General features: G+C 70.1%; 52 protein-coding genes (2 of these 52 cut by a window edge). 27 read left to right on the top strand and 25 right to left on the bottom strand.

Annotated elements, in window-relative coordinates:
* The 4 genes from BM140_RS12625 to BM140_RS12610 form a co-directional block, all read right to left on the bottom strand.
* On the bottom strand, positions 1-779 hold the 5' portion of the coding sequence (locus tag BM140_RS12625) for a transglycosylase domain-containing protein (RefSeq protein WP_091946608.1). Its footprint begins 1,414 nt before the window's first position; only the first 779 of its 2,193 coding nucleotides appear in the window; it begins with the start codon at positions 777-779; the stop codon falls past the left edge of the window.
* A gap of 159 nt (positions 780-938) precedes the next feature.
* Positions 939-1,721 (bottom strand): restriction endonuclease, encoded by a 783-nt coding sequence (locus BM140_RS12620; protein ID WP_091946424.1) that lies wholly within the window; start codon positions 1,719-1,721, stop codon positions 939-941.
* A gap of 136 nt (positions 1,722-1,857) precedes the next feature.
* Positions 1,858-2,304 (bottom strand): Ros/MucR family transcriptional regulator, encoded by a 447-nt coding sequence (locus tag BM140_RS12615; RefSeq protein ID WP_091946421.1) that lies wholly within the window; start codon positions 2,302-2,304, stop codon positions 1,858-1,860.
* A 310-nt stretch (positions 2,305-2,614) separates the two neighbouring features.
* Positions 2,615-3,265, bottom strand: a complete 651-nt coding sequence (locus BM140_RS12610) for a class II aldolase/adducin family protein (protein WP_091946419.1) — start codon at positions 3,263-3,265, stop codon at positions 2,615-2,617.
* Positions 3,266-3,409: 144 nt separating this feature from the next.
* Here BM140_RS12610 and BM140_RS26585 point away from each other — a divergent pair, with 144 nt between their 5' ends.
* Positions 3,410-3,544 carry a hypothetical protein gene (locus BM140_RS26585; protein ID WP_280142590.1) on the top strand — a complete coding sequence of 45 codons (135 nt, stop codon included), beginning with the start codon at positions 3,410-3,412 and terminating at the stop codon, positions 3,542-3,544.
* Positions 3,545-3,635: 91 nt separating this feature from the next.
* Entirely contained in the window at positions 3,636-6,332 is a 2,697-nt protein-coding gene (locus BM140_RS12605) for a bifunctional acetate--CoA ligase family protein/GNAT family N-acetyltransferase (protein WP_091946417.1), read from the top strand.
* Between the two features lie 206 nt (positions 6,333-6,538).
* On the opposite strand, the gene BM140_RS12600 is transcribed toward BM140_RS12605, so the two are convergent.
* Complete coding sequence (locus tag BM140_RS12600) at positions 6,539-7,066, bottom strand: Dps family protein (protein ID WP_091946414.1); 528 nt, start codon at positions 7,064-7,066, stop codon at positions 6,539-6,541.
* 156 nt (positions 7,067-7,222) lie between these two features.
* Positions 7,223-8,947, bottom strand: coding sequence for a L,D-transpeptidase family protein (locus tag BM140_RS12595; protein ID WP_091946410.1), 1,725 nt, complete (start codon positions 8,945-8,947; stop codon positions 7,223-7,225).
* A gap of 171 nt (positions 8,948-9,118) precedes the next feature.
* Here BM140_RS12595 and ruvB point away from each other — a divergent pair, with 171 nt between their 5' ends.
* From ruvB to BM140_RS12575, 4 genes are all read left to right on the top strand, one after another.
* Complete coding sequence (ruvB, locus tag BM140_RS12590) at positions 9,119-10,183, top strand: Holliday junction branch migration DNA helicase RuvB (RefSeq protein ID WP_091946406.1); 1,065 nt, start codon at positions 9,119-9,121, stop codon at positions 10,181-10,183.
* Positions 10,184-10,189: 6 nt separating this feature from the next.
* Positions 10,190-11,110, top strand: a complete 921-nt coding sequence (locus BM140_RS12585; RefSeq protein ID WP_244535411.1) for a metallophosphoesterase — start codon at positions 10,190-10,192, stop codon at positions 11,108-11,110.
* 295 nt (positions 11,111-11,405) lie between these two features.
* A complete protein-coding gene (locus BM140_RS12580; RefSeq protein ID WP_091946403.1) occupies positions 11,406-12,122 on the top strand; it encodes a DUF4142 domain-containing protein in 717 nt (238 codons plus the stop codon).
* Between the two features lie 538 nt (positions 12,123-12,660).
* Entirely contained in the window at positions 12,661-13,152 is a 492-nt protein-coding gene (locus tag BM140_RS12575) for a DUF3280 domain-containing protein (RefSeq protein WP_091946400.1), read from the top strand.
* A 220-nt stretch (positions 13,153-13,372) separates the two neighbouring features.
* Here the strand turns inward: BM140_RS12575 and BM140_RS12570 are convergent, their stop codons facing one another.
* The 7 genes from BM140_RS12570 to BM140_RS12540 all read right to left on the bottom strand — a co-directional run bounded on the left by BM140_RS12570 (position 13,373) and on the right by BM140_RS12540 (position 21,000).
* Positions 13,373-14,548, bottom strand: a complete 1,176-nt coding sequence (locus BM140_RS12570) for a Hint domain-containing protein (protein ID WP_425287060.1) — start codon at positions 14,546-14,548, stop codon at positions 13,373-13,375.
* Between the two features lie 1,043 nt (positions 14,549-15,591).
* Positions 15,592-16,932: a Tol-Pal system beta propeller repeat protein TolB gene (gene tolB, locus BM140_RS12565; protein ID WP_091946394.1), complete on the bottom strand. Its 1,341-nt coding sequence runs from the start codon at positions 16,930-16,932 to the stop codon at positions 15,592-15,594.
* 60 nt (positions 16,933-16,992) lie between these two features.
* Entirely contained in the window at positions 16,993-18,348 is a 1,356-nt protein-coding gene (gene tolA, locus BM140_RS12560) for a cell envelope integrity protein TolA (protein ID WP_091946392.1), read from the bottom strand.
* 16 nt (positions 18,349-18,364) lie between these two features.
* A complete protein-coding gene (locus BM140_RS12555) occupies positions 18,365-18,811 on the bottom strand; it encodes an ExbD/TolR family protein (RefSeq protein WP_091946389.1) in 447 nt (148 codons plus the stop codon).
* A 25-nt stretch (positions 18,812-18,836) separates the two neighbouring features.
* Positions 18,837-19,553: a protein TolQ gene (gene tolQ / locus BM140_RS12550; RefSeq protein ID WP_091946386.1), complete on the bottom strand. Its 717-nt coding sequence runs from the start codon at positions 19,551-19,553 to the stop codon at positions 18,837-18,839.
* A 175-nt stretch (positions 19,554-19,728) separates the two neighbouring features.
* The gene (ybgC, locus tag BM140_RS12545) at positions 19,729-20,175 is read right to left on the bottom strand and encodes a tol-pal system-associated acyl-CoA thioesterase (RefSeq protein WP_091946603.1); all 447 of its coding nucleotides are present in this window, start codon (positions 20,173-20,175) and stop codon (positions 19,729-19,731) included.
* Between the two features lie 189 nt (positions 20,176-20,364).
* On the bottom strand, positions 20,365-21,000 hold the full coding sequence (locus tag BM140_RS12540) for a glutathione S-transferase family protein (RefSeq protein WP_091946383.1): 636 nt from the start codon (positions 20,998-21,000) through the stop codon (positions 20,365-20,367).
* A 229-nt stretch (positions 21,001-21,229) separates the two neighbouring features.
* Here BM140_RS12540 and BM140_RS12535 point away from each other — a divergent pair, with 229 nt between their 5' ends.
* The 8 genes from BM140_RS12535 (at position 21,230) to BM140_RS12500 (ending at position 28,683) form a co-directional block, all read left to right on the top strand.
* Complete coding sequence (locus BM140_RS12535; protein ID WP_091946380.1) at positions 21,230-21,514, top strand: hypothetical protein; 285 nt, start codon at positions 21,230-21,232, stop codon at positions 21,512-21,514.
* Positions 21,515-21,600: 86 nt separating this feature from the next.
* Positions 21,601-22,035 (top strand): DUF4345 domain-containing protein, encoded by a 435-nt coding sequence (locus tag BM140_RS12530; protein ID WP_091946376.1) that lies wholly within the window; start codon positions 21,601-21,603, stop codon positions 22,033-22,035.
* Positions 22,032-24,068: an FUSC family protein gene (locus tag BM140_RS12525; protein ID WP_091946373.1), complete on the top strand. Its 2,037-nt coding sequence runs from the start codon at positions 22,032-22,034 to the stop codon at positions 24,066-24,068. Before BM140_RS12530 ends, BM140_RS12525 begins: the two co-directional genes overlap by 4 nt.
* A gap of 10 nt (positions 24,069-24,078) precedes the next feature.
* Positions 24,079-24,273 (top strand): DUF1656 domain-containing protein, encoded by a 195-nt coding sequence (locus BM140_RS12520; protein ID WP_091946370.1) that lies wholly within the window; start codon positions 24,079-24,081, stop codon positions 24,271-24,273.
* Positions 24,274-24,341: 68 nt separating this feature from the next.
* Positions 24,342-25,364 carry an efflux RND transporter periplasmic adaptor subunit gene (locus BM140_RS12515; protein ID WP_091946600.1) on the top strand — a complete coding sequence of 341 codons (1,023 nt, stop codon included), beginning with the start codon at positions 24,342-24,344 and terminating at the stop codon, positions 25,362-25,364.
* A gap of 186 nt (positions 25,365-25,550) precedes the next feature.
* Positions 25,551-27,269: a methyl-accepting chemotaxis protein gene (locus BM140_RS12510; protein ID WP_091946367.1), complete on the top strand. Its 1,719-nt coding sequence runs from the start codon at positions 25,551-25,553 to the stop codon at positions 27,267-27,269.
* Positions 27,270-27,520: 251 nt separating this feature from the next.
* Positions 27,521-28,420, top strand: coding sequence for an outer membrane protein (locus BM140_RS12505; protein WP_091946598.1), 900 nt, complete (start codon positions 27,521-27,523; stop codon positions 28,418-28,420).
* A gap of 29 nt (positions 28,421-28,449) precedes the next feature.
* Positions 28,450-28,683 (top strand): hypothetical protein, encoded by a 234-nt coding sequence (locus tag BM140_RS12500; RefSeq protein ID WP_091946364.1) that lies wholly within the window; start codon positions 28,450-28,452, stop codon positions 28,681-28,683.
* 195 nt (positions 28,684-28,878) lie between these two features.
* Here the strand turns inward: BM140_RS12500 and BM140_RS12495 are convergent, their stop codons facing one another.
* Entirely contained in the window at positions 28,879-29,427 is a 549-nt protein-coding gene (locus BM140_RS12495) for an HNH endonuclease (RefSeq protein WP_091946596.1), read from the bottom strand.
* Positions 29,428-29,993: 566 nt separating this feature from the next.
* Between BM140_RS12495 and BM140_RS12490 the strand changes: the two genes are divergently transcribed.
* Positions 29,994-32,774: a DUF3772 domain-containing protein gene (locus tag BM140_RS12490; protein WP_091946362.1), complete on the top strand. Its 2,781-nt coding sequence runs from the start codon at positions 29,994-29,996 to the stop codon at positions 32,772-32,774.
* A gap of 67 nt (positions 32,775-32,841) precedes the next feature.
* On the top strand, positions 32,842-33,345 hold the full coding sequence (locus tag BM140_RS12485) for a CAP domain-containing protein (protein WP_425287059.1): 504 nt from the start codon (positions 32,842-32,844) through the stop codon (positions 33,343-33,345).
* A 31-nt stretch (positions 33,346-33,376) separates the two neighbouring features.
* Here BM140_RS12485 and BM140_RS12480 read toward each other — a convergent pair whose 3' ends face one another.
* Positions 33,377-34,006, bottom strand: a complete 630-nt coding sequence (locus tag BM140_RS12480; RefSeq protein WP_091946355.1) for a DapH/DapD/GlmU-related protein — start codon at positions 34,004-34,006, stop codon at positions 33,377-33,379.
* Positions 34,007-34,984: 978 nt separating this feature from the next.
* Here BM140_RS12480 and BM140_RS12475 point away from each other — a divergent pair.
* A complete protein-coding gene (locus BM140_RS12475) occupies positions 34,985-36,778 on the top strand; it encodes a glycosyltransferase (protein ID WP_165616450.1) in 1,794 nt (597 codons plus the stop codon).
* A gap of 13 nt (positions 36,779-36,791) precedes the next feature.
* Here BM140_RS12475 and BM140_RS12470 read toward each other — a convergent pair whose 3' ends face one another.
* Together BM140_RS12470 and BM140_RS12465 are read right to left on the bottom strand one after the other, a co-directional pair.
* Positions 36,792-37,625, bottom strand: coding sequence for an OmpA/MotB family protein (locus BM140_RS12470; protein ID WP_091946350.1), 834 nt, complete (start codon positions 37,623-37,625; stop codon positions 36,792-36,794).
* A gap of 113 nt (positions 37,626-37,738) precedes the next feature.
* Entirely contained in the window at positions 37,739-38,512 is a 774-nt protein-coding gene (locus BM140_RS12465) for a motility protein A (protein WP_091946346.1), read from the bottom strand.
* A 259-nt stretch (positions 38,513-38,771) separates the two neighbouring features.
* On the opposite strand from BM140_RS12465, the gene BM140_RS12460 reads away from it, so the two are divergent.
* From BM140_RS12460 to BM140_RS12450, 3 genes are all read left to right on the top strand, one after another.
* Positions 38,772-40,544, top strand: a complete 1,773-nt coding sequence (locus BM140_RS12460) for a glucan ABC transporter ATP-binding protein/ permease (RefSeq protein ID WP_091946343.1) — start codon at positions 38,772-38,774, stop codon at positions 40,542-40,544.
* Positions 40,545-40,762: 218 nt separating this feature from the next.
* Positions 40,763-41,701, top strand: a complete 939-nt coding sequence (locus BM140_RS12455) for an ABC transporter ATP-binding protein (RefSeq protein ID WP_091946340.1) — start codon at positions 40,763-40,765, stop codon at positions 41,699-41,701.
* The gene (locus BM140_RS12450) at positions 41,698-42,459 is read left to right on the top strand and encodes an ABC transporter permease (RefSeq protein WP_091946337.1); all 762 of its coding nucleotides are present in this window, start codon (positions 41,698-41,700) and stop codon (positions 42,457-42,459) included. The genes BM140_RS12455 and BM140_RS12450 overlap by 4 nt, the downstream gene beginning before the upstream one ends.
* A 3-nt stretch (positions 42,460-42,462) precedes the next feature.
* On the opposite strand, the gene BM140_RS12445 is transcribed toward BM140_RS12450, so the two are convergent.
* From BM140_RS12445 to argH, 3 genes are all read right to left on the bottom strand, one after another.
* Positions 42,463-43,173: an invasion associated locus B family protein gene (locus tag BM140_RS12445; protein ID WP_091946334.1), complete on the bottom strand. Its 711-nt coding sequence runs from the start codon at positions 43,171-43,173 to the stop codon at positions 42,463-42,465.
* A gap of 125 nt (positions 43,174-43,298) precedes the next feature.
* Positions 43,299-43,586: a hypothetical protein gene (locus BM140_RS12440; RefSeq protein ID WP_091946331.1), complete on the bottom strand. Its 288-nt coding sequence runs from the start codon at positions 43,584-43,586 to the stop codon at positions 43,299-43,301.
* 96 nt (positions 43,587-43,682) lie between these two features.
* Positions 43,683-45,074, bottom strand: a complete 1,392-nt coding sequence (gene argH, locus BM140_RS12435) for an argininosuccinate lyase (protein ID WP_091946329.1) — start codon at positions 45,072-45,074, stop codon at positions 43,683-43,685.
* A gap of 42 nt (positions 45,075-45,116) precedes the next feature.
* Between argH and tlpA the strand changes: the two genes are divergently transcribed.
* Both tlpA and BM140_RS12425 read left to right on the top strand, forming a co-directional pair.
* Positions 45,117-45,767: a thiol:disulfide interchange protein TlpA gene (tlpA, locus tag BM140_RS12430; protein ID WP_091946326.1), complete on the top strand. Its 651-nt coding sequence runs from the start codon at positions 45,117-45,119 to the stop codon at positions 45,765-45,767.
* A gap of 106 nt (positions 45,768-45,873) precedes the next feature.
* On the top strand, positions 45,874-47,643 hold the full coding sequence (locus BM140_RS12425) for a carbamoyltransferase family protein (RefSeq protein WP_091946323.1): 1,770 nt from the start codon (positions 45,874-45,876) through the stop codon (positions 47,641-47,643).
* Positions 47,644-47,667: 24 nt separating this feature from the next.
* Here BM140_RS12425 and BM140_RS12420 read toward each other — a convergent pair whose 3' ends face one another.
* The 4 genes from BM140_RS12420 to BM140_RS12400 form a co-directional block, all read right to left on the bottom strand.
* Positions 47,668-48,003 carry a hypothetical protein gene (locus BM140_RS12420; RefSeq protein ID WP_244535409.1) on the bottom strand — a complete coding sequence of 112 codons (336 nt, stop codon included), beginning with the start codon at positions 48,001-48,003 and terminating at the stop codon, positions 47,668-47,670.
* 83 nt (positions 48,004-48,086) lie between these two features.
* Complete coding sequence (locus BM140_RS12415) at positions 48,087-48,761, bottom strand: haloacid dehalogenase type II (protein ID WP_091946320.1); 675 nt, start codon at positions 48,759-48,761, stop codon at positions 48,087-48,089.
* 31 nt (positions 48,762-48,792) lie between these two features.
* Positions 48,793-50,322: a murein biosynthesis integral membrane protein MurJ gene (gene murJ, locus BM140_RS12410; protein ID WP_091946317.1), complete on the bottom strand. Its 1,530-nt coding sequence runs from the start codon at positions 50,320-50,322 to the stop codon at positions 48,793-48,795.
* Positions 50,323-50,651: 329 nt separating this feature from the next.
* The gene (locus tag BM140_RS12400) at positions 50,652-51,251 is read right to left on the bottom strand and encodes a superoxide dismutase (RefSeq protein ID WP_091946307.1); all 600 of its coding nucleotides are present in this window, start codon (positions 51,249-51,251) and stop codon (positions 50,652-50,654) included.
* 253 nt (positions 51,252-51,504) lie between these two features.
* Between BM140_RS12400 and BM140_RS12395 the strand changes: the two genes are divergently transcribed.
* A complete protein-coding gene (locus tag BM140_RS12395; RefSeq protein ID WP_091946304.1) occupies positions 51,505-52,386 on the top strand; it encodes a hypothetical protein in 882 nt (293 codons plus the stop codon).
* Positions 52,387-52,701: 315 nt separating this feature from the next.
* Here the strand turns inward: BM140_RS12395 and BM140_RS12390 are convergent, their stop codons facing one another.
* Complete coding sequence (locus BM140_RS12390; protein WP_091946301.1) at positions 52,702-53,265, bottom strand: AprI/Inh family metalloprotease inhibitor; 564 nt, start codon at positions 53,263-53,265, stop codon at positions 52,702-52,704.
* Between the two features lie 283 nt (positions 53,266-53,548).
* Here BM140_RS12390 and BM140_RS12385 point away from each other — a divergent pair, with 283 nt between their 5' ends.
* The 4 genes in view from BM140_RS12385 to BM140_RS12370 are tightly spaced (at most 45 nt apart) and all read left to right on the top strand, a layout consistent with a single transcriptional unit that may run on beyond the window.
* The gene (locus BM140_RS12385; RefSeq protein WP_244535408.1) at positions 53,549-54,370 is read left to right on the top strand and encodes a thermonuclease family protein; all 822 of its coding nucleotides are present in this window, start codon (positions 53,549-53,551) and stop codon (positions 54,368-54,370) included.
* 5 nt (positions 54,371-54,375) lie between these two features.
* Entirely contained in the window at positions 54,376-55,872 is a 1,497-nt protein-coding gene (locus tag BM140_RS12380) for a M48 family metalloprotease (protein WP_091946297.1), read from the top strand.
* A 45-nt stretch (positions 55,873-55,917) separates the two neighbouring features.
* Positions 55,918-56,820, top strand: coding sequence for a glycosyltransferase family protein (locus BM140_RS12375; RefSeq protein ID WP_091946294.1), 903 nt, complete (start codon positions 55,918-55,920; stop codon positions 56,818-56,820).
* Positions 56,817-56,914, top strand: the 5' portion of a protein-coding gene (locus tag BM140_RS12370) for a glycosyltransferase family 2 protein (RefSeq protein ID WP_091946291.1). Its footprint extends 832 nt past the window's final position; only the first 98 of its 930 coding nucleotides appear in the window; its start codon is at positions 56,817-56,819; the stop codon falls past the right edge of the window. Before BM140_RS12375 ends, BM140_RS12370 begins: the two co-directional genes overlap by 4 nt.

Genomic DNA, 56,914 nt, shown 5'->3' with positions numbered 1-56,914 from the left:
ACGTTCTTGGCGGGCTTGCCGAAATACCGCTGGGCGGCCGCCTCGACGCCGTAGGCGCCGGCGCCGAAATAGACCCGGTTGAGGTAGAGTTCGAGAATCTCGTCCTTGGTGTATTTGTGCTCCAGCCACAGGGCCAGGATCGCCTCCTGGATTTTTCGCGAGGCCGAGCGCTCGGGTGTGAGGAACAGGTTTTTGGCGAGCTGCTGCGTCAGCGTCGAGCCGCCCTGCGCCAGTCCGCGCCGGGTCAGGTTCTGGGTGATGGCGCGGGCGATGCCGACCGGATCGACGCCGAAATGGTCGTAGAAGCGCCGGTCCTCGATCGCCACGAAGGCGCGCGGCAGGTAGGGCGGCAATTCCTTGATTGAGACGACGCGACCGCCGGTCTCGCCGCGGTTGGCGAGCAAGCTGCCGTCGCTTGCCAGGATCGCGATGTTGGGCGGGCGCTTCGGCACCGCCAGCTGATCGATCGGCGGCAGTTGCGAGGCGTGGTAGGCGATGAGGCCGGCCAGTGCGATCACGCCCCAGATGCCGAGCACGACCACGCCGTGGACGATCCGGCCGAGCCAGGAGCGGCGCCGCCGCGGCGGCTTTCCGCCGCCGCCCGAGCTTTTGCGTCGCGCGGTCGCGCGCGGGGCCGCGGCCTTGGCGCTGCCCTGGCGCGTGCCACCGCCGGTGCGGTCGCCGCGCGACAGGCGCACGTCGAGGCGCGCAGGATCGCTCCCTTCCGGGATGTCGAAGCTCGGTTCGCTGCGGGGTTTGCGTCCGCCTGTCTTCGCCATGCGATCCATGCGTGGGGCGGGCGATCCTGAGGAGATCGCATCCCCGCTTCCGTTCAGGGTGGGCGGACCTCCCCCTTTCGGCGGAGCGGTTCCGTCGTCGTTTCCGCAGCCTAAATGCGGCGGGTTTAAGGGGGTGTTAACCGAACCGGACCGGGGCGATCAGCGCCCGCCGGCCGGCAGCAGCCGGCGCCCGACCTCCCGCGGGGGTTCGAGCTCGGCCAGCGCATCGTGGTGGAGGAGCCACACGCCGGTGGTGCCGGCGAGCTTGCGCGCGGCGGGCGTGAACCCGGCATTCGAGACGACGGCGGCCATGTCGGCCGACCAGTGCAGGGCGGCGGCGGCCGCCTCCTGCACCGCGGCGTTGCCCACGGGGCGTCCGTAGCGCTTACACTGGACCACGAGGCGAAATCCGTCGCGCTCGGCGACCACATCGCAGCCCTGGTCGCCGCTCGCCTGCGTCGGCCGGGCCCGCCAGCCGGCCTGCTGCAGCAACTGGGCGCAGAAGCGCTCGTAGGCGATGCCGTCCTCCGGGCTCTCGTCGGCCTCCGGCAGGGCGTGGCGGCGGGCGACCCGCTCGACGATGGCCGCCATCTCCTCGAAGCGCGTCTCGGCGTAATCGGCGAAGCGTGCCTCGATCCGCGGCATCACGGTGCGCTCGATGAAGTAGTCGCGCTCGCGCAGCCAGCCGTCCTCGATGGTGTTGCCGTAGGCGTCGATGAAGCGCTCCTGGCGCCGCCGCAGGGCCAGGGTCTCGGCGTGCCGCCGGCACACTCGGCGGACGAGGGCGCGGAAGCGCCGCGGCCGGTCGAGGCGATGGATCAGGATCGCGAGGCAGGCCGCCCCCGTGGCGGCGAAAGCGGGTGCGCCGTACCAGAAGCCGGCCGAGGAACCGGCGACCATCGTCCAGAACAGGCGGATGGCGGTGGGCGAGCGGCCGGACATCGGGGCTCCTGACGGGAGCCGGGCACGCGGCCCGGCAGGAGCCGCGACTGTTCGGTTCGAAGCGTTGCCCGACCTCTAACGGATCGGGCGGCCGGGGCGGGACGCCACCGGATCGCCTGTGGACAAGGCCTGCGCCTCAGCCCTCGCCGGCGGGTGGGGTCTTGGCCGGCCATTTGCGGCGCTGCTGGCCGAGCCCCATCGTCCGTGCCAGTTCCGAGCGGGTCTGGGCGTAGTTCGGCGCGACCATGGGATAGTCGTCCGGCAGGTTCCAGCGGGCGCGATATTCGTCGGGCGAGAGGTTGTAGCGCGTGCGCAGATGGCGCTTGAGCGACTTGAACTTCTTTCCGTCCTCCAGGCAGATCAGGAAATCCGGCTGGATCGAGCGCTTGACCGGGACCGCGGGCGTCAGCGGCGGCGCTTCCGGCTCGGCCGAACCGCCGGCGAGGGCGGCCAGCGTCTCGTGGACCGCCACGATCAGCCCGGGAAGCTCGCCCGAAGCGAGGGAATTGTGCGCAACGAAAGCCGACACGATGTCGACGGTGAGCGACACGTAATCGTCGCTGGGGCCGTCCTCCAATGACATCCTCAACAATTCCCTTCTCAAGCGCGCGAACGCCAAAATCGTCCGGCGTCATCAGGACGACGCGGCCGTTGACGGAGACGAAGTCACTGTGTGATCGGCCGAGGATTAGCCGTCGATTGGGCAATTCGCAAGCTGGATTTCACGCAGTTGCGAAAGGACAACTAGATCGGCCATTCGGCATAGTCCATCGCCGCTAAACGAGGCCCTTGCGGGTCAAAGGCTTAGGCTTTGTCAATCGCCGCCCCTGCCTCTTCGGGCCGCGACGGCAGCGGAGGGCTCGCATGCGAGTGGGGGACGGGACCGCGCCGCCTCAGTGGCCGGCCTTGTCCCGCGGCCCGTAGGACTTGAACCGTTCGACCGTCTCGGCGACCTCCGCATCCGACAGGACGACCGGCGTGCCGATCTGCAGCGCGAGCGCGTATTGGCGGCAAAGGGCCTCGACCTCGACGGCGAGCCAGAGCGCCTTGGCGAGGTTCGGCCCGGTGGCGATCATGCCGTGATTGGCCAGAAGGCAGGCGCTGCGCCGGTCGAGGGCTCGCAGCGCGTGCTCGGACAGGGCCTGCGTGCCGTAGGGCGCGTAGGGGGCGCAGCGGATGTTCGGGCCACCCGCCATAGCGATCATGTAATGCACCGCCGGGATGTCCCGCCCACAGATCGCGAAGGCGGTGGCGTAGGGGGGATGGGCATGCACCACGGCGCCGATCTCCGGCCGCGCCGCGAGGATGTCGCGGTGGAAGCGCCATTCGGAGGAGGGCGCGAGCGGATGGTCGTAGGCCCCGTCCATGTCCATCTCGACGAGGTCGTCCGGGCTGAGCTGCTCGGCCGGGATGCCCGAGGGCGTGACGAGGAGGCCTTCGCCCCAGCGCACCGAGACGTTGCCCGAGGTGCCCTGGCTCAAGCCCGAGGAGAGCAGGCTGCGCATGGCCTCGACGATGGCTTGGCGGGTCGCGAAGGGGGCCACGGACTTGTCCTTTTGCGCGCGGTTAACGGTGGTGGGAGCCCCCCGGCCACGGGAACCTCACCGTTCAGGTCCCGTTAGGTCGGCGATGGATAGCTTTGCCCCATAACAAATATTCAGGGGAGCGTATCGATGCAAAACGAATGGATGAGCCTGACCGACCTGGCCGACGCCCGCGGAATTTCCCTCACCGAGGCCCGCGCGCTGGCCGATCGCGAGCATTGGCCGAAAGTGTACAGGCTCCACGAGACCTTCGTGCTGGCGCCGCGCCGCGCGGCTTGATCGCTCCGGCCCGCCGACGCCCGCTGCGCCGGTGCCCTCACGCCGCCTTATGGTGTAACCCCTCGCCGACCGTCCCTACGGCTGGCGCGCGATGAGCACCTACCGATTCGATGCCCTGCTCGCCCCCCGCCGCATCGCCGTGGTGGGGGCGGGCGACCGCCCCGGCTCGGTCGGGCGCGCGATCATCGACGGCCTGCGGGCTGGCGGCTTCACCGGCGAGGTCGTCCCGGTCCACCCCCGCGAGGCCAGCGTCGACGGCCTGCCCTGCGTGCCCCGCCTCGCCGACCTGTCCGCGCCGCCCGACCTCGTGATGATCGCCACGCCGCCCTTCGCGGTGCCGGACATCGTCGAGGAGGCGGGGCGCGTGGGCGCGGCGGCGGCGGTGGTGCTCTCGGCCCATCTCGGCCACGGCGAGGCCGCCCCGCTGGCCGCCGCCCGCGCCTCCGCCCGGCGGTACGGCCTGCGCCTGATCGGGCCCGACAGCGTCGGCCTGAGCGTGCCCGCGCACGGCCTCAACGCCACACTGCTGGCGCGCGCGCCGGCGCCCGGCGACCTCGCGCTGATCTCGCAATCCGGCACCGTCGCCTCGGCCATCGCCGAATGGGCGGGCCGGCGCGGCGTCGGCTTCTCGGCGGTGATGACGCTGGGCCGCTCGGCCGATGTGGACGTGGCCGACTGCCTCGACCACTTCGCCGAGGACTTTCGGACCCGCGCGATCATCCTGTCCCTTCATCATGTCGCGGATGCGCGGAAATTTCTGAGCGCGGCACGGGCCGCCGCCCGCGCCAAGCCGGTCGTCGTCCTGCGCACGGGGCGCCACGACGGCCCGGACCATGCGCCGAAGACCCATACGGGTGCGCTCGCCAAGCCCGGCGCCGTCTACGAGGCCGCGTTCCGCCGCGCCGGCATCCTCACCGTCGACGGGTTGGACGCCATGTTCTCGGCGGTCGAGACCCTCGGACGCCAGCGGCCGTTTCCCGGCAAGCGCCTGATGATCGTCTCCAACGGGCGCGGCATCGGGGCGCTCGCCGCCGATACTTTGGCGGACCGCGGCGGGGCCTTGTGTGCCCCCTCCGACGAGACCCTGGGGAAGCTCGCCCCGGTGCGGCACGGATCGCACGCCAACCCCCTCGATCTTGGCATCGACGCGGTGCCCCGTGATTTCGCCCGCGCCCTCGAACCCCTGCTCGCCGACCGCGGCAGCGACGCGCTGCTGGCGATCCACGTGCCGACCGCCCGCGCCGGCTCCCACGAGGTCGCCAAGACCGTCACCGACACGGTGGCGATGGGCCGGGCCGCCGGACGGCGCAAGCCGGTCTTCGCGGTCTCGATCGGCGAGGACGAGGAAATCCGCGCGATCTACGGACGGGCCAAGATCCCGCTCTTCGCGACCGACGCCGACGCGGTCGAAGGGTTCCTGCATCTCGTGCGCTACCGCGAGGCGCAGGACGACCTGATGCGCACGCCGGATTCCCTGCCGCGCGACTTCTCTCCCGACATCGCCGCCGCCCGTGCCGTCGTCGCGCAGGCGCTGAGCGAGGGCCGGAGCTGGCTCGATCCGGCCGCCGTGGCCGCTCTGCTCGCCGCCTACGGCATCGATTCGGTGCCCAACACACTCGCCCCCGATCCCGACGGCGCGGCGGCCGCCGCGTGGCCCCTGATCGCCGCCGGACACACGGTGGCGCTCAAGCTCGTCTCGCCGGACGTGGTGCACAAGTCCGAGGTCGGCGGCGTGCGCCTCGGCCTCACCTCGGAGGCCGACGTGCGCGAGGCGGCCCATGCCATGATCGCGCGGGTGCGAGGCCTGCAGCCGGAGGCGCGCATCGCGGGCTTCGCGGTGCAGCCGACCGTGCGCCGGGCGCAGGCGCGGGAGCTGATCGCGGGGCTCGCCGAAGACCCGGTCTTCGGCCCCGTCGTGGTGTTCGGCCGGGGCGGCACCGCGGTCGAGGTGATCGACGACCGGGCTTTGTCCCTGCCGCCCCTCGACCTCGCGCTGGCCGAGGAACTGATCGGCCGCACCCGCGTCTCTCGCCGGCTCGTGGCCTATCGCGACGTGCCGGCCGCCGACACCGGCGCCATCGCGCTCACGCTCGTCAAACTCGCTCAGCTCGCCGCCGACCTGCCGGCCGTGCGCGAACTCGACATCAACCCGCTGCTCGCCGACGCCGACGGCGTCGTCGCCCTCGACGCGCGGGTGCGGATCGAGGCCGAGACCGGCGCCGGCCAACGCCGCGGCAACTGGCATCCGCGCTTCGCGATCCGGCCCTATCCGGCCGAGTGGGAGCGGCGGATGGTGGCGGGCGACCGGCGCGTCCTCGTCCGCCCGGTGCGCCCCGAGGACGAGGGGATGTTCCACGCCTTCTTCGAGCAGGTCGATCCGGAGGACGTGCGCCTGCGCTTCTTCGCGCCCGTGCGCGACTTTAGCCACGCCTTCCTCGCCCGCCTGACCCAGCTCGACTATTCCCGCGCCGTCGCCTTCGTGGCGACCGAGGAGGGCGCCGACGAATCCCGGCGCATGCTCGGGGCGGTGCGGCTGCACGCCGATGCCAACCACGACCGGGGCGAGTTCGCGATCCTCGTGCGCTCGGACATCAAGGGCACCGGGCTCGGCATCGCCCTGATGCGGATGATGATCGACTGGGCGCGGGCCGAGGGCATCGGGTTCGTCGAGGGCGACGTGCTGTCCGAGAATCAGGCCATGCGCGCGGTCTGCCGCCATCTCGACTTCGAGGAGCGCCCCGCGCCGGACGAGCCGGGGCTGATCAAGGTGACGCTCCGCGTAGCCTGATCGTAAGTCCTGGTTTCGAAAGGACTACGTCCTTTCGCGGGTCCAGGACAGAGCCCTGGTCGGCGAAGCCATCCTCAGAGCTCTGCCCCGAGAGCCCGCCAAAGGACTCGTCCTTTGGGAACCTGGGATTGCCCGCAAGATCGGGCCGGGCCGAACGACAAGAGGCCGCCGACCCTCTCGGATCGGCGGCCCCGGCCTTCCAACGTTCAGTGACCGGACTCGGTCGCGTCGCGGGTCGACTCGTAGAGGAACCACGTGCGCTCCTCGGACTGGTCGATCCACTCCTCCAACAGGCTCGTGGTCGAGACGTCGTTGGCCTCGTCGGTGACCGAGTGCAGCTCGCGCATGTTGGCGGTCAGCGCCTTGTTATCGTCCCGCAGCTCCTTGAGCATCTCGAGCGGGCTGACGTAGTCGGCGTTGTTGTCCTGAACGCGCTTGAGGCCCTCGGCCTGACCGAGCGAACGCAACGTGGTGCCGCCGATCTTGCGGGCGCGCTCGCCCACCGCGTCGATGATCGCGAAGATCTGCTGCGACTGCTCGTCGAGCAGCAGGTGGTAGTCCCGGAAGTTCGGGCCGCTGACGTGCCAGTGGAAGTTCTTGGTCTTGATGTAGAGCGCGAAGAGATCGGACAGCAGCACGGTCAGGCCGTGAGAAATCTTGGTCACGTCCTCGGGGTTGAGATCGGTCGGGGTGTTCAGCCGGTCGCTGGCGACGCGCAGCTTAGCCTTGGCCATCGGAAAATTCCTCGAAACTGTTCATGATCTGCGGCCGGCGTTTACGCAGCGCCGGCGCTCATGGGGCAGTAAGAGGAATTCGAAGCGATTGTTCCGGTACGCATGGCAGCGTCCCTGTGGACGGGACGCCACGCCGCAGACGTCCGGCGCCCGCAATCAGGTCCGCCCGCCGACGAGGCCTGGCGGCATGAGGCCGGGCTCGATGGCCGGCGCGCGCTCCACCGGCGGCGCCGCTTTTCTGGCTTGCGGCTTCGGGGCGACGACAGCCGGAACCGGCGGCGCGACCGGCACGGCGGCGGGCTTCGCGGCTTCCGGCTTGGTGAGGACGGGACGCGGCGCGGGAGCCGCCTCGGGCTTGCGGGGGGCCGGGTTCGCCCGCGGCGTGATCGCGCCGGTCGTCGCCACATCCGGCGCCGCGGCGGCTGCCGGGGTCGCGGGGCTGTCGAGCCCATAGATGTCATCGCGGAAGTGCACGCGCCCGTCCGAGGTCGCGTAGCCGGTGAGATAGACGAAGGCGACCGGCGTCGGCTTCACCAGCTTGATGTCGCGCCGCTCGCCCATGGCGATGCCGGTCTCGATCTCGATCGGCCCCCAGACCGAGCCCGGCCCGTTCGGCCCCTCGGTGCCCTGGAGCAGCCAAGCGGCGAATTCCTTGACCTGACCCACGCGGACGCAGCCATGCGAGTGGAACCGCGACGAACCGGCAAACAGCGATTTCGACGGCGTGTCGTGCATGTAGACCGCATAGCGGTTCGGCATGTCGATCCGCACCTGACCCAGCGAATTGTCGAGGCCGGAATCCTGGCGCAGCGTGTAGTTCGCCGCCTTCTCGGTCGACCAGTCGATCGTCGTCGGATCGACCTCGACGCCGCCGGGGCCGAGGATGCGGATGCGGTTCTTGGCCAGATAACCGGGGTTCTTGCGCATCGTCGGGATGATCTCGTTCTTGATCACCGAGATCGGCAGGGTCCAGGTCGGGTTGAGGTTCACGTCGGTGATGCGGGTCTCGACGGTGGGCGTCTGCTTGTCGGTCTTGCCCACCACCGCGACGAAGCGGCGGGTCACGGCGCCGTTCTCCACCGCCTCGACGGTGGCGGACGGGATGTTGACCGCCACGTAGCGCTCGCCGAATCCGAAGTTCGAACCCATCAGCCGCTGGGCCGAGGCGCGCAGCTGGCGCTGGCGCACGTCCGCCGGGACATTCAGCGCAGCGAGCGTCAGCCGTCCGAAGATGCCGGCATCCGGCAGGCCGTGGCGGGCCTGGAACGCCTTCACGGCCGCCACCAGCGGCGGGTCGTAGCGGTCGGAGGGCGGCGCGTCCGGCGGCAGATCGCCGGTCAGGGTCAGGTGATGGCGCAGCGACGGGATCGCCGGATGGCTGTCCCCGGGCTTCGGGGCGAAGTCGCCGGGCAGCGTCTTCCACCCCCCGGCCTCGGCATAGATCTGATAGCGCTCGGCGGCGCGCATCGTGTCCATGAAGGTCTGCGCCGTGTAGGTCGGCAGCGGATCCTCCGAGACGCGGGCATAGACGGTCGGCGGGAGCTCCCGCGACACTTTCTTCACCGGGGCGGCTTCGAGCGGGGCGGGCTCCGCCGTGTCGGAAGCGGGCTTCGGCTCCGGCTTGGATTCCGATTTCGGCTCGGATCGGGCCTCCGCCTTCGTCTCGGCCTTGAGTTCGGGCTTGAGTTCGGGCTTGGCCTCCGCCTTGCCCTCGGCCCGCGGCTCGATCCGCAGGTTGATCCTGGAATCGGCCGGTTCGGCCCTCAGCGGGGCGGCGAGCAGCAGGGCGAGGACGGCGCCGGTGCCGCCGAGCAGCCGGGCGCGGGTCAAGCCGCGCGGGGCGCAGGACATGCCACGCGGAGCGAAAGAAACGTGCGGCATCGCGGATCTCGTCGGGGTCACGGCGCGATTGTCGGCAGCGTTGGTTACCATCTCCCTGCGCAGGGCCGTTCGCGACTGTGCCGCGACGCTCCGTCCGTCTCTCGTCGCCGTGGTGGTGCCCGCGTCCGGGATGTGCAAAACCCCATCTCCGGCCGCCCCCGCGAGAGCCCCGTGAGCAAAGCCAGACCCTCGGAAAAGACCCTGCTGACGCCAGAGCGCCGGCCGGACGACGTCGATCAGTCGATCCGTCCCTTGAGCCTGTCCGAGTTCATCGGCCAGCGGGCGGCCCGCGCCAACATGCAGATTTTCATCGAGGCGGCGAAGAAGACCGGCCAAGCCCTCGACCACGTGCTGTTCGTCGGCCCGCCGGGCCTCGGCAAGACCACGCTCGCCCAGATCGTCGCCCGCGAACTCGGGGTGAACTTCCGCTCGACCTCCGGCCCGGTCATCGCCAAGGCGGGCGATCTCGCCGCCCAGCTCACCAACCTCGAAGAGCGCGACGTGCTCTTCATCGACGAGATCCACCGTCTCAACCCGGCGGTGGAGGAAATTCTCTATCCGGCGATGGAGGATTACCAGCTCGACCTCATCATCGGCGAGGGTCCGGCCGCCCGCTCGGTGAAGATCGAGCTGCCGAAATTCACCCTCGTCGGCGCCACGACCCGCGCCGGCCTGCTGACGACGCCCTTGCGCGACCGCTTCGGCATCCCGATCCGGCTCGAATTCTACGAGATCGACGAACTGGAACTGATCGTGCGCCGCGGCGCCCGCGTTCTGGGCTTGGGCATGTCGGAGGAGGGGGCCAACGAGATCGCCAAGCGGGCCCGCGGCACGCCGCGCATCGCCGGGCGCCTGCTGCGCCGGGTGCGCGACTTCGCCATCGTCGCGGACGCCCCCACGGTGACCCGCGAGATCGCCGACCGGGCGCTGCAACTGCTCGACGTCGATCCCGTCGGCCTCGACGTGATGGACCGCAAGTATCTGACGCTGATCGCCTCGTCGTTCGGCGGCGGGCCGGTCGGCATCGAGACCATCGCCGCCGCCCTGTCCGAGCCGCGCGACGCCATCGAGGACATCATCGAGCCCTACCTGATCCAGAAAGGCTTCGTGCAGCGCACCCCGCGCGGCCGCGTGCTGACCCCGCACGCCTTCCGGCACATGGGGTTTGCGGAACCGCGGCGCGATCCGGCGACGCAATTCGGCCTGTTCGGCGGCTCCGACGACCCGGAGGCCTGAGGGCCTGTGTCGGTCCGCATCACCCGCCGCACGGTGCTGACGGGGATCGGCGGCGTCGCCCTCGCCGGCCTCGGCACGGGCGCCTACGCCGTCGGGATCGAGCCGATGCGGCTCGTGGTGACGCGCTACCGCTTACGCCCGCTCGGGCCCTGGCCGGCGGGCTTTCGCCTCCGCATCGTTGCGCTCGCCGACCTCCATGCCTGCGAGCCGTGGATGCCGGTGTCCCGGATCGAGGGCATCGTCGCCACGGCCAACACGCTCGGGGGCGACGTGACCGTGCTGCTCGGCGACTACGTCTCGGGCCTGAACGCGGTCACGCGTTACGTGGACGCCGCCGAGTGGGCGCCTGTCCTGGGGCGGCTCAGGCCACCGCTCGGCATCTACGCCATCCTCGGCAATCACGATTGGTGGGAGGACCGCTCGGCGCAGCGCCGCGGCGCCGGCCCGACCATCGCGGGCGCGGCGCTCGCGCGGAACGGCATCCGCGTGCTGGAGAACGCGGCGCTGCCGCTGACGCTCCGCGAGCAGACGTTCTGGCTCGCGGGGCTCGGCGACCAGCTCGCCTTCCAGCCGAGCCGGAAGCGCCGCGGCGCCACCGGTATCGGCCAGGACGACCTGCCCGCCACGCTGGCCCAGATCCCCGATGGTGCCCCCGCGATCCTGCTGGCGCACGAGCCCGACATCTTTCCCAAAGTCCCGCCGCGGATCGCGCTGACGCTGTCGGGGCACACGCATGGCGGGCAGGTGCGCCTGTTCGGCCGCGCGCCGGTCGTGCCCTCGCGCTACGGCGCCCGCTACGCCTACGGCCATGTCCGCGAGCAGGCCGATCTCATCGTCTCCGGAGGGCTCGGCATGAGCATCGCCCCCGTGAGGCTCGGCGTGCCGCCGGAGATCGTCGTCGTCGATCTGGGTGACGACACGGCGTGAGACACATGCACCGATAGCATGGCTCATCGGAACTCAGGGCAAGGCGGCACACCGTTCCGATTGGAGCCCCCTTGCTGGGGCATCGCCCCATCAACGATCAAGACGCTGAAACAAAACATTTTTCTTGCATCCTCGCATGGAGATGCACGAACAGCCACGCTTCCTCGATCCTGTGATCACAGGTTTGTGTGCATGCGGAACACGCAGGTTCAAGGCCGGTTGGGGGCCCGACTGCGCTCTTCACGAGCGCCGGCCAACCAACACCTGACAAGAATCTTCGAAGGAAGAATCCGCCATGAAGTCGACCGTGCTCGCCGCCCTCGGCCTGTCCGTCGCCGCCCTCGCGACGCCCGCCCTGGCCCAGGACGCCCTGCCGCTGCGCATCGGCGCCGACGCGCCGATCGGGGCCGCCGCCACCTCGACCCCGGATTTCCGCGCCGAGGCCCTGCGCTCGGACGCCGCCAGCATCGAGGCGAGCCGCATCGCCCTTGAGCGGTCCCGCAACCCGCGCGTGCGCAACTACGCCAACCGGGTGCTGACCGAGCGTGAGGCCACCACCAAGGCGCTGCTGCCGCAGGGCACCTCGCTCTCGGTCACCGGCCGCGTCGTCCCGGACAACCAGGGCATCCAGACCCGCCTCGACAACCCGGTCGGCCTCGTCCTCGCCCCGGTGACCCTGGCGGCCAACATCGGCACCGGCATCGTCGGCGGCGTGCTCGGCGGCGTCGGCCTCGTGGACAACAGCCCGGCCGAGCCCGGCCGCCGCGTGGCGTTGGGCCCGAACGGCCAGAACCGCCTGGAGCGCCTGCGCGCCGCCCGCACTGCCCGCGAGTTCGACCGCACCTACGTCGATCAGCAGGCCCGTTCGGACGCCCGGACGCTCGCCCTCTACCAGACCTACGCCCGCAACGGCGACAGCGCCGCCGGCCGCACCTTCGCCAACGAGGCGCTGCCCTACATCGCCGACGAGCACGCCCAGTCGGCCAGCCTGGCCGGCCGCATCGGCGGCTGATTTTTCGACATATGCACGATGGCAGGGCCGCCCCTCGGGGCGGCCTTCGCCGTTTTCGCCGCTCTCCGATGCGGGTTCGCGCCGCCCTCCTTCGTCAGGGGGGCGGCGCCCGGAAGGCGGGGCCGGCTTTTGAAAAAGCCGATGCCGCACAAGAACAGCGCGGCTCGTCCGCCCATCGGCCGATCGCGGTGAGGATTCCGGGGGTGTCGCGGTGAACCCGCTTTTCTCGGCGCGAGCCCGCCAACGATCGGGCCTCATGGATGCCGGGGTGGGTGTCGGCCGAGCAGATGGACCGGACACGGCCCGACGACACCGGGCGAAGCTGACGGGCCGGCGGCTCCGCGGAGGGGATTTCGCATCGCGCCGGCCCGCCGGCCTGCCCCGCCTTCGGGGGAAAGGAGCGGGGTCAGGCGGAAAGCTTGCCCCGCGATTGATGCTGGTTTGTGTCCGGCCGACCGGCTTTTGAGCAAAGCCGCGTGATCGCGGGTTGCCTCCCACACATCGTCCCAGGCGCGGGCGATTCCGGGAGGTTATTGTCATGCACGCCCTGTCGTTGTCGGCCGCCGGTCTGGCCGCCCTGCTGGTCGCCGGGTCTGCCCAGGCCGAGCCCGAGAAGGCCGCGGTGTTCGATTTCCAGTTCGCCCACGGCGCGCCGACGGCACCGACCGACGAGGATCGCGCCCGCCTGCGCCGCACCAGCGAGACGTTCCGTAGGTTACTGACTGAAAGCGGCCGCTACATCCCGGTCTCGACCGATCCGGTCCGCGAGGAGGTGGAGAAGAGTTCGGACTTACGTGCCTGCAACGGCTGCGCCGACGATTTCGCGAAGACCCTCGGCGCCGACACGGCGATCACCGGCGAAGTCCAGAAGGTGTCGAACCTGATCCTCAACATCAACGTCTACGTGAAACCGCTCAAGGACGGCGCCCCCGAGCAGGCCTACAGCGTCGATCTGCGCGGCAACACCGACGAATCCTTCGATCGCGGTATCCGCTACCTCGTGAAGAATCGCATGCCGGCAGGGCGGTGAGCCGAGCCGAAGCGGGACGCGACCGCGGAACATCGGTGAACGACCGAACGAAGGACGGCCCGGCCGGGGCTGGGCCGCCCTTGTCGGTCGGATCGATGCGAGAGGCGGTGGGCCTCATACCCAATCCGGTTGATCCCTTCGGGATGGCGGATTTGGGCTTCGCTCAAGGGCCGCGCGGGCTTGCCGATACGATCCCCGCTCGAAGCAAGGGGGGATCGTATCAGGCCTTTCGGCGCTCCACCGGGCGGGCTGCGCCGGCCGTCTCATCCGGTGCGATCCACCGCGGCAGCGCCGGCCCGGCCAGCGTGACCCGCAGGAAAAACGAGCCCTTGCAGCCGGCCCAGAGGTCGGCGGGCAGCACCGCGGAACCGTCGGTCCAGCGCGCGCCGTCATCCACCGCATGAAAGCCGTCACCGAGGCGGGCGTCGTCGAGGGCGACGGTGCGCGCGCCGGTCAGGCCGTCGTCGATCGTCAGCGCCACCAGCGGGACACCGAGAGGCCGGTCGTCGCTCGAACCCGGCAGGACATGCGCCGGCACGCTGGTGGCAGAGACGAGGCGCACGGCGCGGGCGTCGGCCGGGACGACGAAGCGGGCGGTCAGGCCCTCCGCGTCGGGGCGAAGCACGCGCCCGTCCGCGACCGCCCGGAGGCCCGCGAACGCGTCTTCCACCTTGCGCCAGCCGAGCGCCTCGGCACGATCCCGCAGCCGTGCGCGCACCAGATCGACCACCGGACCCTCCTCGTGGAACGGACGGCAGAACGGCAGGGAGCCGCCCGTCCGGGCGTCGGGTCCGGCGAGGAGGTCGAGGATGCCGGAATTGGCGAAGAAGCCGCGGTTGCCGCACGCGAGATAGCTTTCGGCGGCCAAGCCGTCAGCGATGAGGATGTCGTGGCTTTCGAGTTCGACGTGCCAGTAGCTGACCGTGTCCACGTCCACCTGGGTGATTGTGGAGCCGTTGATCAGGCGGCAGGCCGGGATCAGCACCTCGCCCACCAGATCGACGGCGATCGCGTGGGCCGGCGACACGAGGAGGTCGCGGAGCGGACGCCCCTCGCCGAAGGCGCCCGCAGCGATGCGCACCGGCATCACGTCCTTGCGGCCCCGGCAGGCGATCGTGCGGTGGCCGATCCATTGGATCGGGCGGGCTTCACCGGAGGTCGTCACGGCGCGTTCGCCGACCGAGAGGGTCTCGACCGGCACATCGCCGTCGAGCGTACGGATCAACGTACCGGCAGCGTAGCAGATGGGCGTTGAAGTGTCAGTGGCAGTGTATGTGCCGCTTGTATCTTCCGTATTCGTGATGAGGTAGTAGCTTCCGCTGGCATCCGATGCAATGAACCCGTCCCCAGAAGAAGCTCTCCCAATGTAGGTTGCATCTATATCTTGACCAGGCACGGTTATTCTAAATGTATCCCCACTCACATCCCCGAGAACAGCACGATCGTCACCCTGCGGGCCGGAATTATCGAATACCGTAGGAGAGTCATCATAGACCGCAAAAGCCGAATACTGACTTCCCGACTGCTGAAGCACATAGAGATATGTATAGTTTTTAGATATTACAGCGACCATTAAATCCCCCCGTCGCAAGATTACGTTAGATGGCCGGCAATCCATCCACGCGAGTTGTAATAAATGTCGGATCACACCCTGATTGCAATGGGTCTATCGAACCGTGTCCGTCATCATCGAATTGATAAATGAAACGGCCTAGAATTGTTGTTGCAAATATGTCGCAATAATTTTTATCCATCACCGGATCCAGCAGTCGATCGACATTGGATCTAGTGCAATAATAAGAGCCGCTATTCCCATGCTCACGGGCCGGCCGACCGGGCGCCGAGGTCCGGGTCCAGGCTGCGCCGCACTTCGCCCCAGCCGGCAACGGGAGCGGTCGCGCTCGCGGATAGGGTTTGGTGAAGATTCGACACGGCCCCGAAAAATCGTGACCGGCAACTCATTGCCGGCTCACGGGTTTTGCCCTCAACCACCATGCGCGACGAAATCTTAAGAGCGTGGCCGCGGCTTTCCGTCTTGACGCGGCAGCGATACAGTCGCAACCTCCTCAAGTGCTTCGCGACAGCAAGCACATCGGCCAGGAAACGGCGTTGTCCGCACGCGGTTGCTTGGCGAAAGCTGGAGGAGACCGGGATGACTCCACCGCAGCAGGAAGCCGCAACGAAGGCCCGGGATTGAGTTCGGTCCCGGACTGAGCGGCCCCATACGAGCACCGGACGGAAGCGACTCCCTAGGGGCGCAGAAGCGGCCGACACGGCACGTCTTCGAACACGCACCAGCCCCACCTGTGGAGCGCTTCCGCCGCGGTTCGTTTCAGGATCGGATCAGTCACCCGCCGTGCCGGCCCGAGGGGCTCGCGCGGCTCTCGTCATGCCGATGCGCCGGCCACGCCGCTCGGGCGTGACCGGTCGGCGCGGTGCCTACCGCCCCGCCAGCAGCGGCGACCAGGTCGGGTCGGAGGCGAAGCTCGGGGTCGGGACCGGCTGTTCGACCTTGCCGGTGATGTCGACCATGTAGAGCTTGCCGCCGCCCTGGCCGCCGGGATCGCGGAAGAACATCACGTACTGGCCGTTGGGCGCAAACGTCGGGCTCTCGTTGTGGAAGCCCTCGGTCAGCACCCGCTCGCCCGACCCGTCGGGCCGCATCACGCAGATGGCGAAACCGCCCTTGCGCTGGCGGGTGAAGGCGATGAGGTCGCCCTTCGGCGACCAGGCCGGCTGCGAGGCCGAGCCCTCGCCGAAGGAGACGCGGCGCGGGTTCGAGCCGTCGGCACCCATCACGTAGATCTGCTGCGAGCCGCCGCGATCCGATTCGAACACGATCTGGCTGCCGTCCGGCGAGTAGGTCGGCGAGGTGTCGATGGCCAGTCCCTGTGTGATCGGGGTCTGGGCCTTGGAGGCGATGTCGACGCTGACGATGTCGGCGTTGCCGCCCTGCTGCACGCTCATCACGAGGCGCCGCCCGTCGGGCGAGAAGCGGGGGCTCGCGCTCATGGAGGCGAAGTTGCCCACTGTCTGGCGCTGGCCGGTCTCGAGGTCGATCATCTGGACCTTGGGCTGCTGGCCGGTCGCCTGGGTCATGAAGGCGATGTCCTGGCCGGCGGGCGAGTAGCGCGGCGCCACCACGGTCACGTCGCCGCCGCCGGTCAGCGCGCGGACATTGGCGCCGTCCTGATCCATCACCATCAGACGCTTGCGGCGGTGCTCCTTCGGGCCCGATTCGTCGACGAAGGCGACGCGGCTGTCGAACCAGGGGCCGAGGCCGGTAATCTTGGTGTAGACCGCGTCCGACACGAGGTGGCCGGTGCGGCGCGCGTTGGCGACGTCGGTGCCGTATTGCTGGCCGGCCATCTGCTGGCCCGAGCCCACGTCCCACAGCCGGAACGCGACAGTGAGGCGCCCCGCGGCGTCGCGCCCGACCCGGCCGGTGACCAGCGCCTGCACGCCGGTGCCCTTCCAGGCCTCGAAATTCGGCGCGGCATCGAAGCTGGGGGATTCGGGGAAGCGCGCCTTCTCCAGCGGCGTGAAGTACCCCGAGCGGCGCAGGTTGTTGGTGATCACGCTCGCCACCAGGGTGCCGAGGCTCGCGTCACCCGAGAAATCCGCGATGGCGATCGGCATCGGCTGGAACGCGCCGCTGCCGATGCGCAGCTGCAGCTGCGCCTGAGCGGGCGTGGCGGCGGGCAGCGCCAGGGCGAGGACCCCGAGGGCGGCCGAGAGCGCCGGCAGGAGGGCGCGCCGGGTGAAGGCTGATCCAGGCATGGGAAGTCGTCCGATGGAGGAGCTTGGAAAACGGGGGGCGCTGCCGAGGGAGCGGGCCGGTCAGACCGGCGAGAACTCGAACTCGGCGTTGATGGCTTTCCAGTCGTTGTAATACGGCGCGTACTGGGCCGGGATCTTGTAGGGCGCGCAGCGCCGCACGGCGCGCAACGCGGCCTGGGCGATCGATTGATCGACCGAGTTCTGGCCCGAGCGCATCACCCGCGGCTCGGTGGTGAGCGAGCCGTCGGGATTGAGGCGGATGTCGAGCATCGGCAGCACCACCCCCTGCGTCGCGCCGGGCGGGGCCGAGTAGCACCGCTCGATCTGCTGCTGCAGCATCCCGACCAGCGCGTCGCGCAAGGATGGCGACAGCTTCTGCGCGTTGCCGCTGGCCGCGCCCAGGGACGCCGTGCGCTGCACCTCGCGGCCGGTCGAGCCGGTCGATTGCGAGGCGGCGTGGGACGCCAGCGTCTGGCGGATGTCGCCCGCATTGAACTTTTCGGCGAGCGCGGCCTGCTGGCGCGCCTTGGCCTCGGCATCCGCCTTGGCCTTCGCATCGGCCATCGCCTTCGCCCTGGCTTTCGCAGCCGCCTCGGCCTTGGCCTTCGCGTCGGCTTCCGCCTTGGCGGCCGCGTCCGCCTTTGCCTTGGCGTCGGCGAGCTGCTTCTGATGCTCGACCTCGCGGGCTTTCGCTTCGGCCTCGGCTTTCGCCTCCGCGTCCGCCTTGGCCTTCGCCTCGGCTTTCGCTTTCGCGTCGGCCTTCGCCTTGGCTTCGGCTTTGGCCTTCGCCTCCGCTTTGGCGGCGGCCTCGGCTTCCGCCTGCTCGCGCTCGATCAGCTTCTGCAACTCCTCGCGCTTCTCGGCCTCGGCCTTGGCCGCAGCCTTGGCGGCTTCCGCCTTGGCGGCCGCGTCCGCCTTGGCGCGCGCCTCCGCCTTCGCCTTGGCGTCCGCCGCCTTGGCGGCCTCGGCCTTCGCGGCTTCGGCCTTGGCGGCTTCGGCCTTGGCGGCGGCTGCCTTCGCAGCAGCCGCTTCGGCTTCTTCCTTCACCGGGTCGGCGGTGTCGGAGCGCAGGGGCATCGCGTCGGCGGCGGCGACCTTCATGTCGGCGGTGCGGGTCGGTGCGGCGGGCGCGTCGGTCTTCGCGTTCTCCGGCTCGCGCTCCTCGATCTTCTCCGCGATGCGCTCGGCGCGGTTGGGGGTGTTCTCCGGCTTCTCCGCGTCGCGCTGGCCGCGCGTCATCTGCGAGAATTCCTGCTCGGTCAGCACCTCGACCGGCACGCCCTCCTGGGCGTTGGGCAGGGGCGGCGCCGCGACCGCGAACAGGGCCGCGCCCAGCACCGCGGCATGCGCGGCGCCCGAGATCCAGACGCCCGGTTCCCGGCGGTCGTACTGCTTGAAGGGCCAGCGCAGAGCCACGGGTCCGCGAACTCCCTTAATTGTCCGGCTCGGTGACGAGGGCGACCTTCTTGAAGCCGCCGCCGGTCACGATCGCCATCACCTGCGCGACGCGGCCGTAATCGACCCGCTTGTCGCCGCGCACGAAGACGCGGTCCTCGGTGCCGGACTTCGCGGTCTGCATCAGCTGGGGCACGATGTCGTCGTCGCGCAGCTCGCTCTCGCCGAGATAGACCTCGCCGGTGCGCCGGATCGACAGGGTGATCGGCTTCACGTCCGAATTGAGCGGGCTCGCCTTCGATTGCGGCAGGTCGAGGGGCACGCCGACCGTCATCATCGGGGCGGCCACCATGAACACGATCAGGAGCACCAGCACGACGTCGATGAACGGCGTCATGTTGATCTCGTTGATGGCGCCGTGCCCGCGCCGCCCGCGGCGCCGCCGCTTGCCGCCGCCCTGTGCCGCGCCGTGCGTCATGCCCATGATGTTCGCTCCGGTGCGGACGGGATCAGGCGGCGACCGAGAGCCGCTCGTCGATCTGGCGCGAGAGGATCGCCGAGAACTCGTCGGCAAACCCTTCGAGCCGCGACTGCGACTTGGCGACGGTGGCCTGGAGCTTGTTGTAGGCGAGCACCGCGGGAATCGCCGCGAACAGGCCGATGGCGGTGGCGAACAGGGCCTCCGCGATGCCCGGCGCCACGACGGCGAGCGAGGTGTTCTTGGAAGCCGCGATCGAAGTGAAGGCGGTCATGATGCCCCAGACCGTGCCGAACAGGCCGATATACGGGCCGGCCGAACCGATCGAGGCCAGGAACAGAAGCCGGGAATCCAGCCGCTCGACCTCGCGCTGGATCGTCACGTCGAGCACCTTGTCGATGCGCTGCGACAGCGAGTGGATCTGCCGGCCCGAGCCCTCGAACGAGCGCTTCCACTCGCGCATGGCGGCGACGAACAGCGCGCCGAGGCCCGTCGGCTGGCGGTCGTTGAACGAGCGGTAGAGCTCTTCCAGCGAGCGGCCGGACCAGAACGCCTCCTCGAAGGCGTCCATCTCGGCCTCGGTGCGGCGGAACAGCAGCGTCTTGTCGACGATGATCGACCAGCACCAGATCGAGGCGCCGAGCAGCCCGACCATCACGATCTTGACGACGAAGTGCGCCTGCCAGAACAGGCCGAACAGGCTCATGTCCACGACGGGGGCGGCCTGCATGGCGTCGGCTGGAGTCATCGAACGATCCCTCGCGTCGTCAGGGCCGCGCTGGCGCGCGCCGGACTGCCCGACCGATCCGTGGAGTGATGGGCTTTGAGATCACTCGCGAATCTGTCGAAAGTAAGGGTCGGTTCGCGCCCTTTCGGGGCACGGCACCGCCCTCATCCGAGGGTCGTTTCAACACCCGTCAGGGTTAAGGAACGGTTGCGATGCTGCGGTGCGTTCGCGACAACGCCGCCCGCAGGCCCTCCGGCAGACGGATCGCCCGGCCGTCGCGCACGCAGGCGACGACGACCTCGGCCCGCACAAGGGTCTCGTCCCCGCGCCGCACTTCCTGCGCGAGATGCATGGAGGCCCCGCGCAGCTCGCTCGACCACGTCACCACGTCGATCAGGTCGTCCATCCGGGCGGGCTTGAGATAGTCGAGGCTCATCTTGCGCACGACGAAGACGATCCCGGCGCCCTCCGCATGCATCTCCGACTGATCGCCAGCCAAGCCGCGCAGGAGTTCGGTGCGGCCCCGCTCCATGAAGCGCAGGTAGCTCGCGTGGTAGACGAAGCCCGAGAAGTCGGTGTCCTCGTAGTAGACGCGCAGCGGCAAGCGGTGGGCGCCGTCCGCGAAGATGCCGTCGAGGGTCATGGTCACGCGCTGGAATGCTTCGATCCGGGGGCGTTGCCGCGAGCGGAGCGTTCGGCCCTCGTTCCGAGCCGGATCGCCCCGCCCGAGCGCCCCAGCGCCTTAGCACCCTTCGGCGGCGCAGGGCACTCTCCGCTACGCCCGCCCCGTCGCGGACGGAGGCATGTCCGAGGCAGGCGGAAGGCGGCCGGATCAGATCGCCGAAAACCCGCGCTGCACCGCCGGACGGGCCAGCAGCGCGTCGCGCCAGCGGCGGACGTTGGGCAGGGCATCGAGCGCCACGCCCTGCTTCTCGTGGAACTTCACCCAGGTCAGGCAGGCGATGTCGGCGATCGAGTAGGCGTCGGCGAGATGGTCGCGGCCCGCCAGGCGCCGGTCGAGCACGCCGTAGAGGCGCTTGGATTCCTCAGTGTAGCGCTCGACCGCGTAGGGAATCTTCTCCTGCGCGTAGATGCGGAAATGGTGGGCCTGCCCCAGCATCGGCCCGAGGCCGCCGACCTGCCAGAACAGCCACTCGTCGACCGCCACGCGGGCGCGCTCGTCCGCCGGATAGAGGCAGCCGGTCTTGCGCCCGAGATATTGCAGGATCGCGCCCGATTCGAAGACCGAGATCGGCCGCCCGTCCGGCCCGTCGGGATCGACGATCGCCGGGATCTTGTTGTTGGGCGAGATCGCTAGGAAGTCCGGCGCCATCTGCTCGCCCTTGCCGATGTTGACCGGCACGATGCGGTAGGGGAGGCCGCATTCCTCCAGCATGATCGGGATCTTCCACCCGTTCGGGGTGCTCCAGGTATGGACCTCGATCGGCTGGCCCGTCGTCACCGCCATGCTGGCATCCCGGATTGAAGGCGCCCTCCCAAGCGCGGGGACGCATCCGAGGACGTAGCGCGGTTCGGGCCGGGGGCTCAAGCGCCCTGCCGCCCCTGGGCCACGCTCGGCGCGAAAAGGTTCGCCGTGCGCAAGCCTGGCGGGCGCTTGCTCTTTGATCCCGGATACGGCTCAGATGCGACCCACGGGCGGCTCATTGTGCCGGCCCGGACCACCGGAGTTGCCCCCGATGCTCTCTCGTCTCCTCGCCGCCTTCGCTCTCGCGGCGCCGCTCCTGCTGACGCCTGCTTTGTCCCAGGCCGCACCCGCCGCACCCGCAGCACCAGCCGCCAAGGATGCACCGAAGGAGACGGCAAAGGAGCCGAGCGTCGCGCAATCGGCCGCCCGCGAGCGGCAGAAGAAGTGCGGCGCCGAGTGGCGTGCGCTGACCGCCGCCGAGAAGACCGCGCAGGGTCCGAAGTGGCCGCAATATTACAGCAAGTGCGTCAAGCGCCTGAAGGAGAAGAAGGCCTGACGGCCGCGCGCGGCGCCCCTGCGTGAACCGGACGCGATCGGCACGGGTTGGGAGCCGGTTCGATCCAGATCGGGAGCCCAGCCGGGATGCAGCGTGAACGCCGATACCTTCAGCGGACGGTGGCGCTCGTCGCCTTCCTGCCGGTGGCGGCCGGGCTCTACGGCGTGCTGACCGGCATCGACGGCATCGGCACCAATCCGACGGTGAACGTCTCGGCGGACAGCCATTTCCGCTACCTCTCGGGGCTGCAGACCGGCATCGGCCTTCTGTTCCTCACCTGCGTGCCGGGGATCGAGGGCAAGGCCACCCTGTTCCGGTTCCTGACGCTGGTCGTCGTCCTCGGCGGGCTGGCCCGCCTGCTCGGGCTGGCGTTGACCGGCGTGCCCTCGCTCACGATGCTGGTGGCCCTCGTGCTCGAACTCGGGCTCGCGCCGCTGCTCTGTCTGTGGCAGGCGCGGGTGGCGAACCGCGCCCGCGACGCTCTCCGAGACGGCGCTCCCTTGCCCGAGCCGGTGCGATGAACGGCGCGGAGGCCGACGCGCAGGGGTTCGGTGCGCGCCTCCTCGACGCCCTCGACCGCTGGGTGCCCAAGCCGGCGGCCTGGGCCTTCGCCTTGCGTATCTGGCTCGCCATGGTGCTGGCGCTCTACGCCGCCTTCTGGCTCCAGCTCGACAGCGCCTCCTCGGCGGCCGTCGGCGTCGCGATCCTGGCCCAGCCCAAGCGCGGACAGGCGCTCTCGAAGGCGCTCTACCGCTTCCTCGGCACGCTCGTCGGCGGCGCGGTCGCCATCGTCCTGATGTCGCTGTTCGCGCAGGACCGGGTGCTGCTGCTCGTCGGCTTCACGGTGTGGCTGGGACTGTGCGTCTTCGTCGCGCAGTTCCTGCAGGACACGCGGGCCTACGGGGCGATGCTGTCGGGCTACACGGTCGCGATCATCGCGGTCGCCCATATCGACGCGCCGCAGACCACCTTCGATGCCGCGGTCGGGCGCATCGCGGCGATCGCGGTGGCCATCGTGACGATCACCTTCATCAACGACGCGCTGGCTTCACCCAGCACGTGGCAGAGCCTGCGCCCCCGCCTCGCGGATGCCTTCGCCGCCGCCAAAGCCTTCGCCCGCGAGGCGCTGACGCGGGGCGATCCCGGCCCGGAGCGGACGGCGGCGCTTATCCGAAAAATCGCGCCGATGCGGGCGGATGCCGGCGCCATCGCCGGCGAACTCGACGACGGCGTGAACCGGGCCGCGGGCGCCCGCAGCGCCATCGCGGCGCTCTACGTGCTGGCCGCCGCCAGCCGCGCGCTGGCCGCCGCCATGGAGCGGCTGCCCCGACCCGACGCGCTCCTGCGCGAGGCCCACGCGCTCGCCCTGCGCTCGGTCTCAGAGGAACGCTCCGCCGAAGATCTGGCGCGCGACGGCGCCCGCCTGCGCGATCTCGTGGACGAGGGCCTGAAGGACGGGACGCGTCCCGTCGACGAGGTGATGGCGCTCCAGCGCGCGCTGGACGTCGCCAACGCCGCGACCTTCGCTGAGGACGGGCTGCGCGCGCTCGGCGACGGGCACAAACCCTTGCGCGACATGGCGCTGCCGACGCATCGCGACTTTCAGGTGGCGTTGCGCGCCGCCCTCCGGGTCGCCATCGCCTTCGGGCTGACCGCGTTGTTCTTCGTGCTGGCCGGCCTGCCGCAGACCTCCTTCGCCCTCGTGCAGGTAGCCTCGACCTGCGCGCTCTCCTCGGTGACGCCGGACCCCAAAAAGTTCGCGCGCGGGGTGCTGATCGGCATGCCGCTCGCCGCGCTCTCAGCCGGTATCATCCTGTTCGTGGTGCTGAACGGCAATCAGGGTTTCCCGTTGCTCGCCATCGCCATGGCGCCGGTGGTGTTCCTGGCCTGCTTCCTGTCGCTCAACCCGCCGACCTTCACGGTGGGCTTCATCACCCTGGTCTTCACGCCCGTCCTGATCTCGCCGGAGAATCCGCAGAGCTACGACCCGCAGACCTTCCTGATGAATGCGCTGCTGGTGGTGATCGCGGCCGTGATCCTGTTCCTGACGGTGCGGCTCGTCCTGCCGATCTCGCCCTCGCAGCACCGGGCCTTCGCCCTCGACGAGGCGCGGCGCGACCTCGCGGAGGCGCTTGCCGGGGAGGGGGGGGACGCCACCACCCGCACCAGCCTGAACGCCGACCGGCTGTTCCAGTTCTCCGCGTGGAACTCAGGCAGCGGGGCGGTGCGGCGCGCCAGCCTGCACCATGCCTTCGCCCTCGCCCAGTTGGAGGCGGCGGCGGCCCGCGCCCATGCGCAACTCCGACAATTGCGACCCTTCGGCCATCTGACCGGGCGGATCGGGCAGGCCCGCGAAGCACTCGCCGCCGGCCGCTGCGACGCCCTCGACCGGGCCGCCGCCGACCTGATCCGGGCCGCGGGCGGGGAGGGGCGCCCGGAGGAGCGCGACTTGCGCCTGATGCTGGCCCGCGCCGCGACCGATCTGGCGACGGCCTCGCGCGTTATCCGGCGGCACGGTCGCTTCTTCCGGCGCCTGTCCCTCCCGAGCGCGTAAGGGAACGGGAATGCGCCACGACATCACCCTCGGCGGGGTCCTGATCTCGCCCTTCGTCCTCGACGCGGCTGTCGCCTTCGCGATCCTCGTCGCTTTGCGTATCCTGTTCCGCTGGATCCGGCTCGGCCGCTTCGTGGCGAATCCGCCGCTGGCCGAGGCCGGGATCTATATCTGCGTCCTCGCCCTTGTCGTGGTGCTGCTGTGAAGACCGACGATGCCGCCCGCCGCGACGCCGCGCGCGAGGCGCCGCAAGAAGCGCCGCAAGGAGCGCCGCTGGAGGCTCCCGAGGACGAGCCGCGCGAAGCCGCCCGCTCGGCGAAGACACCGCGGGCCGGGCGGCGGCTGCGCTTCGGCAAGGCCCTGCGGCTCGCCGCCACCGCCCTCATCCTCGTCCTGGCCGCGCTCGCCGCCACGATCGTCTGGCAATTCTACGTGACCGCCCCCTGGACACGCGACGGGCGGGTGCGGGTGCAGGTCGCCAACATCGCCCCGCAGGTCTCGGGCTCGATCGTCGCCCTGAAGGTCGAGGACAATCAGGAGGTCAAGGTCGGCGACGTGCTCTACGTCATCGATCCGTTCGACTTCGAGGTCGCGGTGACCTCGGCGGAAGCCGAGATGAAGAACCGCGAGGCCGACCTTCAGGTCAAGCAGGCGCAGGCGGCGCGGCGCGCCGCCCTCTCCACCGTCTCGACCTCGGTCGAGGAGAAGCAGCAATATGCCGGCACCGCCAAGATCGCGGAGGCCGCGCTCGACACGGCCAAGGCCCAACTCGCCCAGGCGAAGAAGAATCTGGAACGCACCCAGGTCCGCTCGACGGTGAACGGGCGTGTCACGAACCTGCTGCTGCGGGTCGGCGACTTCGCCTCCACCGGCACCGCCAACATGCGGGTGATCGACACCGATTCCTTCTGGATCGACGGCTACTTCGAGGAGACGAAGATGGCCCATATCCGCGTCGGCGCCGCCGCCGAGGTGGCCCTGATGGGCTATGGCAACCCGCTCCACGGCACGGTCGAGAGCCTGACGCTCGGCATCTCCACCGCCAACGCCGCGCCGAGCACGCAGGGGCTGCCGAACGTCGATCCGGTCTATACCTGGGTGCGTCTGGCCCAGCGCGTACCGGTGCGCATCCGCATCGAGCGCGTGCCCCCGGAGGTGACGCTGGTGGCCGGCATGACGGCGACCGTGGTGATCGAGGACGGCGCGGGCCAGCGCCCGGCATGGGCCGAGGCGTTGCGCCGGTGGGTACTGGGTTCGCCCCAAGGCAACGGGGAGGCGGCACGGGCGCCGCGCTGATCCGGCCACCCCTGAAATACAACGGCCGCTCTTTCGGGCGAATTGCCTCGTTCGACTGCATTTCTCTTCCGCAGATGCGCAAATTGGCATCTTCTTTGGATCGAAAGACTGTCGTTATCTGAAAATTAACGCTGGCTGCGTTTCATCGGCGGCCGGGGCAAGGGTCGCCCCGGCGAGGTCGGCCGGATGCAGAGCGAGGACACCGGAGCGGGTGCAGGCGCGGCGTTCGAGGGCGTCGGCACCCTCCTGCGCCACGCGCTCCGCGCGAGCGGGCAGGCCGGGGACTTCACCCGCGAGATCCGCCGCCAGACCCTGGGGGTCGATGCCTCGCTCGCCGCCACCCGCGGCAGCGTCGGGCGCGACACCGCGACCGTCACCGCCGAGCGCCTGCGCGGCGAGCTGACCGGCGCGGTGGCCGAGGCGATGAACACGGTCACCGCAGAGATCGGCCGCATCGGCGCGCGCATCGACGCCAAGGCGAACGAGGCCGCCCGCGTCGCCACCGCCATCGACCGCATCGGCGCGACGATCCGCATGCTCTCGCTCAACGCCACCATCGAGGCCGCCCGCGCGGGCGAGCACGGGCGCGGCTTCGCCGTGGTTGCGGCGGAAGTGCGGGAACTGGCCGACCAGACCCGCGAGAGCGCCCGCCAAGTGGCGGTGGCCATCGACTTCTCCGACGTGCGCGCCGAGCTACAGGCGCTGCGCACCTCCACCGACCGGGCGCTCGACGATCTCGGCCAGGCCGTGCGCGCCACCGCGGACCGGATCGAGGCGCTGCTCGGCGGCGTCGGAGGCGAACTCGCCGCGATCAGCGCCAGCAACGCCTCGATCGGCGAGGCGCTCGGCGCGATGCAGAGTTCGATCGAGCGCGCCGAGACCAAGGCGCGCCGGGCGCTGGACCTCTCGCTGGAGGGCCTGGAGGCCGCCCGCGGCGGCCCCGCCCCGGACGTGACCCGCCACGGCCTCGCCCACCACGCGCCCGGCTTCGACCGGCTCGACGCGGTGCGCGCCCGCGGGCGGCTGCGGGTCGCGATCGAGCCGTCGTTCAAGGGCCTGTCGTTCCGCCAGCGGCAGGGCGGGCCGCTGGTCGGCCTCGACGTCGAGTACGTCCAGGCCTTCGCCCGCCATCTCGGGGTCGAGGCCGAATTCGTCGAATGCCCCTGGGACCTCTGCACCGAACTCTTGGAAGCGGGTGCGGGCCCGAATCAGGCGCCTGCCGACATCGTCTGGTCGGCGCTGCCGCCGAGCGAGGCGTTCTCGGGCGTCGCCTACTCGCGCGCCTACACCTACCTGCACTACGTGCTGGCGCGGCGCGCGGGCGACACCCGCATCCGGGGCCTCGCCGATCTGGAGGGCCGCACGCTCGGCGTCATCAACGATCCGAGCGCCTACGCCACCCTGACGAACGCCGGCATCCGCTGGGGCGACAATCTTTCTGCCAAGGGCCGCAAGGTCGCGACTTTGGGCAGCCTCGTGCCGATGACCGACCAGGGCCGCATCCACGACGCGCTGGCCGACGGCATCGTCGATGCCTTCGCGGTCGATGCCCCGATCATGCACTGGGCCTGCACCAGCCCGGACAGCCCATGGCGCGGGCGCATCGAGATCCTGCCCGGCAACATCGCCCCGGCGCCGTGGTTCTACGCCGCGGCGGTGGCCGACCACCCGTCCTCCTGCCGCTTGCTGATGGCGGTGGACGCCTTCCTCGATCGCTTCCTGGCAAGCCCCGAGCGCGCGGCGATCGAGCGCCGCTGGCAGGGCGCGCCGGTGTCGGGGACCGGCAGCTACCGCGACGAGCCGGGCGGGCTGCGCGGCGCCGCCGAACTCGCCGCCGCCTACCGCGCCGCGACCGGTCGCGACCCGGCGCCGATGGCCGGGGAGGGGGCGCGGCAGGCGGCGTAGCGACGGTTCGGCCACACGGCGGATCGGGCCGATCTTTTCCTGCGCAACCGCCTTCCTCCTTGCCCGGCGCGCAGGGCGAGGAGGAAGGCGGCGCGACGACGCGATCGAAGGAAGACGCTGCCGCCCCTCATCCACGGCCGTCCGGGACGCGATCCTCAAGCCTTCCGGAACAGAAAATTAAGGTTACCGAAGTAACACGGCAGGGTCAGTCCAGCGCAGCGTTCGGCTCCGGTGGCTTGAGGACGATGACGATGCGTATCGCGACCCTGGGCCTTCTGGCTGTTCTTGCGTCGGCCTCCGCTGCCGCCGCCGCCGACCTCGATTACGGCTATCTGCGCGGCGCCGAGGACGACTACGCCCCCGCCCCGGTGATCGATTGGAGCGGGTTCTATGTCGGCGGGCATGGCGGGTATTCGTCGGCGGGCCTGGGCTTCGGCAACTCGTTCCAGCCGATCGTCGCCAACGCCCTGCGCCACACCGCGGCCGAGAACGAGATGCAGGCCTCGTCCTTTCTCGCCACACAGTCGAAGCACGTGAACGCAACCACCTTCGGCGCCCTCGTGGGCTACAACGTCCAGTTCGACGATGTCGTCTTCGGCATCGAAGCCGACTACACCTATTTCGGGAAATCAGCGTCGAGCTTCGACTCGATCGGCCGCATCAGCAACACCAGCGACGGCTACCTGACGGGGGTCGCGCTCGCGGGCGAGGCCCGAACCGAGATCAAGGATTACGGCTCGATCCGCGGCCGGCTCGGTTACGCCTTCGGACCGCTGCTGCCTTACGTCACCGGCGGCGTCGCGGTCGGCCGCGCCACGGTGAGCGATACGGTGTCGATCCAGAATTACGGCTACGACAGGGCCACCTACATCTCGAATCTGGGATCGGCCAATCCGGCTGTGGTCAACCATTTCGGCTACGCCTCCTTCGACGAGAAAAATCCGGGTACCGGCGTTGTGGCGCCGGGCACGGTGTACGGAAGTACCAAGAGGGTGACGGTCGGAGGCGTCGCGCTCGGCGCAGGCCTGGAATTCGCGCTCACCTCGAACATCCTGCTGCGCGGCGAGTATCAGTACGTGCTGTTCAACGACTTCAAGGGCCACAGCGCCGAGATCAACACCGTCCGCGGCGGCGCCGCGGTGAAGTTCTGACGCGTCGAAGCGAGCCTCAAGGCAATCCCATGCGGCATCCGCTCCCGATCCTCGCAGCCATCGCCGGCCTGTTCGCCCAAGCCGCGGTGGCCCAACCGCTGCCGCCGGAGGTGCCCTATCGCGATCCACGCCCGCGCTTTCGCCTGCCGCCGCCCGCCCCCGTGCTCCGGGCGCCGCCGGTCGTCAGCTACACCGTACAGGGCTACCAGCCGCGCGCGACCAACCAGCCGATCTACAACGAGCCGCCGCAGCCGTTGCGCTGAGCGCCCGGGACAATTCCCCGATCGAACCACCTTATCCTATCGAACCACCTCATCCCAAAGTGCTGCGAAGCAGCCTCGAAGGCGGGATCCAGGGATCGCTGAGCGACTTCCGGAGCCCTCCTTCGAGGATCCGCTGCGCTCCGCACCTCAGGATGAGGGGTTTGGGCGGGAGGGGCGGGTCTGGAAAAAAAAGAATCAGTTCTCCAGTTCGCTGTCCCAGTACAGGTAGTCGAGCCAGGTGTGGTGATATTGCCGGTGGTCGAATTCCGGCTGGCGGTGGTGCAGCTCGTAGCGGGTCGGGCGGTGCGGCTCGTTGAGGAGCGGCATCTCGGCCTCAGCCGGGGTGCGGTTGGCCTTGCGCAGGTTGCACGGGGAGCAGGCGGCGACGACGTTCTCCCAGGTCGAGAGGCCGCCGCGGGAGCGCGGCACCACGTGGTCGAAGGTCAGGCCGCCGGAGGGCAGGCGCAGGCCGCAATACTGGCAGCTGAACGTGTCGCGCAGGTAGATGTTGTAGCGGGTGAAGGCGGGGCTGCGGGCCAAGGCCACGTAGCTCTTGAGGGCCACCACGCTCGGCACCTTGAGGGACCGGCTCGGGCTGTGTGCCTCGACGTCGTAATTGGCCACCAGCGTCACCCGGTCGAGGAACAGGGCCGTGAAGGCGTCCTTCCATGACCACAACGACAGCGGATTGTAGGAGAGCGGCCGGTAATCCGCGTTGAGGACCAGGGTCTGTAGATCGATCATCGACGCCACTCGCTGCTCGCGGCGGCGCCCGGTGGCGCCGCGGCCTCGGCCGAAGGAAAACCGGAAGGCCCATGCCGCACCCGCCATGGCGGAAGCCCGGATCCCGACGGGGTCGGAACCGGGCGCACGGCATCCTGATAGGGGGTATCCTGACGGCGACGCTTCTCCCGTCCGGCGGAACGTGCCGGCTCGGTCCCAAGCGTGGCGGGGCGGACGATCAGCGCCGCCTCCTCGCTGCGTGAGGATATGGCCAAGTCCATCGTGGCTTAGTCTAATATCAGCGTGACAGCCTTGTGAAGGCGAGGCCTCACGCCTTGTCGTCGCGGCCGGCGATTATCCCCGCCCCGCACGCGACATCATCCGAATTGAAGCGTCCGCACGGTTTTGCCCCATTGCGGGCGCAGGAGGGGCCGGGCTTCCCGGCAGATCCGTTGCGTTCCGGGAATGCCCCCTTCGCTGCGCGGGCTCGCCCCCTCGGCAGGCTCGGAACCGGGCCCTAGCTGTCGGGCCATGCCGCGCGGGATGCCCCCGCGAACCCCGCAAGTCCCCGAATCCTCCGGCACAGGATGACGATGCCCCGATTGCTCCCCGGCCTCCGCCGCCTTGCCCGCAGCGCCCCGCTGATCGCCGTCCTCGGCGTCAGCGTCCTGCTTCCGAACGCGGTGACGGCCCAGGGACAGCCGACGGCGCCGCCGGCCCATCAGCCGGCCCAAGGTTCCGCGCCGCAGCCGAAGGCGGCCCCCGCTCCCCAGGGCACGCCCGCCCCAGGAGCGAACGCCCAAGGTGCGCCTGCCCAAGGTGCCCCTGCCCAAGGTGCCCCTGCCCAAGGCGCGCCGGCGCAGGCCCAGGCACCCGCACCGGCCCCCGCCGCGAAGCCGGCCCCGCCGAAGACGCCCGTATCGGAAGCGCTGCAGACGGTGCGCGACCGGCTGGAGGACATCAAGAAGGATCTCGAGACCCGCGAGAAGGCGATCACCGGCCCGAATGTCGGCTCGGGCGACCTCACCCGCGCCCGCGACGGGCTCGACGGCGTCGCCGACCGGCTGCGCACCATCATCGACGCGCTGGCCCCCCGGCTCGACGCCGCCCGCGAGCGTCTCGAGCAGATCGGCCCCAAGCCCAAGGAGGGCGAAGAGGGCGAGGACGTGGCCCGCGAGCGGGCCGAGCGCGAGGCGGCGGTCAACGATGTCGACGGCACGCAGAGGCTCGCCAAGTCGCTCCTCGTCCAGAGCGACCAGATCGTCGATCAGATCTCCAACCGCCGCCGCGCCGCCTTCACCCGCGGCCTGTTCGAGCGCTCGTCCTCGCTCCTGAGCCCGGATCTGTGGATGCGGGTGGCCGCCGACATCCCCCGCGACGTCAACTCGCTGAGCTCCGGCTTCGACGACACCGTCACCCTGTTCCGGCGCAACGGCACGCTCTGGAACCTGTTGGTGCTCGGGCTCGCCTTCGGCCTGTCCTTCGCGCTCTATTTCGGCCGCCGCAACATCGCCCCCAAGCTCGGGCGGCGCGACACCACGGTCACGGATCCCTCGCGCCGCCGCAAGCTGCTCGCGGCGTGGCGCGTGCTCCTGCTCGGCACGCTGCCGGCGGTGGCCGGCAGCTACGCGATCTACTACGCCCTCGACGCCACCGAACTCCTGCCCGCCCGCTTCCTGCCGGTGGCCAGCGCCATCGTCGGCGGCTTTGCCTTCGTCGCCTTCGTCCAGGCCACCGCCGACGCGCTGCTCGCCGTGGGCAAGCCCGCATGGCGCCCGGCCCCGGTCTCGGATGCCGCCGCATGGCGCATCTCGGCGCTCGCCGTCTCCATCGCCGTGGTCATCACGGTGTCGAAGTCGCTGGAGGCGCTGAATTCGGCGATCTACGCGGCGCTGCCGATCTCGATCGCCACCCGGGGCCTCGGCGCGGTCGCCGCCGCGGCGCTGCTGGCCATCGGCCTCCACCGCTTCGCCGACACGGCGGAGAAGGAAGAGGAATGCTTCGGCCCCTACGTCGCCACCGACACGTCGAGCAATATCGGCGGTCCGTTGCGCCTTCTCGGCTGGGTGGCGGCGGCGGTGATCGCGGTGGCGCCGCTCGTCGGCTACGTCGCGCTCTCGGCGTTTCTCGTCGATCAGCTGATCTGGGCGGCGGGGCTGATCGTCCTGCTCTGGCTCCTGATGGCGAGCGCCGACACGCTGATCGGCGGCACGCTGTGCGAGGAGACCCGCTTCGCCACGACGCTTCAGGCCAATACGGGCCTGCGCAAGCGCTCGCTCAACCAGATCGCCGTGCTCGCCACCGGCGCGGCGCGGGTGCTGCTGATCGCCATCGTCGCGCTGCTGATCCTGGCTCCCTGGGGGCTGGATTCGACCGACGTGTTCTCCTCGATCCGGACGGCCTTCTTCGGCTTCAAGATCGGCGACGTGACGATCTCGCTCTCGGCCATCGCGCTGGGCATCACCATCCTGGGCGTGGGCGTCTTCGTCACCCGCGGCATCCAGCGCTGGCTGGAAAACACTTACCTGCCCGCGACCGACCTCGATGCGGGCCTGCGCAACTCGATCTCGACGGTGGCCGGCTATGTCGGCTTCCTGCTCACCCTGGCGCTCGCCTTCTCCTATCTGGGTCTCAGCCTCGAAAAGCTGACGATCGTGGCGGGCGCGCTCTCGGTCGGTATCGGTTTCGGCCTGCAATCGATCGTCAACAACTTCGTCTCGGGCCTGCTGCTCCTGTGGGAGCGCCCGATCCGCGTCGGCGACCAGGTGCTGATCGGCGATTCCGAGGGCATCGTGAAGCGTATCTCGGTGCGCTCGACCGAGATCCAGACCTTCGACCGCTCGGCCGTGATCGTCCCGAACTCGAACCTGATCTCCGGCATCGTCAAGAACCGGGTGCGCGGCGACCGCACCGGCCGGGTCATCATCGCGGTCAACGTCCTGCGCAATCAGGACCCGGTGCGGGCCGCCGAGATGATGGTCGAGTGCGCCAGCGCCCACGCCGACGTGCTCAAGCAGCCGCCGCCGCGGGTGGTGTTCAAGAAGATCGGCGATCCGTTCCTCGAGTTCGAGCTGATCGCGATGGTGGTCGACGTGAACCTCACTCAGAAGGTCCAGAGCGATCTGAACTTTTCCGTGTTCAAGGCGCTCTCGGACGCCGCGTTCATCCCGGCCATGGGTCCGGCCTCCAGCTTCATCACCGTGCAGGGGCTGGAGCCGGTGCGCGACGCGCTCGGCCAGATCGCCCACGCGGTCGGCGCATCGCAGACCGTCGCCCTGTCCGAGCCGGCCTCCGGCGCCCGGGACGATGCGCGGCGCGGCGAGGGCCAGTGGGAGGCGGGGCGGCGCAAGCTCGGCCAGACCTCGTGACGGCGAGCCTCTTGAGCATAAGCCCGGCCGTTCCCACCTGAGTCCATCGCCCATGGGAAATGGATTCGTGCCCGCACGCCTGCCTCACGTCGCCGCCGCCGCGGCTCTCGCCCTCGCCGTCCTGCTTCAGGGCTGCGCGGGCAGAACGACGCCTGAAGCCGGCTTCGGGAGCCTGTACCTGCCGCTGACCACCGCCTCGACCGCCCTCGATGCGGGTGCGGCGCGGGACATGATCTCGGCCTATCGCGGCAACAACGGCGAGGCCCCGCTGCGGCTCGATCCCGACCTGCAGCGCCTCGCCGAGGCCGAGGCTGCCGCCATGGCCGCCGCCGACCGCCCGAGCAGCAGCCGCACCGTCCGCAGCGCCGTGACGCGGCTGGGGTTCGAGGGCGCCGACGCCAACCTCTCGGCCGGCTACCACACCCTGGCCGAGGCATTTTCCGGCTGGCGCGACAGCCCTCCGCACCGGGCGGTGATGCTCAAGGGTGATGCGACCCGCATGGGCATCGCCACGGCCTACGCGCCGGGCTCGAAATACAAGGTGTACTGGGCGCTTCTGGTGGCGAAGTAACCGGGCCCCGGCATCGCGTTCCGATTGGTCATCACCGTTCGCTGGCCCTCCGCCGAGGACTGATCACGGCGGGCTCGGACAAGGCGATCGAGCCGTCTGGCATGTCGCGCCGGACGACCACGTTGGCGCCGACCCGGCAATCGTCGCCGACGATGACGCCGGCCAGGATCCGGGCCCCCGTACCGATCAGGCAACCTGCGCCGATCCGGGCGTCGCTCGCCACCGTCGCGCCCGGCATGATGACGGTGAAATCGCCGATTTCGGAGCGGGCCCCGACGCTGTTGTGGGCGAAGAGATGAACGTGCCGGCCGAGGCGCGTGTTCGTCAGGATCGTGAACGGTCCGACATAACTGCCCTCGCCGATCTCGGCATAGGAGGAGCCGACGCAGTTCGGATAGATGACACTCGGCCAGCGGCATCCGCTCAAGGCCGGTCGCTGGCGGACCGCGCGCGCGGCAACCGGATCGGCGATCGTCAGAAAGGCGTCGGCCGACCGACCATCCTGGCTGTCGATGGTGCGGACCGGCCGACCAAGGATCGGGCCGCTTGGACGGTCGTCGAGGATGTCCCCGATCTCGATCCCGGCCCCTTCCATGATGCCGATGAGGTTATGGGCGTTCCGTCCACCCCCGACGAACAGCAGCTTTCCGATCTTCGACACGGCGATCCTCGAAAATGATTCGCGCAGAGTCCGAGGGCGACTCACGCATTCTGTAACCGACCGCGGCGGACGTCGTTTCGCAGCCTGACAGTAAGTCGTTGGCTAACCTTCTACCCGGTCGGTTCGGCCGAAGGCAAAGGCGATCATCATACCGAGCGGCGTCCCTGCCCCTGCACCGCCGCCCGGATGACAATCCTCCGTGCAGAGCTATCGGTCGCTCGATACCGATCGGCGATGATCCTGACGCTTCGCCGATGGCCCCCGCGACGGCGGGGCGGCTTGCGTCCGCCGGATGCACGGAACAGGACCATCGGTCCGGTTCCGTGCCGCTTGGTCTGAGAGCATGATAAGGAGCGCTTCGTCCGTGAGCCGTGGTCGGGCGTACCGGCCATTCTCGGATGGTCGACCAACGCGGGCCGGCACGACGAGCCGGCACCCGTTCCAGCCGAATCCAACGCGATCGATCGGGGTCGGCTCTCCGGGCGGCACGCGACATCCTTGGAACTCGGACGAGCCACGCAACGAACTTGGTGACCGCGCTCGGTATGGGTGGCCGGAGACTCGATGATCCTCATCCTCACATACGCCAAGGTCTTCACCACGTCGCTCCACGCAATGCTGAGCGAGCGATATCCCGGAGAAGTCTTCCGGACCCACGGCCTGCAACCGTCGACCCTGACGACGGTCGACCGCTTCCTCGCCGCGGCAGCCACGGACACGCAGGGCCTTCGCCGCGGCTTCGACAACGACGCGCTTCGTCCCCGCCTCGAAGCGGCCCGACGGAGCGGTGAGCGGATCGTCATCCTGAGCGGGGTCCGGGATCCGGTCGCCCGCTCGCTCTCCGTCGCCGTCCAGAATCTCGAAGTCTTCTTCCCCGAACTCGTCGGCCGGACCGACGCGGAGGCCGTCGACGACCTCGCGCGCGCGCTCGCCGACCTCTGGCAGCGGCGCGATCCCGAGGCCGATGCGGTGCGCGCCATGGCGGAGATGATGATCCACGCTCCCCTGCACTGGCTTCAGGACGAACTCGGATCCGGCTTCGGACTCGATTTGAGCCAACCGCCGTTCGATCGAGAACGGGGCTTCACACTCTACGAGGGCGACAACGTCGCCCTGCTGCTGTTTCGCCATGAGGACGCGCCGGCCGCGATCGAGGACGGCCTCGGACGCCTGTTCCCGGGGGAGACTTTCACGGTCCCGGCCGAGAACGTCACCGCCACCAAGCCGACGGGCACCCTATACGCGCGCTTGCGGGAGCGCTTTCGCCTGCCGCGTGCCTTCCTCGAAAATCTCTACGCGCACCCCTGCGTGCGCACCTTCTACGACGAAGTCGAGATCGCTTCCGCGATCGCACGCTGGAGTGCCCCCGATCCCGCCCCGGCCTCGACCGTGCCCGATACCCCACCGGCGGCCGCCGTTATCGACGAGGGAGAGGTGCGCGCGACCGTGTTCATTCCCCTCCACAATCACGCCCGATGGATCGGCTCCCAACTCGAAAGCCTGTTTTCCCAGTGGCGGCCGGATCTCGAACTCCTGCTGATCGACGACGGCTCCACGGATCGCGGACTCGCGGTGGTGACGGAAGTGCTCGCACGCCATCCCGAGATCGCCGCGACGATCCTGAGACACGATGCGGCCCGCGGCCATGGCGTGTTGCCCGACATTGTCCGGCATGCGCGGGGATCGATCCTGATTCAGGCCGACAGCGACGACCTCGCCTTGCCGGGGCGGATCGAGGCAATTCTTTCACGGTTCGCGGCGGATCCTGACTGCCGCTTGGTGACCAGCAACGCCGTCATGATCTCCGAGAGCGGCGCTCCGCTCGGCCTCTTCGACGTCGCGCACGACGACGGCATCCTGGCCGATCCCGACGCGGTCCCGCAGATGTGGGGAGCGCCCTGGATCGGCGCCACCTCGGCCTTCCACCGCTCGGTCATCGAGGCGTTCGCCCCCCTCGATCCGGAGCTGTGCCCGTACGGCTTCGACCTGCTGACGCCGCTCCGGGCGACGCTTCTCGGCACCCATCACCATCTGGCCCAGCCCTACGTGGCGTGGCGTCGTCACCCGAACAACTCTCACAAGCGCCTGGGCGGCGGCAGCCGGAACCTGCGCAGGCAGGAGCAATACGGAGCGATCGAGTTGATGGCGTTGGCACAACGCATCCGCGACGTGGAGGACATCCGACTTCGCAACCCCACCCCCTCGCTCGACCGGGCCTTGGCGGCCTGTCAGCGGCAGTTCATGGACTTCTTCGATCGATGGTCGCGCATCCGCAACCGCTGCAGAAGCGAGGAGGATTCGGCATCCGGCAACGCATCGCTTCAGGACGGCCCCGGCCTTCCCCCGGTCGTCACCCTGGCTCGAGGACGAACCTATCCGATTTCCCCCTCGTCCGCGCTGGCCCGCGCCCTGGCGGGCTGGCCCGGCTTCCATGAGGTGGAGGCGCACCACGTCTGGACGTTGCGCCAAGCGGCCTTCGCGCTACGCATCACCGATGCGACGGCGCGGGCCATCGTGATCAAGGCACGCGCCGCCTCCGCATCGCCGCGAACAGCCTACTTCAGCCTGGATTGTCACGAACCCGTCGCCGCGAGCCTGACATCGAACGACTCGGTCGAGGTCGAAATCCCGTTGGGACCGACCTCACGGACCGTTCCGTGGCTCGGCTTCTCGCTCGTCACCGTCCGGATGCCTGGAATCAAGGACGACACCGGTGAGAGCGGCGATGCGCGCATCCTCGGTGTGGCGATCTCCGAGATCACGCTGGTCTGACAGCGCGCGCTCGTTACGGCAGCACCTTGCCGTTCGGTGTCGGCGGGGGCTCGGAGAGCAGCGTCACGGTCACCCGGCGGTTGGCCGCGAGATAGGGGTTGTCGGGGAACATCGGCTCGGTGTCGGCCTTGCCGCTCACCGAGGCGAAGCGGTCGTCGGGGAGCCCGGCGGAGGCCAGGATGTCGCGCACGCTGAGCGCCCGGTTGGCCGAGAGCTCCCAGGGCGGGGCGGTGTCGCGCTGGCCCGGCCGGGGCGTCGCCGTGAAGCCGGTCACGACGATGCGGTTGGGCAGCCGCGCCAGCGTCGGCACGAGCTTCTCCAGAAGCCGCCGGGTGCGGTCGTAGGGCCGGCTCGATCCTTCGGGGAACATCGAGCGCCCGTCCTGATCGACGATCGCCACGTCGAGCCCCCGGCGGGTCGGCGAGATGATGATGTTCTTCGACAGCTCGGCCACCTCCGGCATGTCCTGCATCGCCTGCCGCAGCGAGGCGGCGGCCTGCCCAAAGGCTTCCGGATAGCCGCGATCGGGAATGCCGTCGTCGAGGCCGCTGTCGAGCTGCGGCGGCGTGGTGCGGTCGGAGGCGCGCTCGGGCGGCACGTCGCGCAGGTGCTTCAGCTTGTCCGCCGTCGGCAGGCCCTCCTGCTCGATGATGCCGGCGAACTTCGATTCCTTGCTGGTGCCGAAGGCGTCGCGCATCGAGCCCGCCACGACCTGAAGCTTCTTCTGGTCCTGGGTCGAGTAGGCGGCGATCATGACGAAGAAGCTCATCAGGAGCGCCATCAGGTCGGCGAAGGTCACGAACCAGCCGTGACCGCCATGCGCACCGCCGCGCTTCTTCTTGGCCACGTCCGCATCTCCTCAAACCGGACCGCGATGGTCCCCACCATCGAGGTCTGCCCGCGCAACTGCGCGGCGGCGGTGGTCCGCCGGACGCCCCGCGCAAGCGGGGCAACTCTCCATCAAGCCGCTTCGGCGACGAGGTCGGCGCGATGGTTGGCCGGCAGGTAGGCGATCAGCATCTCGCGCACGAGCGAGGCGCTCTTCTGGTCGCGGATCAGCAGGATGCCGTCGATGATGAGGGATCGCGAGACGTCCTCCTCCTCGACCTTCACGTGCAGCTTGTCGGCGATCGGCAGCGCCACGAGATTGGCGATCAGCGCGCCGTAGAGGGTGGCCAGCAGCGCGGTCGCCATGGCGGGGCCGAGCTTCGACGGGTCGGACATGTTGGCGAACATCGTCACCATGCCGAGGATGGTGCCGATCATGCCCCAGGCCGGGGCGCAGTCGCCGAAGGCCCGGTAGATCTTCGAGCCCTCGTCGAGATGCATCAGGAAGTTGTCGCGGTCGCGCTCCATCGTGTCGCGGATGAAGTCGCGGTCGTAGCCGTCGGCGATGTAGCGCGCGCCCTGCGCCAGGAAGGGATCGGAGATTTCCATGCTCTCCAGCGCGATGGGCCCGCTTTTGCGCACCACCTCGGCGATCCGGGTGATCTCCTCGATCAGGTCGTGCGGCTTCACCGCCCGCATGGTGAAGGCGTAGCGCAGGCCCATCGGCACGCCGTGGGCGATCACCGAGAACGGGAAGCGGATGATGGTCGCCATCACCGAGCCGCCGAAGATGACGATCACCGCGTGCTTGTCGAAATAGGCGGCGAAGTTGCCGCCATCGATCATGATGAGCGTGAACACCACGCCGACGCCGCCGAGCAGCCCGACACCGGTTGCGAGATCCATTGACGCGACGCCCGATCCAGCCCGCCTGCGGGCACTCGTCACAGATCTAAAAAATCAGGCTGAAGGAACCGTAAAGGACGTTGCCGAAGCGATAACGGCCGCGTCATGTGCCGTTCAGGGGCGGCGGGGCATAAGTCCCGCACCGATGGTCCGAAAACCGCCTGAGCGGAGCCGGATCGCCGGGGCCGGGAGATCCCCGGCGGGTCTCACGAAGCCGGTCTCCGCGAGGCGGCCGGACGGGACGGGGGAGCGAAACCTGATGTCGATGATTCGTCTCTACGCGCGGGTTCTGAGCCTGCTCGGGGCGGAGAAGCGGCTGGCCGTGGGCCTGATCGCGGCCAACGTCGCGCTGGCGGTGGCGGCCTTCGCCGAACCGCTCATCATGGGCCGCATCATCGACGGGCTCACCCATCTGTCGAAGGACGCGCCCGCCACGTCGCTCGCCCCGTGGATCGTCGCCTGGGTGGTGTTCGGCCTGTTCACCATCGGCGCGGGCGTGGCCATCGCGCTCCATTCCGACCGCTTGGCCCACCGCAACCGCCTCGCCACCATGGCGAATTTCTTCGAGCACGTGCTGGAGCTGCCCATCGCCTTCCACTCGTCCAACCATTCCGGGCGGGTGCTGAAGGCGATGCTGGAGGGCACCAACGGCATGGCCTGGATCTGGCTCAACTTCTTCCGCGAGCACTTCGCCGCCCTGCTCTCCGTCGGCGTGCTGCTGCCGCTGACCCTGTTCGTGAACTGGCGTCTCGGCGCGATCCTCGTCGTGCTGGTGCTGATCTTCACCGCGCTGGCGAGCTACGTCCTGCGCCGCACCGAGACGCTGCAGGGCGAGGTCGAGGAGTACCAGTCGGGCCTCGCGGCGCATGCCTCCGACGCGCTCGGCAACGTCGCCGTCATCCAGTCCTTCACCCGCGCGCGGGCCGAGAAGGAGGCGATGCGCACCATCATCCACGATCTGCTGAAGGTTCAGATTCCGGTCCTGTCGTGGTGGGCGCTCGCCAACGTCGCCACCCGGGCGTCGGGCACGCTCACCATGACGGCGATCTTCATCACCGGCATCGCCCTGCACCAGAAAGGTGCGGCCACCGTCGGCGAGATCGTCGCCTTCATGAGCCTCGCCACCATGCTGGTGACCAAGCTCGACCACGTCGTCACCTTCGTGAACGGGGTGTTCATGCAGGCGCCGAAGATGCGCGAGTTCTTCGAGGTGCTCGACACGGTGCCCGCCGTCCGCGACCGGGCCCATGCTAAGCCGCTGGCCCGCCCCGAGGGCGCGGTCGAGTTCGACAACGTCGCCTTCTCCTACGACGGCCGCCGCCGGGCGCTCGACGGCGTGTCGTTCACGGCCAAGCCCGGCGAGACCGTGGCGCTCGTCGGCACCACCGGCTCGGGCAAGTCGACCACGCTCGGCCTGCTGCACCGGACCTTCGACCCGGATCAGGGCGCCATCCGCATCGACGGCACCGACATCCGCGACATCGGCCTCTCGAGCTTGCGCCACAACATCGGCGTCGTGTTCCAAGAGCCGATGCTGTTCAACCGCTCGATCCGCGAGAACCTTCAGGTCGGTCGCCCCGACGCGACGGATGCCGAGATGCTCGACGCGCTGGAACGCGCCCAGGCCGGCGAGTTCATGGCCCGCCAGTCGGACGGCCTCGACACCGTGATCGGCGAGCGCGGCCGCTCCCTGTCGGGCGGCGAGCGCCAGCGCCTCTCGATCGCCCGCGCGCTCCTGAAGAACCCGCCGGTGCTGATCCTCGATGAGGCGACGAGCGCCCTCGACGCCGCCACCGAGCGCAAGCTGCAGCAGGCGCTGGAGACCGTGATGGAGGGCCGCACGACCTTCGTGATCGCCCACCGCCTCGCCACGATCCGCAACGCCGACCGCATCCTCGTGTTCGAGCAGGGCAAGATCGTGGAAGCCGGCACCTTCGACGAACTGGTCGCCCAAGGGCATCGCTTCGCCGACCTCGCCAAGGCGCAGTTCATGGCGGCGCAGACCGAGGACGACCTGCCGATGGCGGCCTGATCTCCGGACAAGAAAACGGCCCGCCTTCGTTGAGAGGGCAGGCCGGGTCAGGGGAGGTTTTCGCAGGAGAGTGAAGGTTGAAGTCGCGAGAGGGGAAGAGAGTTCCCTGATAGACCGCACTTCCGCGGCAAAACGCACCGGAATGGCCATTCGGCCACGATGCTTCACGGCGGCGCGGGGCGTGCTATAGGGCGCGCCCCGTAGCATTTTGGACCGCGATGCCGCCGATCGTCTCGATCGAAAACCTGTCGAAGGTCTATGCCTCCGGCCTCCACGCCCTCAAGGACGTGAACCTCGCCATCGACAAGGGTGAAATCTTCGCCCTGCTGGGTCCGAACGGGGCCGGCAAGTCGACGCTGATCAACACCGTCTGCGGCATCGTCACGCCGAGTTCGGGCACGATCCGGGTCGGCGGCCACGACAACCGCAGCGATTACCGCGCGGCGCGTCGGATGATCGGGCTGGTGCCGCAGGAACTCACCACCGACGCCTTCGAAAAGGTGTGGGACACGGTGAGCTTCAGCCGCGGCTTGTTCGGCCTCGGCAAGAATCCGGACCATATCGAGCGGGTCCTGAAGGACCTCTCCCTCTACGAGAAGCGCGACAACCGGATCATGCAGCTGTCCGGCGGCATGAAGCGGCGCGTGCTGATCGCCAAGGCGCTCGCCCACGAGCCGCAGGTGCTGTTCCTCGACGAGCCGACCGCGGGCGTGGACGTGGAACTGCGTCAGGACATGTGGCGCCTCGTGCGGCGCCTGCGCGACCAGGGCGTCACGGTGATCCTGACCACGCACTACATCGAGGAGGCCGAGGAGATGGCCGACCGGGTCGGCGTGATCCGGAAAGGCGAGATCATCCTCGTGGAGGACAAGGTCGAGCTGATGCGAAAGCTCGGCAAGAAACAGCTCACCCTGCATCTGGCCGAGCCGCTCGCGGCCCTGCCGGAGAGCCTCGCGGGATACGCGCTGCACCTCGGGCCGGGGGGCCGCGAGATCGTCTACACCTACGACACCCAGCGCGAGCGCACCGGCATCACCCGCCTGCTCACCGATCTCGCCGCCGCCGGCATCGGCTTCACCGACCTCGACACCCAACAGAGTTCGCTGGAAGAGATCTTCGTCGATCTCGTCCGTGGCCATACGGGAGCCGCCCCATGAACCTGCCGGCGGTCCTGGCGATCTACCGCTTCGAGATGGCGCGGTTCTGGCGCACGGCGCTCCAGAGCATCGTCGCCCCGGTCATCGCCACCTCGCTCTACTTCGTCGTGTTCGGCGCCGCGATCGGCGCACGGGTGCAGACGGTCGACGGCATCCCCTACGGCGCCTTCATCGTGCCGGGGCTGATCATGCTCTCGCTGCTGACCCAGAGCATCTCCAACGCCGCCTTCGGCATCTATTTCCCCCGCTTCGCCGGCACGATCTACGAGTTGCTCTCGGCGCCGATCGCGCCGTTCGAGGTGGTGCTGGGCTATGTCGGCGCGGCGGCGACCAAGTCGATCTTCATCGGCCTCGTCATCCTGGCCACCGCCGCCCTGTTCGTGCCGCTGCACATCGAGCATCCGTTCTGGATGGTGGCCTTCCTGCTGCTCACCGCCGTCACCTTCAGCCTGTTCGGCTTCGTCATCGGCCTCTGGGCGGACGGGTTCGAGAAGCTTCAGCTGGTGCCGCTGCTCATCGTCACCCCCCTGACGTTCCTGGGCGGCAGCTTCTACTCGATCGAAATGCTGCCGCCGTTCTGGCACGCGGTGAGCCTCGCCAACCCGGTGGTCTACCTCGTCAGTGCCTTCCGCTGGGCCTTCTTCGGCAAGGGCGACGTCGCGGTCGGCGTCAGCATCGCGGTGACGTTCGGGTTCCTGGCGCTCTGCCTCGGGCTGGTGACGTGGATCTTCAGGACGGGCTATCGGCTGAAGAGCTGACCCCTACTTGCATTCCTCCCGCGCCCGTTTCAGCGCCTCAGCGAAACCACCCAGCGCGTACTCGTCCTGGGTCGGGTTGCCGCGCTGCGAGGTGGTGCGGACGGTGGCGGTCTGGGTGCGGCTCATTTCGGCGACGATGCGCGGCTCCTCGGCCTGATTCTGCACCCAGGCGTTCTCGTCCTTGACGACGAGGCCGTAACGGGTCGCGCCGACCGTCAGGTAGGGATCGCTCGGCGCCGCCGCCGCGCCGGGCTTGGCTTGCGCCGCCGCCGGCCTCGGCTTGAAGCCGAGCATCACCGCGATCTCGCTCTGGGCGCCGCCCTTGGCGAAGGAAACGAACAGGTAGCCGGTGTCGCGGGCGAGCGATTTCGGGCTGCGCGTCGTCGGCTGGGCGATGGCGTAGCAGAGTTTCTCCCGCGCCTGCCCGCCATTGGTGAAGACGTTCCAGTCGCCGAACACCGCGAGGGGCACCGCCTGCTGCATCCCCGGCGGCACGGCGGCGGCCTTCGGAGCGCTGTTCTTCGAAGAACGGCGGCCGCGCCGGCTGCGGCGCCCTTCCGTCGGCGCCGCCTCGGCCGCGGGCGCCTCGGCGGCGGCCTGGGCGTGGGCACGCTCGGTCGGCATCGGCACCAGCGACGCGCCGGCCGCGATCAGCCAGGGCGCGAGCAGGACGGGGAGGGCGGGCAGGAGGGTCGGGAGGCGGTGCCGCTGCATCTCACGCTTTTTCCGGGCGAACGAATGGCTCCGCTCGCCTTTTCTCGCGGCAGGATGATGGCCGCGGACGGGATGGGAAAGTCCCGCCGGGCACCGATCAACCGAAAACGGCCGCCGGAACGGCCTCAGGCCGCCCGGATTTCGGCGGCGAGCGCCGCGGAGGCGATGGCGGCGGCGGGCAGCTCGATCTCGGGCAGGACCAGCTCGACCTTCGGCGCCGGCTCGGCGGGCTTCGGGGCCGCCGGCTTCTTCACCGGGTCGTTGTAGGGCGTGTTGTAGGCCTTCACGATCGAGGCCCAGAACGCGTCGCGCTGGGCGACAGGGAACCGGGCCAGTCGGGCTTCGATCGCCTCCCGCGCCGCCTGCGCCAGGGCAGGGGTTTCCTCGACCGTGATCCAGCTCTCTACGTTCATCGACGGGACTCCGCGGGTTCGAGCGTCCGGATAGCCAAGCTGACCTAGCCGTTCCATGAACGCCGCACTTTCCATGCCCGTTCCCGCGGGTCCGTCCTACTTCTCCACAGGGGCCAGCTTCGCGAGCCAGCCCTGCGCCTGGGCCCGGACGTTGTCCGGCGCGGTGCCGCCGTAGCTGGTGCGGCTCGCCACCGAGTTCTCGACGCCGAGCACGGCGAAGACCGCATCCGTGATCTGCGGCTCGATGGCCTGCATCGCGTCGAGGGACAGCTCTTCCAATCCGACGCCGCGCTCGGCCGCCGCGGCCACGACCCGGCCGGTGACGTGGTGGGCCTGCCGGAACGGCATCCCGAGTTCGCGCACCAGCCAGTCGGCGAGATCGGTGGCGGTGGCGTAGCCGGAGCCGGCGGCGCGCTTCAGCGTCTCGGTGACGGGCTCGAGGTCGCGCACCATGCCGGTCATGGCGGCCAGACACAGGGAGAGGGACTGGAGCGCGTCGAAGGTGCCCTCCTTGTCCTCCTGCATGTCCTTGGAATAGGCGAGCGGCAGCCCCTTCATCACGATCAGCAGACCCGTCAGCGCGCCGACGATGCGCCCGGCCTTGGCGCGGACCAGCTCGGCGGCGTCGGGGTTGCGCTTCTGGGGCATGATCGACGAGCCGGTGGTGAAGCGGTCGGACAGCTTCACGAAGCCGAACTGGGCCGAGGTCCACACCACCAGCTCCTCGGCGAAGCGCGAGAGGTGGACGGCGCAGATCGAGGCGGCGGCGAGCGATTCCAACGCGAAGTCGCGGTCGGCCACGGAATCCAGGGAATTCGCGGTCGGCCGGTCGAAGCCGAGCGCGGCGGCGACCGCGTGCCGGTCGATCGGGAAGGATGTGCCGGCGAGCGCGGCGGCGCCGAGCGGGCACTCGTTGAGCCGCGCGCGGGCATCGCGGAACCGGCCCCGGTCGCGGGCCAGCATCTCGACATAGGCGAGGCAATGGTGGCCGAAGGTGACGGGCTGGGCCGATTGCAGGTGGGTGAAGCCCGGCATCACGGTCGCCGCGTATTTCTCGGCACTCTCGGCCAGCACCCGCTGCAATTCGGCGACCTGCGCGTCCAGCGCATCGAGGGTGTCGCGCACCCACAGCCGCATGTCGGTGGCGACCTGATCGTTGCGCGAGCGGGCGGTGTGGAGGCGGCCGGCGGCGGGGCCGACGATCTCGGTCAGGCGGCTCTCCACCGCCATGTGGATGTCCTCCAATTCGCGCCGATACGCGAATTCGCCGCGCGCGATCTCGGCCTCGACGGACTTGAGCCCGTCGGAAATCGCGGCCACATCGTCGGCCGGCAGGATGCCCTGCGCCCCCAGCATCGCGACATGCGCCAGCGAGCCGCGAATGTCCTGGGGCGCGAGGCGCCGGTCGAACCCGATGGAGGCGTTGATCTCCTCCATGATCTCGGCAGGGCCGCTCGCGAAGCGCCCGCCCCACATCCGGTTGCTCATGGCCCGTTCCACCTTCCCGACTGCGCGCACCGGAGCCTGCCGGTGAGGGCAAACCCGAAAATCCTGATCGCGGGCGGCGTCTTCGCCGCCGCGCTGCTCGGCGGCTTCGCCCTATACGGGACCGGCCGGAACCTCGGCAACCTCATGGGGCTCGGGCCCACCGGCCCCTGCGCGGAGGCCGCGCCGACCGCCGCCCGCCTCGCTCCGCTCGCCCGCGGCGCGGTCGCGGCCTTCGAGGCGTGGCCGGCCCCGAAACCCGCCCCGGCGCTGGCCTTCAAGGGCCCGGACGGCGCCCCGACCGAGCTTTCGGCCCTCGACGGAAAGCTGCGGCTGGTGAACCTGTGGGCGACATGGTGCGCCCCCTGCAAGGCCGAGATGCCGGCCCTCGACCGGCTCCAGGCCGATCTCGGCGGCGACCGCTTCCAAGTGGTGGCGATCAACGTCGAGACCCGCAACCTCGACAAGCCGCCCGCTTGGTTCAAGGCCAACGGCATCACCGGGCTGACCTATTACGGCGACCCCGAGGGCAAGGTGCTGCCGGCGCTCCAATCGGCCGCCGGCTCGACCGGCCTGCCGACGACGGCCCTCGTCGACGCCAAGGGCTGCATGCTCGGCGTGATGAAGGGCCCCGCCGAGTGGTCGGGCGAAGAAGGAAAACGGCTGATCCGGGCGGCGTTGGGCGAAGGGGCCTGATCGCGCGGCCTCCGCCGTGCTCCCCTTCCCGACACGCCGGAGCGAGGGGTGCACGGGGTGCCGACCCGCGTTGCGACCCGTCTCCTCGGGGTGTAGCCCAAGGCTCATGCCCTTCTATCTCGGCCTCGCCACGACCTTCCACGATCCGGCAATGGCCCTGGTCGGGCCGGACGGCGAAGTGCTCTTTGCCGAGGCGGCCGAGCGTTATCTCCAATACAAGCGCGCCCCGAACTGCGAGCCCGATCCCGGCACCCGCATGGCCGGGCTGCTCGAGCGATACCTGCCGGAAGGCTCCGAGCTCGTCGTCGCCTCGTCCTGGGGGGAGCCGTTCTCGGACTTCCTGAAGGGACAGGCAGCCTCGGGCGCCTTCGACCTGACGGCGCTGGCTGCCCACCCCTCCACCCTCAATCGCTCCTTCGTGCCCGAGCGGGCCGAGCGCGTCTTCATCGCCGATCTCCACGCCATGCAGGCGCGGGCCGGCTACGGCACGCTGCTGGCGCTCGACAACGAGACCCGCGGGCTCGGCGGCAAGCCCCGCGCGACGATCACCGGGCAGCGCCGCTTCGCCCACCACCTGTCCCATGCCGCCTACGCCCTGTGGAGCAGCCCGTTCGCGGAGGCGACGGCGCTGATCGTCGACGGCATGGGCGAGACCGGGGCGGCGGCGATCTACCGCTTGCGGAACGGGCGCATCGAGGAGGTGCGGCGTCACCGCGGGCGCGGCTCGGTCGGCTTCCTCTACGGGCTCGTCACCGATCTCGCCGGCTTCGACCAGATCAAGGGCGAGGAATGGAAGATCATGGGGCTTAGCCCCTACGGCCAATCCGATCCGGCCCTGATGGCCCTGCTGCGCCGCCTCTACGCGGTCGAGAACGGGCGCCTGCGGTTCGCCGAGGCCGAGACGGTGCAGGCGGTCGCCGCCGAGGTGCTGGCGCGGCGCCCCGCCGATATCGGCGAGCAGGGCTGGGCCGACCTCGCCCGCTGCGGCCAGGACGTCTTCTGCGAGTTGATGGATGGGCTCGTCGCCGAGGCCTGGGCGCTCGCACCTTGCGAAAACCTCGTGATCGCGGGCGGCTGCGGGCTCAATTCGTCCTATAACGGCCGCGTGCTCGGCCGCTCCGGCTTCGAACGGCTCCACGTTCCGTCCGCGCCCGCCGACGACGGCAACGCCATCGGCGCCGCGTGGCTGGCGTTGGCGCAAGACCATCCCGACTGGACCGGCCCGGCGGCTGAGGCGCGCCCGCTCACGCCCTATCTCGGCTCGACGGTCTCGACCGAACCGTTCGAGCGCATGGCGGCGTGGGAGCCGCGCGCTCGACGCCTCGACATCGAGGGCGTGACGCGGGAAGCGGCAAACATCCTCGCCGAGGGCGGGCTCGTCGGCTGGGTGCAGGGGCGGGCCGAGTTCGGGCCGCGGGCACTGGGCAACCGCTCGATCCTGGCCGATCCGCGCCCGGCCCATGCCAAGGCGACGCTCAACGCCAAGGTGAAGTACCGCGAGGCGTTCCGCCCGTTCGCGCCCTCGATCCTGGCCGCGGCCGGGCCGGACTGGTTCGAGGACTATTCGGACAGCCCCTACATGGAGCGCACGCTGGTCTGGCGCGAAGACGTGCGGGCGCGGGTGCCTGCGGTCGTTCACGCCGACGGCACCGGTCGGCTTCAGAGCGTGACGGCCGCGCGCAACCCGCGTTACGCGGCGCTGATCGCGGCGTTCGCCGACATCAGCGGCGTGCCGATCCTGCTCAACACCAGCTTCAACGTGATGGGCAAGCCGATCCTCCATAGCGCGGAGGACGCGATCCTGATGTTCTACACGACGGGCCTCGACGCCATCGTGGTCGAGGACTGGATCCTCACGAAGAAGGCGCCCGCCTGACGCGGACGCCCTCCCGCATCGGCCTTATTCGCAGACTTCGACGCTCTTGTAGGTGAACTCGATGTCGTTGAGCCACTGCTTGCGGCGCTCGTAGTGGCAGATCGGGCCGCGGCGCGGCGGTGGGGCGACGTAGACCGGGCCTTCCTCGACATAGACCGGGCGCGGGGCCGGGCCGGGCGGCGGGGGCGGGGCGCTGTTGAGGAGCGCACCGAGGGCCAGGCCGCCGACGACACCGGCGGCGGCGCCGCCGATCAGGGCGCCGTTGCGGCCGTCACGGGCCGAGGCCGGCGCGGTGGAGACGAGGGCTGCGGCGAGGAGCGCCGCGCAAACGCCCTTCCGGGCAAGGACGGAAACGGACACGGGACCAAGAACCTCCAGGGGACGCTCCCGTAAAATGCCACCCGCGTGCTTAAGGATTGGCGAACGCCGGCGGAGGCGTCCGTTCACACGAGCGTGTCGAGGCTCTTCACGACGAGGCGGGGCGTCAGATCTGGGTATTCGTCGGGGTGGTCGGTGCGGTTGACCCAGACCGCGTCGAAACCGAAGGCGGCGGCGCCCGCGATATCCCAGCGGTTGGAGGAGAAGAACAATACGCCCTCGCGGGCGGCCCCGAGCCGGTCGAGCACCAGTCGGTAGGCGGCCGGTGCCGTCTTGAAGGTGCGGACGGGGTCCACCGACAGCACCGCGTCGAGCCGCTCGGCCAGCCCGGCGGAGGCGACCGCCCGCGCCAGCATCGTGGCGTCGCCGTTGGAGAACACGGCGGTTTGCAGGCCCGCCTCGCGCAGGCGCGCCAGAACACCCGGAACCTCGGCGTAGGCATCGAGATCGCGATAGGCGTCGAGCAGCGTTTCGCGCAGCGTGGGGTTCACGTCCGGGTGCTTGGCCAGGGCGAAGTCGAGGGCGCGCTCGGTCAGCGTCCAGAACGCTTCGTAGCGGCCCATCAACCCGATCACCCAGCTGTATTCGAGCTGCTTGGTGCGCCACATCTCCGAGAACGCCTGCGCCTTCGGACCGATGGCTCCGGCGTGGCGGGCGACCGCCGAATGCACGTCGAACAGCGTGCCGTAGGCGTCGAACACGGCGTGGGTCTTGCCGGCGAGGAGGTCGGAGCGTGTCATGCCGCTCACCTGTGGCATGGATGGCGCGCGGCTACCTGCGGCGCAGGCGCACGCCGAACAGGCGCAGGCCCGCCAGCAGGGCGCCGCCATAGGCCAGAGCGCCGACGGCGCCGATCAGCGCCAGCACCGCGATCTCGCGGAAATGGGGGAGGGCGGGCACGAACCACTCGGCCAGCGGCAGGCCGTAGACCGCGAGGCCGGCGAGCCCGAGGCTCGCGGCGGCCACCACCGCCACAATGACGAGGAGCGGGCGCCCCGGTGCGGTCCAGCCGCGCTTGAGCGCGAGCGCGTAGAGCAGGCCGAGATTGATCCAGGCGCCGATGGCGGTGGCGAGCGCGAGGCCCGCGACGCCGTAGGGACCGGTCAGCACGAGCTTGAGCGCGACGTTGACCGCAATGCCGGTGAGCGAGGCGTAGAGCGGCGTTTTCGTGTCCTGCCGGGCGTAGAAGCTCGCCAGAGCCGACCGCACCAGCACCGCCGCCGGCAGGGCCAGCCCGTAGGCGGCGAGCACTGCCGCCGAGCGGGCCGCGTCCTCGGCGGTGAAGGCGCCACGCTGGAACAGGGCCGCCATGATCGACCCCGGCAGGGTCAGGAAGGCCACCGCGAAGGGGGCCGACAGCGCGAGCGAGAATCCCGCCGCCCGGTTCTGCGCCGCATGCGCGCCCTCCACGTCTCCGGCGGCGAGCCGGCGGCTCATCTCGGGCAACAGCACGGTGCCGGCCGCGATGGCGATGACGCCGAAGGGGAGCTGATAGAGCCGGTCCGCGTAGTAGAGCGCCGAGACCGCCCCGACCGGCAGAAAGCTCGCGATGATGGTGTCGGCGAAGGACGCGATCTGGAACCCGGCCGAGCCGATCACCGCGGGGCCGAGCACCTTGAAGAAGCGGACCATGTCGGGGTCGCGGAAGCTGGGGCGCATCAGCCGCGGCGCGTAGGCCCCGCGGCGGGCAGCCCACCAGACGAGGGCGAATTGCAGCACGCCCGACACCGACACGCCCCAGGCGGCGGCGTAGGCCGCGTTCGGGAACAGAAAGGCCAGAGCCAGCGCCACCAGCATCGCGAGGTTGAGCAGCACCGGCGCGCCCGCGGCGGCGGCGAAACGGCGATGCGCGTTCAGGATGCCGGAGAACAGCGTCACCAGCGTCATGAACAGCAGGTAGGGGAAGGTGATCCGGGTGAGATCGACGGCGAGCGAAAACCGCTCGGCATCCTCGGAAAAGCCCGGCGCCAGGGCGCGCACCACCCAGGGCATCGCGGGTAGCGCCAGAGCCAGCAGGCCCACCTGCACCAGCAGCATCAGGGTGAAGACGCGATCCGCAAACCGTTGCGCGGCGCCGGCCTCGCCTGCCTCCTCGAGCCGCGCATAGGCCGGCACGAAGGCGGTGTTGAACGCCCCCTCGCCGAAGATCGCGCGAAAGTGGTTCGGTAGGCGGAAGGCGACGACGAAGGCGTCGGCGACGGGTCCTGCCCCCATCACGGCCGCCGTCACCACGTCGCGGGCGAACCCGGTGACCCGCGAGACCAGCGTCCAGCCGCCGACGGAGAGGATCGAGCGGATCATTTTTTTCTCTTTTCGGACCGATCCCGTACGACCGCGGAAAAGGCTCCGCCGCCGGACCCGGCTCTCCCACCCGCACCCTCATCCTGAGGTGCCGCAGCACAGCGGAGGCCTCGAAGGAGGGCTCCAGAAGTCTCAGCGGTCCCTGGAGCCCTCCTTCGAGGCCGCTGACGCGGCACCTCAGGATGAGGGTGTGGGTGGGATGAAAGCCCGACCGACGAGTACGGCGCGGGTCCGCGCCGGGGCAATGACCGCCGCGCCACGCCGGGCACGAAAAGGGCCGCCCCATCGGCGATGGGGCGGCCCGGACATCACGTGTCAGAAAAAGCCGATCAGGCCTTCGCCTCGCCGTACAGCTTCTCGACATACTCCCAATTCACGAGGTTCTCGACGAACGCCTTGAGGTAGTCGGGCCGGCGGTTGCGGTAGTCGATGTAGTAGGAGTGCTCCCACACGTCGACGCCGAGGATCGGGGTGGCGCCGTGGACCAGCGGGTTCTCGCCGTTGGGGGTCTTCATGATGGCGAGCTTGCCGTCCTTGACCGCGAGCCACGCCCAGCCTGAGCCGAACTGGCCGATGCCGGCCTGGATGAAGTCGGCCTTGAACTTCTCGTAGCCGCCGAGATCCTCGTCGATCTTGGAGGCGAGCGCCTGCGGGGGCTGGCCGCCGCCGTTGGGCTTCATCCAGTTCCAGAAATGGAGGTGGTTGAAGTGCTGGCCGGCGTTGTTGAACAGCGCCTGGTTCGTGCCGTAGCTCGCCTTGACGATCTCCTCGACGCTCTTGCCGGCGAGATCGGTGCCTTCGAGCAGCTTGTTGCCCGTGTCGACGTAGGCCTTGTGGTGCTTGTCGTGGTGGAACTCGAGGGTCTCCTTCGACATGTAGGGCCCCAGCGCGTCGTAGGCGTAGGGCAGCTCCGGCAGGGTGAACGTCATCGGGGTCTCCTGGTTATCCGGGCCTCGCGGGCACGGGACCTGTGTGGCGCGCCCGAGGGCGGGCCGGCGAGGCGACGGCCGGTAGGTAAGTCGGTCGCCCCGGCTCGGCAACGCTGCGAACTGTGCGCAAAGGGGGGCAAAGCCGCGGAAACGCCCGATTTCCCCGTGCAACGTCGGCGGCGAATTTTGCAATGCCGGTTCCGGGGGTTATCCTGTCCGCTCCCGCCGCCCGCGACAGTCAGTCGAGAGTACCATGGTCGTCGCGCTGCTCGCGCTCAGTCTCGTCATGATCCTCGGCGGCATCGCCGCCGTGGTCCAGGGCTTTCCCTACGTACGGCTGGAGAGCGGACTCGCCATGGTGATCGGCGGCTCGACCGCGGCATCCGCCGGGGTGATCCTGCTCGGCCTGTCGGCGGTGGTGGATCGGCTGCGCCGGGTGCAGCGCGCCGTCATCCGCCTGCGCGAGGAGGGGTTCCGCCAACAGGGCGCCGTTCCGGTGCCGCCCACGGCCGACGCCGCACCGTGGCTCGCCGCCCCGAGCGATCCGGTGCTCGCGGCGCCGTCCGTCGAGCCGCCCTCGGCGGGAGCGTTGGCGGGAACCGCAGGGCTCGCGGGGCTCGGCCTCGGCGCGATCCGTCCGGGCGGGCGCGGCACCGAGCCGGTGTTCGAGGATCCCGAGCCCGCGGCCGGGAGCCGGACGGAGGCGGAGCCGTTGCTGCCCGATCTCCTGCCGGAGGAGCCGCCTCGTCGCGAGGGGGAGGACGACGCCCTGTTCGCCGCCCCGGCGGCGGAGTCCGAGCCGAGCCTGGCCGTCGCCGAGGGCATCGGCCTGCGCCCCGCCCTCGATCTGACCCCCGAGCCGCCTGCGCCGGAACCGGAGCCGGAACCCGCTCCGGTTTCCGAACCGGCGGCGGCGGCGAGCGCGGAGACGGAGCACGAGGCAGAGCCCGAGCCGGCAGCGGAGCCGGAACGCCATGCGGTCGGCAGCTACGCGTCGGGCGCCAACACCTACGTAATGTTCTCCGACGGCTCGATCGAGGCCGACACGCCGCGGGGCCGCTTCACCTTCGGCTCCCTCGACGAGTTGAAGAGCTTCGTGAATGCGGGCGGCGAGGAGGCGCGGGGAGCGGCCTGACGGGCCGTCCCGTCGTTCCCCGCCCGCGCCCGTCCCGGGACCGGGCTTGAGGACGGTATTCTAAAACTCCTGTGGCGCGCGGCTCTTCTCGAAAGCCGCTGCGTCCTTCGGGCCCGACGATCGAGACGGATGGCCCCGCCGCCCCGGGAACCTCGAACCGGTTCCGGGCGCGCAGGAACGTCGGTCGCGCCGGCCTCCGGCTTGAGCATCGTCCCGAAAGGTGGTTTCCGGCTTTCGGAAAAAGACGATGCGGCCCAAGAACGGAGAGCATCGGCTGTCTTCCGAAAGCCGATGGCCACCTTTCGGACCGATGCTCTAACGTGCCAGGGCGAGCTGTGCGCCCGACTTCGACAAGGCGCCGTCGAGGCTGCCGCCGGACTGTCGCAGGCGCGCCGTGACGGTGCCGCCGGGCTGATAGAGGTAGACCTCGCCGTCTCGAAAATCCCACGCCGAAACCTTGGCGAGATCCTTGTTGGCGCAGCCCGAGGTCGAGGCCTTGTACAGGTCGAGGGCGGGCGCGCTGGACAGCGAGACCTTGCAGCTGCCGGTGGCATCGGTGGCGTTCCACGAACCCACCACCGAGGAGCGGCCGGTGGCGACGACGGGCGCCGGGGCGGGCGGCGGCGGCAGCGGCTCGGGCTCCAGGGCCGGGGAGGGGGCTGCGGCCACGCTCGGCGGCGCATCGACCGGGGCGGCGCTGGCGCCGGGCGGCGGCGCGAGCGGCTCGCTCGTCACCCGGCCCGAGGGCAGGGCCGGCGTGGCGGGCTCCAGGGCGGCCTGCGGGCGCGGCCGCGGACTGTCGAAGCGCGACGTGCCGCAGGCGCCGAGGCTCGCTGCGAGCGCGAGACAGGCTGTGGTCGAGAGCAACCCGCGCGGCATCGAGATCCCTTACTTCCTTGGCGAACCTGCGGCTCCCGTCGCGGCCAAATGCGATGGCGGCAAGGCGCCCGGGACAAGCGGGGCGGGAAAAGCGGAGCCTTGACCGGATTTCGGACCGGTGTGGCGGGAGGGCCTCACCCGACGCAGCGGGCGCGCGCCGAGTGTGGCGAACCCGCCGCAGGGTTGCCGAATCCGCCGGAACGGGATCCTCGGCCCCGATCCCGGCACGATCCGCCGCAATCCTGGCCTCCGCTTCCGACGAGGCCGACCCGAGACGCGCGCCGTGATCCCAACGCCCGCCATCGCGCCGACACTCAACCGCCCCGCCCGCCGGGGCGGCGCCCTGTGGCTGCTCGCCGCCTGCGGGGCGCTGCCGTTCTCCGCCCATGCGGACGAAGCCTGCCGCGCCGGCACGGCGCGGGCCGACCGGCTCGCCGGACTGGGCCTGCGCGGCGAACTCGTCCTCGCCTCCGGGGCGCGCGCCGTGCTGTCGGATCTGCGCTGGCCCGACGAACCGGAGGCGGATGCCGCGGCCCGCGCCTGGCTTCTGTCGTTCCGCGATACGCCGCTCGCCCTGACCGAGCGCGGCAGCGAGGACCGCTGGGGCCGCCGCCGGGCCGATGTCGTGACGGAGGGCGCGGAGCCGACGGATCTGGCCGGCGGCCTGATCGCGGCGGGCCTCGCCCAGGCCGATCCCGGCGAGGCGGATGCCCTGTGCCGCCCGTCCCTGAGGGCGCTGGAGGCGGTGCCCCGCGCGGCCGGGCTCGGCCTCTGGAAGGCGGGTCCCATCGAGGCCACGGACGCCGCCGCGCTCACCGCGCGGGCCGGGCGATTCGCCGTCGTCGAGGGGCGCATCCTGCATGTCGGGGAGCGCAGCGCGCGCACGTATCTGGACTTCGCCCCGCGTGGGATGCAGGGCCTCACGGTCATCGTGCAGAAACGCACTTGGCGCGGGATGGCCGAACATGGTTTGTCTACGGCCACGCTAAGGGGGCGCCTCGTGCGCATCCGCGGTACGGTCGAGATGCGGCGGGGTCCGGTGATCGACTTGGATACCCGGGACGCGATCGAGGTGGTCGAGGGGGAGCGGGCGCTGCGGCGCTGAACGGCATGACGGGGCATCGGCACATCGGATCGGTGCGGCGGGGCGCTTGCGCGCGGCTGCTCGCGGGGCTTGCCGGGAGTGCCGCGCTCGCGGCCCTGCTCTCGGCCTGTGCCGGCGATCAGACCGGTAGCGTCATCACGCCCGCGGTCATCAAGGTGCCGGAGCAGGCGCCCAAGACCACCGGCCGCGCCCGCACCGGCGATGACGCCGATCACGCCAAGCTCGTGGCCTCCTTCGGCGGCGAGTACCGGTCGCCCGCCGCCCTGAAGCTTCTCACCGAGGTGACCGAGCGGCTGGTGAAGGCGAGCGAGCGGCCCGACGAGGCCTATGCGGTGACGCTGCTCGATTCGCCCGTCGTCAACGCCTTCGCGCTCCCGAGCGGCCGGCTCTACGTCACTCGAGGCCTGCTGGCGCTCGCCACCGACACCTCGGAAGTCGCGGCGGTGCTCGCCCACGAGATCGCCCACGTGACGCTCCGCCACGCCACCGCCCGCAGCGAGATGGCGCTCCGCTCGCAGCTCGTCAGCCGGGTCGTGGCCGACGTGCTGAACGATCCGGTGACGGGGGCGCAGCTCGAGAACCAGTCGAAGTTCACGCTCGCCCGCTTCTCCCGCGAGCAGGAATTCGAGGCCGATACCAGCGGCGTGCGGGTGCTGGCCCAGGCCGGCTACGATCCGTTCGGCGCGAGCCGCTTCCTGGAGGCGCTCAACCGCACCCTGGCGCTCAAGTCCGGCACCGGCACGGCGAGCGAGCCCGACATGCTGGCGACGCATCCGGCCACCACCGAGCGGATCGCGCTCGTCACCCGCGCGGCCCGGCGCATCGGCGCCCCCGGCCTCGGCGTGGACGAGCGCGCCCGCTACCTCGCGGCCATCGACGGGGTCGCCTACGGCGACAACCCCGGCGAGGGCATGGTGCGCGCCCGCCGCTTCCTGCATCCGGGCCTGCGCATCGCCTTCGAGGTGCCCGACGCCTTTACAATCGAGAACACCCGCAACGCCGTGCTCGGCACCACGCCGGAGGGCAGCCGCCGCCTGCTGTTCGATCAGGTCGAGGCCAGCGCCGACCGCGGCCTGGAGGACGTGCTGCGCGCCACATGGAACGACGGCATCGATGCCGGTTCGGTGGAGAACCGCATCGTCGGCGGCAACCCGGCGGTCACCGCCCTGTCGAAGGGCAAGGACTGGACCTTCCGCCTCGCGGCGATCCGCGTCGGCGAGACCACCTATCGCATGATCATGGCGGCCAAGGGCGCGACCGATCCCGATCCGGCCTTCCGCCGCTGGATCGAGAGTCTGCGCCCGCTCGAGCCCGAGGAGGCCGCCAGCCTCAAGCCCGCCCATCTGCGCCTCGTCACCGCCGCGCCGGGCGACACGGTGGAGAGCCTGTCCCGCCGCATGATCGTGCCGGACCGCGCCGCCGAGCGCTTCCTCGTGCTGAACGGGCTGGAACGCGGGGCGAGCGTGAAGCCGGGGCAGAGCTACAAGCTGGTGGTGGAATAGGCGCACGGCTTGCTCCGTCGGCGCCTCCTGTCCTAGGCCATCCCGGTGACGCCCTCCGCCCCCACCCACGACACCGCCGTCGCGGTCGTGTTCTTCCGCCCGACTTCCGCGCAGGTGGCGCGGATCGTCGAGCGCTTTTCCGGGCACCTATCGGTCTTCGTCTACGACAACGGCGGCCTCCCGGCCGATGCGCTGGCGCGGCTCGATGCGGCGGGCGTGACGCGTCTGGGGGAAGGCCGCAACGACGGCATCGGCGCCGCCCTCGACCGGCTGTGCGAGGCCGCCGCCGCCGCGGGATACGCTCGCGTGTTCCTGCTCGATCAGGACGCCGACACCACCCCCGAGACGGCTCACGCGCTCGGCCTCGCCCTCGACCGCCTCGCTGCCGTGACCCCGCCGCCCGCGCTCGTCGGCCCGGCGCCCGCGCCGAACCCCGGCCACAAGGCGCCGCGCTATCCGCTCCGCCCGGGCATCACGCCCCACGGCGCCCTGCTGCCGGTGGAGTTCCTGGCGACCTCCGGCTCACTCATCGATCTCGCGACGTTCCAAAAGATAGGCCCGTTCCGCGAGGACTTCTTCATCGACGCGGTCGATCTCGAATGGTGTTTTCGCGCGTGGAGTCGGGGTTTTTCCTGCTGGATGGACCCGGCCACCGCGATCCCCCACAGCGTCGGCCGCGGCACGATCCGCGCCCGCTTCCTGCCGCTGGCGATGCCCGACCAGCCGTCGTTCCGCATGGCGGTCTACCTGCGCAACACCGCCTATAGCTGGCGCCTGCCGCATGTGCCGGCCCGGTGGAAGCTCAAGCAGATGGCCTATCTGCCGGCGCAGATCGGGCTCCACTGGGCCCATCACGGCTACCGCCCCGCCCTCCTCGCGCGCCTCCTGTCGGCCGTCGCCGACGGCCTGCGCGGGCGGCTCGGGCGCCCTGCGGACGCTCCCCCGTGACCCCGCTCGACGTCGTCATCGTCAACTGGAACGCCGGTCCGCAGCTCGCCGCCTGCCTGTCGAGCCTCGCCGCCTGCGCCGACGCGGCGGCGCT

Origin of the sequence: Methylorubrum salsuginis (assembly GCF_900114375.1) — a bacterium.
GTDB classification, from domain to species: Bacteria; Pseudomonadota; Alphaproteobacteria; order Rhizobiales; family Beijerinckiaceae; genus Methylobacterium; species Methylobacterium salsuginis.
This window is presented reverse-complemented; position numbering and strand designations above follow the sequence as displayed.

Bases quoted from the DNA above. Each gene is read 5' to 3' on its own strand.
- BM140_RS12600 (WP_091946414.1), bottom strand. From the start codon at position 7,066: ATGGCCAAGGCTAAGCTGCGCGTCGCCAGCGACCGGCTGAACACCCCG.
- BM140_RS12620 (WP_091946424.1), bottom strand. From the start codon at position 1,721: ATGTCCGGCCGCTCGCCCACCGCCATCCGCCTGTTCTGGACGATGGTC.
- BM140_RS12615 (WP_091946421.1), bottom strand. From the start codon at position 2,304: ATGTCATTGGAGGACGGCCCCAGCGACGATTACGTGTCGCTCACCGTC.
- tolB (WP_091946394.1), bottom strand. From the start codon at position 16,932: ATGCCTGGATCAGCCTTCACCCGGCGCGCCCTCCTGCCGGCGCTCTCG.
- BM140_RS12505 (WP_091946598.1), top strand. From the start codon at position 27,521: ATGCGTATCGCGACCCTGGGCCTTCTGGCTGTTCTTGCGTCGGCCTCC.
- BM140_RS12445 (WP_091946334.1), bottom strand. From the start codon at position 43,173: ATGCAGCGGCACCGCCTCCCGACCCTCCTGCCCGCCCTCCCCGTCCTG.
- BM140_RS12390 (WP_091946301.1), bottom strand. From the start codon at position 53,265: ATGCCGCGCGGGTTGCTCTCGACCACAGCCTGTCTCGCGCTCGCAGCG.
- BM140_RS12475 (WP_165616450.1), top strand. From the start codon at position 34,985: ATGGCGGAGATGATGATCCACGCTCCCCTGCACTGGCTTCAGGACGAA.
- argH (WP_091946329.1), bottom strand. From the start codon at position 45,074: ATGAGCAACCGGATGTGGGGCGGGCGCTTCGCGAGCGGCCCTGCCGAG.
- BM140_RS12575 (WP_091946400.1), top strand. From the start codon at position 12,661: ATGCACGCCCTGTCGTTGTCGGCCGCCGGTCTGGCCGCCCTGCTGGTC.
- BM140_RS12535 (WP_091946380.1), top strand. From the start codon at position 21,230: ATGCTCTCTCGTCTCCTCGCCGCCTTCGCTCTCGCGGCGCCGCTCCTG.
- BM140_RS12540 (WP_091946383.1), bottom strand. From the start codon at position 21,000: ATGGCGGTGACGACGGGCCAGCCGATCGAGGTCCATACCTGGAGCACC.
- BM140_RS12595 (WP_091946410.1), bottom strand. From the start codon at position 8,947: ATGCCGCACGTTTCTTTCGCTCCGCGTGGCATGTCCTGCGCCCCGCGC.
- BM140_RS12580 (WP_091946403.1), top strand. From the start codon at position 11,406: ATGAAGTCGACCGTGCTCGCCGCCCTCGGCCTGTCCGTCGCCGCCCTC.
- BM140_RS12425 (WP_091946323.1), top strand. From the start codon at position 45,874: ATGCCCTTCTATCTCGGCCTCGCCACGACCTTCCACGATCCGGCAATG.
- BM140_RS12450 (WP_091946337.1), top strand. From the start codon at position 41,698: ATGAACCTGCCGGCGGTCCTGGCGATCTACCGCTTCGAGATGGCGCGG.
- BM140_RS12495 (WP_091946596.1), bottom strand. From the start codon at position 29,427: ATGATCGATCTACAGACCCTGGTCCTCAACGCGGATTACCGGCCGCTC.
- BM140_RS12530 (WP_091946376.1), top strand. From the start codon at position 21,601: ATGCAGCGTGAACGCCGATACCTTCAGCGGACGGTGGCGCTCGTCGCC.
- BM140_RS12605 (WP_091946417.1), top strand. From the start codon at position 3,636: ATGAGCACCTACCGATTCGATGCCCTGCTCGCCCCCCGCCGCATCGCC.
- BM140_RS12460 (WP_091946343.1), top strand. From the start codon at position 38,772: ATGTCGATGATTCGTCTCTACGCGCGGGTTCTGAGCCTGCTCGGGGCG.
- BM140_RS12380 (WP_091946297.1), top strand. From the start codon at position 54,376: ATGACGGGGCATCGGCACATCGGATCGGTGCGGCGGGGCGCTTGCGCG.
- BM140_RS12400 (WP_091946307.1), bottom strand. From the start codon at position 51,251: ATGACGTTCACCCTGCCGGAGCTGCCCTACGCCTACGACGCGCTGGGG.
- ybgC (WP_091946603.1), bottom strand. From the start codon at position 20,175: ATGACCCTCGACGGCATCTTCGCGGACGGCGCCCACCGCTTGCCGCTG.
- BM140_RS12395 (WP_091946304.1), top strand. From the start codon at position 51,505: ATGGTCGTCGCGCTGCTCGCGCTCAGTCTCGTCATGATCCTCGGCGGC.
- BM140_RS12510 (WP_091946367.1), top strand. From the start codon at position 25,551: ATGCAGAGCGAGGACACCGGAGCGGGTGCAGGCGCGGCGTTCGAGGGC.
- BM140_RS12465 (WP_091946346.1), bottom strand. From the start codon at position 38,512: ATGGATCTCGCAACCGGTGTCGGGCTGCTCGGCGGCGTCGGCGTGGTG.
- BM140_RS12555 (WP_091946389.1), bottom strand. From the start codon at position 18,811: ATGGGCATGACGCACGGCGCGGCACAGGGCGGCGGCAAGCGGCGGCGC.
- BM140_RS12525 (WP_091946373.1), top strand. From the start codon at position 22,032: ATGAACGGCGCGGAGGCCGACGCGCAGGGGTTCGGTGCGCGCCTCCTC.
- BM140_RS12415 (WP_091946320.1), bottom strand. From the start codon at position 48,761: ATGACACGCTCCGACCTCCTCGCCGGCAAGACCCACGCCGTGTTCGAC.
- BM140_RS12455 (WP_091946340.1), top strand. From the start codon at position 40,763: ATGCCGCCGATCGTCTCGATCGAAAACCTGTCGAAGGTCTATGCCTCC.
- BM140_RS26585 (WP_280142590.1), top strand. From the start codon at position 3,410: ATGAGCCTGACCGACCTGGCCGACGCCCGCGGAATTTCCCTCACCGAG.
- BM140_RS12440 (WP_091946331.1), bottom strand. From the start codon at position 43,586: ATGAACGTAGAGAGCTGGATCACGGTCGAGGAAACCCCTGCCCTGGCG.
- murJ (WP_091946317.1), bottom strand. From the start codon at position 50,322: ATGATCCGCTCGATCCTCTCCGTCGGCGGCTGGACGCTGGTCTCGCGG.
- BM140_RS12520 (WP_091946370.1), top strand. From the start codon at position 24,079: ATGCGCCACGACATCACCCTCGGCGGGGTCCTGATCTCGCCCTTCGTC.
- BM140_RS12490 (WP_091946362.1), top strand. From the start codon at position 29,994: ATGACGATGCCCCGATTGCTCCCCGGCCTCCGCCGCCTTGCCCGCAGC.
- tolQ (WP_091946386.1), bottom strand. From the start codon at position 19,553: ATGACTCCAGCCGACGCCATGCAGGCCGCCCCCGTCGTGGACATGAGC.
- BM140_RS12500 (WP_091946364.1), top strand. From the start codon at position 28,450: ATGCGGCATCCGCTCCCGATCCTCGCAGCCATCGCCGGCCTGTTCGCC.